The organism is Nostoc sp. FACHB-133 (assembly GCF_014698055.1).
Classification (GTDB): domain Bacteria; phylum Cyanobacteriota; class Cyanobacteriia; order Cyanobacteriales; family Nostocaceae; genus Nostoc.
Genome location: NZ_JACJSH010000020.1, coordinates 1 through 57671, shown reverse-complemented (window position 1 = coordinate 57671; position 57671 = coordinate 1). Strand labels below are relative to the sequence as shown.

The following is a 57671-nucleotide window of genomic DNA, read 5'->3' as shown; positions in this document are numbered from 1 at the left end:
GGCGTTTCACGGAGCAAAAGATAATGTTGTTCCCTTAAGCGAGTCCGAAATCATGGTTTCTGCACTCAAAGCCCACGATGGGAATGTGAAATTTACAGTTTATCCAGAAGCCGATCACGACTCATGGACGCAGACATACAATAATCCAGAGTTGTATGAGTGGTTTTTGCAACATCGGAGACAGCCGACTGTAGATTAAAGATATTTTCTTCTGCATTTTAATACATCTCTAAATAACAGCTATTTTCAGGTAAATAGACCACGCGATAGGGGTGAAAGCAATACTTTTCGGTTAAACCCAATAATCTCTCTTTTGGTCTGGGGAAAGGTTAAGGGGGAAAGGTCCTGCGCCACTACTAAAATTTACGCAAGAGCGATTGCCCTAACTTCAACATATTTTCATCAAAAATATTTTTTAGCGTCCAAAGATTAAAACTTCTAACAAGTCATCACTTGCACCTTTGACATCAGAGTATATAACTTCAATAATGTTCTTACGTAAAAATCCGTAGTCATATAGGATTCTTATTTGATTTTCGCTAAATATACTGAGAACTGAAACCCAATCTGGCTAGCTCTCAGTCAGCTTTGCTTTGACAAATCAAATGAGATTGCTATATAAATCGGCATTAATAGGGTTGCATTATGCTTTTTTCGAATTCAAAAACTAACTTAAAAACTCGCCAAAATAATAAAATAAGCAGAGTTTTTTGGACTCCTACTAACGTTCTGATACTCACTGGATATTTAATAATTTTACCAATTTGTACATTGACAACTTTATCCTTATTATTGCCCTTATTCACTGCTAGTTTATTCGCTTCCATTGGAACCTCGCACTACTCTACATCGATTCCTTGGATAGATGATGCCTCTGAATGTGAATATACTGGGAGAAGCTGGCGCGATCGCAAGTGTTGGGATAATCAACACGATCCCATGTTCTGAATGGATATTGCACAAAGAGGTGTGTAAATAATTAGAACAATTGCTTAATTTGACAAAACAGGCTACCAGTCTTGGAATTAGATCAAAATGGATATGTAGCCTGTTGTTTGTCCAATCTTGAATCAACCTAACTTTGTGCGAAATCTGCAAGAAACTCATTTAAATCGTGCCCGCGCTAGTCTTAGACAAGCACTGTCTTGGTATGGATATCTCCGCAAATCAGGACAGTTGTCATCTAACCCGGAATTGGCAGGTTTGTTAAAACCGGAATTGGAAGCTTTGAACTCTACACTCAACAAGCTGGACTCTAACGTGATTAGAATTGCCGCTTTTGGTTTGGTGAGTCGTGGTAAGTCAGCAGTTTTAAATGCTTTACTGGGAGACAAAATTTTGCAAACTGGGCCCCTAAACGGTGTCACTCAATGGCCCCGTTCGGTGCGTTGGCAGCCAGGAGGTAAGGTACTAGTAGAGTTAATTGATACCCCAGGATTAGATGAAATTGAGGGTGAGTCACGGGCGGATATGGCACGAGAAGTTGTGCATCAGGCGGATTTGATTTTGTTTGTCGTGTCTGGTGATATCACGCGCACTGAGTATCAGGCATTGCTGGAATTGCGGCGATCGCAAAAACCCTTGATTTTAGTATTTAACAAAATAGACCTTTACCCAGATACAGATCAGGGAGCGATTTACCAAAATTTGCAACAATTGGGTGCTGGGAACCCCCAAGCAAAGCCTCTATTGCCTGATGAAATTGTCATGGTGGCGGCGGAACCAGCAGCAATGGAAGTGCGGGTTGAGTGGCCTGATGGGCGTGTCAGTTATGAATGGGAGACACCACCACCGCAAGTAGACGAACTCAAAGAGACGATTCTGAACATTCTGAATCGGGAAGGGCGATCGCTTCTGGCTTTAAATGCCCTTATCCAAGCACGGGATGCAGAAGCTGCGATCGCTCAAAAAACCATCGACTTACGCGAACAAGAAGCTGAAGATATCATTTGGCAATTTACCAAATACAAAGCTTTGGCAGTAATGCTCAATCCCATCGCTTTCTTAGATATCCTTGGCGGAACTGTTGCCGATTTAGCTTTAATTCGCGCTCTAGCTAGATTATATGGTTTGCCGATGACTAGCTATGAAGCCGGAAAAATTTTAAAAACGATTTTATTTAGTTCTGGTGGCTTGCTACTGGGGGAACTAGGTAGTAGTTTTATTTTGGGCTTAGGTAAAACTACTGCTGCAATAACCAGTGCTGACAATCCCAGCAATATTAGTGCTTTTGCTGGCAGTGCGATCGCTCAAGCTGGTATCGCTGGTTATGGTGCATACTCCGTTGGTAAAGCTGCTCAGGTGTATCTCGAAAAAGGCTGCACTTGGGGACAGTTGGGTGCTAGCAGCGTAATTCAAGAAATTCTCTCTCAAGTCGATCAGAATACAATTCTGTATCGTTTGCGACAAGAGCTAGGTATAAAATATTGAGAATAAATAATTTTTGTTAAGCATTTGTTACCGTTTACAAGTGTTTATGAACTTCTATCAAGCTCTTCTGACAATTGACTGACATTTCGAATTTGGGATGCAAGATTGAGGAAACAGGTTACAGGGAAAAGGTTATAGAAAAAACTATCCTCTATCCCCTAATATCTATCTGCGTAAATTAAAGGTGAAAGGATCATGACAACTACCCTAAACTCATTTGAAACTGCTGGTGCAGCAAATCTTGAAGAAGCCATTACTGAAGCAATTACTGAAGCTCGCACAACTTGTGAGCTAAATGGCAGCGATTCTGCTAATTGTGCCGTAGCCTGGGACATTGTGGAAGAATTGCAAGCAGAGAAAGCGGATCAGCAACAAGCAAAAGCAAAGAAAAACTCTTTAGAAAACTATTGCGATCGCCATCCAGCTTCCGTAGAATGTCTAATCTACGACGTTTAACTTTTACGTAAATCAGTTGTTGCTGATTGCGTTATTTGCTTAATTGCCTCGAAATCGGGTAATGGTATTTCACTATCCATTCCCAACCACAAAAGATATTCAATATTCCCAGCCGGGCCAGTGATCGGCGACCAAGTTAAGCCTTTGTATTTCCATCCTAATCCGTTGGCTGCTTGCAACACCTGGAAAATAGCATCAGCTTGGTCGTTTGGATCTCGCACAACACCTTTTTTACCCACACGGGATCTGCCAACTTCAAACTGTGGCTTGACTAACAACACAGCTTCTCGGTTAGCTTGAGTTAGTTGCCACAAAGCAGGCAGAATCTTAGTTAAAGAAATAAACGATACATCAACCACCGCCAAATCAGGAATCGGATCGTTTTCGCTATATAACTCCTCTGGTCGTAGTTGGCGTAAATTGGTACGTTCTCGCAAAATCACCCGCGAATCATTTCGCAACCGCCAGTCAACTTGTCCGTAACCAACATCAATGCCGTAAACTTGTTTTGCTCCAGCTTGCAAGAGACAATCAGTAAAACCACCTGTAGAAATCCCACCATCTAAACAAATGCGCTCTGTTACAGGGATGGCAAATACTGACAAAGCTTTGGAAAGTTTTTCACCGCCTCTAGAAACAAAAGGCGATCGCTCTTTAATATTTATTTGAGCCGAAATATCAACTTCTGTACCAGGCTTATCAACTAGCTGCTGATTAACAGTCACTTCCCCCGCCTGAATTAACCTTTGTGCTAAGGCGCGAGAAGAACATAAATTTAGCTCTACTAATAGTGTGTCGAGTCGCTGTTTAGCCAATTAACTAGACTCTCCTGGTGAGATTAAAACCAAAGCACGTGAAAATATAGCTAGAAACATCTTACTGCAAGGATTGGGTACGGTAGTCAATACCAAAACCTTTATAACGCTTGAATGAAAAACAAAACCCATCTAGAAAGTGTCTAAATGGGAAAATTTCTGGTGAATTTTTGAATTCGCCAACAACGCCACGCTGCGCGAACAAAAATCAAAGCGGATTCTTATACATATTCCAGTGGCGACCCATCCTGAAAAACTAGTAATTCCCCCGGTTGAATTTGTGTCCAAACTTCGTTGTCAGTAAGAGGAGTAGTAGCAATGACAGCAACGCGATCGCGTTCGGTAGTAACTTCCCGAAAATCTACGGTCATGTCTTGATCGATTAAATGGGCCGCTGCAAAGGGCGCTTGACGGACAATGTAGCTGAGGTTAGTTGAACAATGAGCAAAAAAGTGTTCTCCATCAGATAACAAGTAATTGAATATACCTATTTCAGCAATTGCATCACTAATTTGTTTGAGTACAGGGTACAGTTTCTTGATGTCAGGTTTACCATCAGGAAAGCGCGATCGCAATGTTTCTAGCATCATACAGAATGCTTTTTCACTATCTGTATCACCTACGGCTTGATAAAAGCCCAAATTTTCTGGATCAAAATTTGGCAAATTACCGTTGTGAGCAAATACCCAATACTGACCCCACAATTCTCTGCGGAAAGGATGGCAGTTGTGTAGGGCAACTTCACCCTGGGTAGCTTTACGGATATGGGCTATGACATGGGTTGAATGGATGGGATAACTCCGCACCAACTCTGCTACTGGAGAAGCAACAGAAGGTTGGGCATCTAAAAACATCCGACATCCCTTCCCTTCAAAGAAAGCAATGCCCCAACCATCGCTATGATGATCTGTTCTTCCTCCCCGTGCAGAAAACCCTTCAAAAGAAAAGCAAATATCCGTTGGAACATTGCAATTCATTCCGAGCAATTGGCACATGAATGTTGCACTCTAAATTTTCGACTAAGGTCTCAGGATCAAGATACTTCAGAATGCTGCATTGATTCTGGAGCGATCGCTTCAATGTTGGAATTTAATTGGGAATTGGGAATTGGGAATTGGATATGCTTATTTTCTATGTCCTCTGCTGTACTGTTAATATTTCTTAACCAATTACGAACTACAAACTTGTACTGAGCGTAGCCTCTCGTAGAGAAGTATTACGAATTACAAATTATCTAAAGCATTTGCTTTAAATATTGCTCATAGCCTAGTTGTTCTAGCTTTTCTTGCTTTGCAATTACTGATTCACAGAGAGTTTGACGATATTGTTGCACTTTTTCTAGCAATTCTGGTTGTTGAGTTGCCAGTATTTGTACTGCTAAAAGTCCGGCATTTTTGGCATTACCGATCGCCACTGTTGCCACAGGAATACCCACAGGCATTTGTAAAATAGAATACAAAGAATCTACTCCTTGTAGGTTTCGGGTGGGTACAGGAACACCTATAACAGGAAGTGGTGTTAAAGATGCTACCATTCCAGGCAGATGGGCAGCACCACCCGCACCGGCAATAATCACCTTAATACCGCGTTGGTGTGCAAGTTGAGCATATTGCACCATCCGCTCTGGGGTACGGTGAGCAGAAACGATCGCGACTTCGCTCTCAACGCCAAATTCTTCACAAACTGCGATCGCGTCTTTCATGGTGGGCAAATCAGAATCGCTGCCCATGATAATACCAACTAGGGGAGTCATAATAATTAAAAATTAAAAATTAGAAATTAAAAATTATTTGAGTTAGGTTATACCGATTTATCATCTCATTGATTGATGTTGGTTGCATCTAAAATCAGATTTATCTTTCTTCTTGCCAGTGTGATGACCCAAGCAACACAAAATTTTGTAGATATTATCAATGCTAGAGTGCCTGGTTACAAAGATTTGCAAATGCTCTTGGTTGATGAAGAGGGCATAATTGAGCAAATCTTGCCAATGGGTACAGTAGAAGCACGCAGCCGTGCATCTCTAATAAACGTTGCTGGCGACTGGATTTCATTGGGTGGCGTTGATTTACAAATTAACGGTGCTTTGGGATTGGCATTTCCTGATTTAACGGCTGAAAATGCTCATAAGCTCCAGGAAATCTCACAATTTTTATGGGATGTCGGGGTAGATGGATTTTTACCCACAATTGTGACAACTTCAGTAGAAAACATTCAGCGATCGCTTGCTATTATTGCTGAAGTTCTCCCCAATCAGCCAGCAGGTGCCAAGATTCTAGGAGTACATCTAGAAGGGCCATTTTTAAATCTCCAAAAGCGCGGCGCACACCCAGCAGAGTATCTCTTACCTCTGACAATGGATCGGGTAAAGTGGGTTTTGGGTGATTATGCCCATGTCGTGAAAGTCATCACCTTAGCACCGGAGTTAGATTTCACTGGCGAAGTAATTCCATATTTGCGTTCTCTGGGAATTACTGTCAGTTTAGGGCATTCTCAGGCAACATCTGCTCAAGCACAACGTGCCTTTGAACAAGGTGCAACGATGGTAACTCATGCCTTCAATGCCATGCCAGCATTACATCACCGAGAACCAGGATTATTAGGGGCAGCAATTATCGATCCTGATGTAATGTGTGGTTTTATTGCTGATGGTGAACACGTTTCGCCCATGATGCTACAAATTTTGCTTCGCGCTAGCTATCAAGAACAAGGGCTGTTTCTCGTCAGCGATGCCCTTTCCCCTCTGGGGCTACCTGATGGCGTGTATCCTTGGGACAGTCGGCAAATTGAAGTTAAAAACGGTACGGCACGATTGGCCGATGGCACTTTGTCGGGGACGACTTTACCTTTATTGGTGGGAGTGCAGAATTTGGTGAAGTGGGGAATTTGTGATGTAGAAAGTGCGATCGCTTTAGCTACTAATGCACCTAGAAAAGCGATTGGTTTACCAGGGATGGTTAAGAGTCAATCCGCTAACTTATTACGCTGGCATTGGGATGAGACTACAAAAGAATTAACTTGGCAACGTGTTCTTACCGCAGAGATGGTGAAGAAGGCAGAAGATGGGAATTTATCTGTTGCTCTCAACTCCATATAATTCCAAAATAGCGAAAAAGGGAAAGGTTTTATGATCCCTTTCCCTTTAATCTGAGTGGAGTCTAAGCTTCAATTACGAATTACGTTAGCGCAGCGTTAGCGACGCAGGAGCGTCATTACGAATTAGTAATTATTACGCAGGGTTCGGTTGAGTTCGGTTTTGAAGTAGCTGGATAATTGCAGCTTTTTCTAAAATTCCAACTAGAACGCCGTTCTCACGAATCACGGGAAGCACAGATAACTTTTGTTGTTCGAGTAACTGCATGACTTCCAGCAGAGGTTGATCTGATTGGACTGTGGTAGATTCGGTAATTGGTCGCATGACTTCTTTTACTTGAGTTTCTGACCACAATGCTGTTGGTACATTTCGTAAATTATCAACTGCGATCGCACCTACTAATTGTCCATCATCATCAGTTACTAAAAACCGATGCCAGTTTTGCCCACTGATGACTCGCTCATCGGCAAACTCTCTCAGGCTAAGATTACCAGATACAATCGGGCTGTCATGAGTTACAGCATCTTCAGCAGTCAAACCTGTGAGCTTTTCTTGCACTCTGGCAAATTGAGCCGAATTACCAGCATTTTGCAACAAGAAGAAACCAACTAACAAATTCCAGAAGTTACCAGCGCTGCCAAAGAATACTAGGGGAAGTAAACCTGAAAGAATTGCTACCCAACCGAAGATTTGTCCAACTCGACTAGCAAAAGTTACGCCTTTATAAGGATTGCCTGTAACTTTCCAAACAATAGCTTTCAGTATATTTCCACCATCTAATGGTAAGCCAGGAATCAGGTTAAATAGGGCTAATGCCAAGTTAACAGAAGCTAGAACACCAAGAATTGCAGCTAACGGGCCTAATGCAGTAGTAGTAATACCAATAGCTGTAACGATACCGCACAGTAGGAAACTAACTAAAGGCCCTGCGATCGCCACCCAGAAAGCCTCACTTGGGGTTTTCGACTCTTTTTCTAAACTAGCCAAACCGCCAAATATAAACAGTGTGATGGATTTAACATCAATACCTTGACCCATCGCAACGAAACTGTGGCCTAATTCATGGGCGACGACAGAGGCAAATAACATCAGCGCTGTCATCAATCCCAGTAGCAAAGCTAATCCCGCAGATAATTGGGGAAATTGTGCCGCCAATCCACTGCTATAGCTCCAAGTTACTAAACCCAGAACTAAAAACCATGACGGATGGATATAGAAGGGAATTCCGAAGAGATTACCAACGCGAATTGTGCCATTCATGTCGTTCACCTTTGATTTCAGCTTCGAGAGGTTTGTTTTCGTCCTTCTCGATGTTTTTATTGTAACGAAAGGTTAAGAGATTTTAATCTTGGTAATGGTAGTGGTGTCCGTCTGTAAAGGTGTGGTTATTGGTAATATTTGGGAATAATAGCTCACTACTTCTCTATAGCTATATCAGGTAGACGACTCCACTCATTCCAGGAGCCATCGTAATTGTGAACGTTCGGATAACCTAATAAATACTTCAAGACAAACCAGATATATCCAGAACGCGCACCGATAGTACAGTAGGGAAAAACTTCTTTATCAGCCGTAATGCCCTTATTCTTATAAAGATTTTTCAATTCCTTGAATGATTTAAAAGTGCCATCCTCATTGAGAGTTAAGATATGCTCAAGATGCACTGCACCTGGAATATGACCAGTAAGTTGACCTGCTTTTGGTGGCTGATCGAAAAACCACTCACCACAGTATTCTTGAATTGTTCGGACATCCAACAACAGGCAATCGCTTCTACCAATCGATGCCTGAACTTCATTATGTAATACTCGCAGATGAGGATCAGTAGCTCTGGCACGGTAATCAGTGGCAGGAAACGTGGATAACTCAGTTGCTAGTGGACGATCTTCTGACTTCCATTTCTGGTAGCCACCATTGAGAACTTTTACATTTTCATGCCCAAAGACTTGCAAAAGCCAGAAAATCCAGGCTCCAGTTCCAGGATAACTGCCATAAGCAATCACTGTTGTATCATTAGTGATGCCTGAACGTGCCATCAGCCTCTCAAAAGCGATCGCATCCCAATTCATTTTAAAATCGGGCAATAGTAAGTCTGTAAAGATGTTCCAGAAGACAGCACCAGGGATGTGAGCATTTTTGTACGGCTTTGGACTGATATTCACTTCAATAATGCGGACATTTGAATCGTTGAGATGATTTTCTAGCCACTGGGTATCAATAAGAACGGACGGATGAGCATATTGAGACATTTATATTTCTCCTTTAAGAGCGCTAAAAGAATTGAAAGTTAACTATTTAGTCTTGGTTATGGTTGGGAAATACAATCTGCGATGTCCGATGAACTAGGGTTGTGGAAATAGAGAATAAGGAAAAACCGATGAGTGGGTGGAAGACTGCTAAAGGGAAAGAAGTCTTCAAGTGAATTGTGAGAAATTGCAGTCCCAGCAAAACTGGGATACTTGCTGTCAGGTTCTGGACTCTTGGAGGAAACGGCATCAAAAACACCCATATCAACAAAATTAGTGAGAGTCCGCTATATCCTCGCACCAGCCAAATATGTAGGTTCCACCAATCAGAGTTGTAAAAGTAAGCCAGTCCAACACTGAATACTTGGATTGCGAAACAGAGATTGAAAAACACTACTGCAATAAAAAAACTGATTTGAATCCAGCGCCCGGATATCTGTGTATCATCAATGCCAGAATTTACAGTCATGCTTAAGTAATCCAAAAAAAGCAAATAAGGGAAAAGACTTGATGTGACTAAAGCTAAGATAAATCTGGTTGCTATACTGCGCCTAGACCTCGAAAGAGTACAATTTGCCAATCATGATTGCCTTACAAGCTCTATTTCATGCAATTGCTCAAGCTAAAGATGAAGAGGCGTTGCGATCGCACATACGCGCAGAAATGAGTGAATATTTTTCAGCTACACGATGTGGGCTGTTTTTCTTTGCTCAAATTTCTCTACTTGACAGCAAGTTCCAAAAAGCACTGCAAATTGCATTATCACCTCAACACAATCCAGTTGCACGTTACTTGCTAGAACACCATGCCCCTGTTCATGAAGGTTTAGTTGTAGAGCCTAAGACATGGAGATTGATTTGTCCTCGTGCCGATCACTGGCACGTTATGGCAGGGCCAATTGTCAGCAATGGGCAGTTAGTAGGCGTGGTAGGTTTTACCCGTCAGCAAGGAATGCCTACATTCAACTCACAAAATCTCACAGATTTGAGTGCGCTTTGTCTGCACATTTCTACTTGGGTAGCAATGGCGCGATGCCTACGGCTGGCTACGCCTACGCAACATTCACTACTATTGCAGACAGAGCGTTTAACGCCTCGTGAAATGCAAATTGCTAACTTGGTGGCTCAAGGACAAACCAATGCAGAAATTAGTACTGAACTTTGGATTACTGAAAACTCTGTCAAGCAAGCTTTAAAAAGGATGTTTCGCAAACTTGAGGTTTCATCTCGGACTCAGATGGTTGCAAAGCTTTCCACAATTTCAAAATAGGTATTGCTGATTGAACCTCACACAACTTTGAGTTGCGGTAGGGGCAATTCATTAATTGCCCCTACATTTTCTTGATGTGAAAAGCAGGGGAGGTTATTTTCTGGCTGAGGTATAAAAACTTATGCTGGTATTGTCTCTAACTGCTGAGAATTTTTCTCCAACATCGGGGCAATTATATCAGCAGGAACAGGACGACTAAAGTAGAAACCCTGACCTTCATCACATCCACGCATTTGCAGGTATTCAAGCTGTTCTTGGGTTTCCACACCCTCTGCTGTGATTTTCAACCGGAGGCTCTTTGCTAGGGCAATAATCGCATCGGTGACGGCGGCGCTATCAGGATTAGACATGACATCCTGCACAAATGACTTATCAATTTTGAGCATATTCACAGGAAAGCGTTTCAAATAATTCAGGGAGGAATAACCAGTACCGAAATCGTCTAGAGCCAAGCAGATACCCAGTTCTCGTAATTGTTTTAAGGTTTTAACTGAACGATCAATATCAGCCATTAAGAAGCTTTCCGTCACTTCTAGTTCCAAGGAAGATGCTTGGAGTCCAGTTTCTTCAAGAATTTGGTTGACAATCTCAACCAGATAGGGTTGTTCAAACTGTCGAGATGACAGATTCACAGATATCCGAATTGGGGTAAATCCAGCAAGCTGCCAAGCACGGGTTTGGGCGCAAGCAGTTCGCAAAACCCATTCACCAATTGGTACGATCGCACCATTGGCTTCTGCAATGGGAATAAACTTTACAGGAGAAACCAAACCTAATGTAGGATGCTGCCAGCGAAGCAACGCTTCCATCGCTATAACTTGTCCGCTATGTAAATCAATTAGAGGTTGATAATAAACCAGCATTTCGCCACGCTCAAGCGCTCCATGTAATTCATTTTCTAAGGTCAGTCGCTCTTGCAACTGAGCATTAATTTTTGGTGAATAGAATTGGTATTGGCTACGCCCTTGCTGTTTGGCCTGGTAAAGCGCTATATGAGCCTGTTGCAAAAGTTGATCTACGCTATTAGGATCGGTTAGGTTATTAAGTGTGATACCGATACTGACGGTAATATGAATCAAGTTACCTTCTACAGAAAAGGGTTTACTCAGGTTACTCAACAGCATCTGAGATAGCTTAATTACACTTTCAAAAGAATGAATATCCATTCGGGCAAGAACAAATTCATCTCCTTTTAAATAGGCGAGAATATCTGTTTGTGCCGTGCAGCTTAATAATCTCTTGGCAACTGCTCTTAACAATAAATTTGTTGTCTGATGATCCAATCCATGACTCATACCAGTGAAATCATCAATACTGAGCAAAAACACAGCTACAAGGCGCTGGTTGTTTTCAGGTTGGGATAAAATCTGATAGAGGCGATCGCGGAATAAATCACGATTGGGCAATCCAGTCAGATCATCATAATTAGTGATTTGGTGAATTAACTCATCTAATTTGTGAAGAGTTTGTGAGGTATCTGCCATCAAAGTACCCGCTTCATCAGCAAATTCTGTGGGCAATTTAGGTAGTGTTTTGGTGTTCAGATAATTTTGTAATGCACCAGATGTCAAAATGACCGGTTTGAGGAGATGGTTTAGCGCATAAAGGGTGGCAGCTGTACCCGCTAATGTAGCCAATAGAGCAATAATCATAACTCGTGCCGCCATCCCAAAGGAATAGGAATTTGAGATGACGAAACTCAAAAGTAAGGTTAGAAGTGGTACATGAGTACCTAAAAAAGCCACCAACATGATTTTAGCGGTGTAACTTTTTTTGAGCCATCCAAAATTAGCTAGGAATGAGTACAAGTATAAGTTTTGATTGAAATTCATAAATTCTGTTAGATCGTTGGTAAATTAGTTCCGAGCTATTCTGACAAAAGAGTATTTTTGATTGAAAGCAAAAAGAATTAGCTCTCCTGGAACCCAACCCTGATAAGGTTCTATATTATGCTTCCCAATATTCTTTTATAATTAATATGTCTGACGATAAAGTTTCTGTGAAACTTATTGCACAAGCAATTCCATCATCCAAATAAAAATTGTATTGATTCTTACACTGATAGGAATTATTCTTGTGATTAATGTGATATCAACGCAAATATAATCACAGATATTTTTATATATTTCGATTTCACAAATTTCGACATATATGAAGATGTATTCATAGAAAATTAAATCCCCAACTTATTTAATAACTTGGGGATTTAAATACTCGTAACTGTGCTATTATTATCCAACCAATTATTTCAGTCTATTATCAGAAAAGAGCATATTTGTAACTTGATCTAACACCTTTAATGCTGTTAATGAACCTCGAATTAGCCGAGTAGCTGCAAGCGGTTGTCTAAGCATTGCCATTGCTAAAGGGAAAGGGTTTAGGGAGCCATCAGAGTTAATTGCTGATGTGAGATCGGGGATATCGTGCTGACAATCGTCACTGACTACTCGCAGCATTGCCACTGCAACTCCAGCCACCTTGAAAAACTCTAAGGCAGTAAATCCTTCCATATCAACAACATCAGCCGCCAAAGTCTCACCCAAACGAAGTTTTTCGGCAGCAGACCAAATCATGCGATCGCTAGTTAATGACTTGACTAATGATACTTTTTGTGATATATGAGAGTGCAATTGTGCTGTGAAAGTGCGATCGCACTCTAGAAGCTTCCCTTGATAAATACAATCTTGATACAGCACAATATCACCAACTCTGTAGCGATCACTCAAGCTGCCACAGATACCCATAATCAGCACGCTAGATTTGGGAGCTACAAATTGTCCTTGGTGCAGATATTTAAGTAACGGCTTCATCCCAACAGGTATGGCTACTACTGTTGGGATGGAACCAGTAACGCCGCTTAATCCGCGACAAACAGCTTTATATTCTGCTCCTTGAGGTACCAGAATAGTGTTGATGGGCAAAAAATTATGCACTAGCCCTCTCACTCTCAATATTCTGAAGTTTGCGTTTGGGTATTAACTCAAGGGTACGGAGGGCGATGTTGGCAAGTCTGGGTAGTAATTGTGGTTGGAGTAGTCGGGGGTCATACTTGCTCATCCGGCGCTGATTTTCTCCCAGACAAATGCTGAGAAATTTTTCTAGTGTGAGGTTTTTGGTAAAGATGTCAGCACCTGTGACAGCGAAGCCAGTTTTACTAGGATCATCATTGCCAAAGACGGCAATCAAATTACTGAGAGCCTTGCCGTATTGCCAAAGGGTTTTGGCGCTTCGTAATGGGATGAATCCCTGGCCACGATGAATTTGTGTATAGGTAAACCAGTTGACAAAAAAAACAATATGACGTGTTTCTTCATCTATGATGGGATCAAAGATAGTGAAAATAGATTCTGGAAAAACATTAGCTTCACGGGCGATCGCAAATAACCCGTAAGCAAAGAAAGTATCCAGACACTCTTCAAAGCCAAAACGCGTAAAGACTGGCTCGATATTTTGGGGAACTTGAATTGGTTGACGTTTTGGTATTTCGATGCCGTAACGATCAATTAATGTTTGAAGTAGACGGGCGTGGCGTAATTCTTCTTCACCTTGGAGAGCGATCGCACTTTGTAAAATAGGATCGCTCACCGTTGCTGCGTAGCCACTAACTATTGCTCCAGCTTGTCTTTCTGTATCTAGAGCTTTCTCCCAGAAGGGAATACTGCGTAAGAAACTCAAGGCTGTATCGTCCAAATCTGGCCAGGGGAGAGACTCAGGTTCGTATTCCCTGTAGCTTTCGGTAAAGCTCCGGCAGAATAATTCCTTATGCTCGACAGAACCAAGTTTCATCTTTGAAGTTTCCTTTTGTATTAAAGATTGGGTCATATCTGAGTGACAATAAGTAATATTGCTGGTTAGAAAGCATTGGGCATTGGGCATTGGGCATGGAGAATAGACAAGGGAGACAAGGAAGAAGGGGGAGACTTAGTTCAATAATTCCCCCTGCTCCTCCTGCCTCCTGCCTCCTGCCTTCTCTTATAACCAAAGCTTGCAAACCGAAAGTGCTGTAGCATGACTAAATAATTGTGTCACCCACACGATAATTTTCCAAGATGGTAAAGCTTCGTAACTCCAAATCCGCACGAGAAGTATTCAATATTTCCAAATTAGCGATTCAATTTTCGTGGCTGACGGTGAGTTTTTGGATTGCCGTAACGGTAGCTGGGATTCTGGCTTTCAGTTCTCTTAAGTATGCTTTGTTTCCAGATATTACCTTTCCAGTGGTGGTTGTGAATGCTACAGCCCCCCTGATAACTGCCTTGGATACAGAGACGAAGCTCACCAAACCCCTGGAAGAACGCCTCCGTTCCCTAGAAGGACTGGAGAATATCCGCTCATCCACCTATCCCAGTCAAACAGCCGTTAGCCTTTCTTTTGCCGTTGGTACGAATTTAGAAACATCAACCAAAAAGGTGGAAACTGCTCTCAAGCAGTTGACTCTACCTCAAGGAGCGACTTCTAAAATTATTCCTCTGAACCTGAACGAGTCAGCCGCCATTAGCTATGCCATTGAGAGTCCCACCCGGAATCTTACAGATTTGACAAAGTTGGCGAAAGACGAGATTGTAAGTGCGATCGCTAAACTACCAGGAGTCCTAAAAGTCTCACTGTTGGGTGGTGCGACTGCAACTGCTCCCCTAAATCCAGCCAATGTGGGTGCAGCAGCCATCCCCCAAGCAGGCGCAACATTAGTCAGGTTTAACGGCCAAGATGCACTCGCATTTCAGGTAATCAAACGCGGTAGCGCTAACACCTTAGAAGTTGTGAGTAGAGTTGAGGAAGAAGTCCAAAGACTACGCTCTACCCTCAAGGATATCAAACTCACCTTAGCTGCTACCCAAGCAAAATATATCCGCCAAGCCACCCAGTCAACTATCGATGCTTTGCTAGAAGCAGTCTTGTTGTCCATCGTGGTAATTTTTCCTTTTTTGTGGAATTGGCGAGCCACCCTAATTTCTGCCTTGGCGATTCCTACGTCTTTGTTGGCGACGTTTATCGTCATGGCAATTTTCGGTTTCAACTTAGAAACAATTACGCTGTTAGCTTTAGCTTTGGTGATTGGGAGTATTGTTGATGATGCGATCGTGGATGTAGAAAACATCATGCGACACATTGAAGATGGTGAAACTCCTCGCCAAGCGGCGCTTTTAGCAACCAATGAGATTGGATTAACAGTCACCGCCGCCACGTTGACAGCAGTAGCGGTTTTTCTGCCCATAGGTTTAATGGGTGGTGTAATTGGGCAGTTTTTCAAGCCCTTTGGCATCACTGTTTCAGCCGCGATGCTTGCTTCTATGCTAGTTGCTCGGACTTTATCTCCAGTTCTGGCTATTTACTGGCTAAAACCTAAACCCTCACTCTCCCCGCGTCGGGAAGCAAAAAGTTGGGTCGCATTTGCCCAATCTTACAAAAGCTTGCTGAGTTGGTCTTTGAATCACCGGAAGATAGTTGTCGGGTTAGCTGTACTCAGTTTTATTGCAGGTATAGCGCTGATTCCACTAATTCCCAAAGGATTTATTCCCAAACTCGATCGCGGTGAATTCAATATTGCTTATACTGCTCCTTTACCGAGTATTCCCGATTTTGCTAAAGGGGGGCAAGGAGGACAAGGGAGCAATATCCCCAATTCCCAATTCCCAATTCCCAATTCCCAATCCCCAATTCCCAATCCCCAATCCCCAATCCCCAATCCCCAATCCCCAATCCCCAATCCCTTAAACGATTCTCTTGAAGTTGCTAAAAAACTAGAAGATGTAGTCAGAAAATCACCAGCAGTTGAAACGGTATTTACTACTGTTGGTTCTCGTGAGGGTGAGCCGAATAAAGGCACACTATATATAAAGTTAAAGGAAGACCGCACAATTACAACTGGAGAACTACAAGACCAATTCCGCTCCACTTTACCTGTCCTTTCTGGGGTAACTACCAGTGTGGAAGATATTCAGTTTGTTGATTCTGGCGGTCAAAAACCTCTCCAAATAGCTTTGCGCGGTGACGATCTTCAAGCTTTAAGTAAAGCAGTCAAGGCAATTAAAGAGAGAATTCAGAGATTACCAGGATTTGCCGATGTCACAGTTACAGGTGAAACAAATCCTCAAGGTGAGGTATTTCAAATCGAGCGTCTGAATAATCAGCGAGTAGCTTATGTCAGTGCTAATCTTGGCAAGGGTCTATCTTTGGGTGATGCTACTGATAAAGTGGTAGCTGAAGCTAAGGCGGTGTTACCTTCTAATGTTTCGTTAAATTTAGGAGGAGACTCGGCTAGCCAAGGTGAGGTTTTTAGCAGTTTTGGCAGTACTTTGGCTTTATCTGCCTTGTGTATTGTTGTAGTACTAATTTTGCTGTTCAAAAGCTGGGTAGACCCTCTAGTGATTGGTGTATCTTTGCCTTTAGCACTGGTGGGGGCAATGTTGGCACTACTGATCACTAAGAACGATTTTGGAATGATCTCACTGATTGGTTTTGTCTTTTTGCTGGGGCTGGCCAATAAAAATGCCATCTTGCTTGTGGATTATATCAACCAGTTACGCAATGCTGGCACAGAACGCACAGAGGCAATCCTCAACACTGGATTAGTGCGCCTCAGACCAATTATGATGACCACTGCCTCCACCATTTTGGGGATGCTACCGATCGCATTGGGTTTTGGTGCAGGTTCGGAATTGCGATCGCCTATGGCTGTAGCGATCGCTGGTGGACTCGTAACTTCAACTATCCTCAGCTTGATTGTTGTGCCGGTAGTCTACACTATTTTAGATGATTGGTTTCCCCGCTTTCAGACAAGAGAGAGAAGTTGATGCAAGTTTTTGTCACGGGGGGTACAGGTTTTATTGGTGCCCACTTGGTACGGTTGTTACTGAAAGAGGGTTACACAGTCAAAGCGCTGGTACGCTCAAGTAGCAATTTGGAGAATCTACGCGGTTTAGAGGTAGAAATTGTCAAAGGCGATTTGAACGATCCAAATCTTTGGCAACAGATGAGAGGTTGTAAATATCTATTTCATGTCGCAGCCCATTATTCTCTATGGCAAACAGACCGAGATTTACTTCACCATAATAATGTTCTGGGTACGCGCAATATCTTGGTAGCAGCTAATAAAGCTGGTATTGAACGTACCGTTTACACCAGTTCAGTAGCGGCAATTGGGGTAGGATCGTTTGGTCAAGTCGTTGATGAAACATATCAGAGTCCCCTAGAAAAGTTGGTGGGTAACTACAAAAAGTCTAAGTTTCTGGCTGAACAAGAAGCGATGCAAGCTGTTGCTACAGGTCAAGAGGTAGTTATAGTCAATCCCAGCAGCCCCATTGGATCGTTGGATATCAAACCTACCCCCACAGGTGATATAATCTTACGGTTTTTACGACGGCAAATGCCCTTTTACTTGGATACTGGTCTTAATTTTATCGATGTGCGGGATGTAGCCTGGGGGCATTTACTGGCCTTGCAACGAGGTAAGCCAGGCGATCGCTATATCTTAGGTCATCAAAATCTAAGTCTCAAAGAACTACTCGAACAACTTGCCGATATTACAGGTTTGATCGCACCTCAACGCACAGTACCCGCTTGGTTGCCCTTTACTGCTGCCTGGGTTGATGAAAATATTCTCGCACCCTTGGGAAAATCGCCCTCAGTACCATTGGATGGCGTTCGGATGGCAAAACAACCAATGTATTACAATGCTGCAAAGGCTGTACGAGAGTTGGGTCTACCTCAATCCTCGCTGAAAGCAGCACTCAAAGATGCTGTGGATTGGTTTGTTGCTCAGGGCTATGTCAACCCCTCTGGGGAATTCAAAATTAAAAATTGAAAATTCAAAATTAAAGACCTCACAGATAAATCTTGGGGTTGGAAACGTGGTGTTTTGATCAACAGAGGAGTAATAGAATGGCAGTTAATCTACAACAAGCTATGGATATCGGGAAGTATCTGGTTACTCAGCGTTTGAAAGGACGTAAACGCTTCCCCTTAGTATTGATGTTGGAACCTCTTTTTCGTTGTAATCTAGCCTGTACTGGTTGTGGTAAAATCCAACATCCCAAGGAAATATTAAAGCAAAATCTCACCCCAGAACAGTGTTTTGCCGCAGTGGAAGAGTGCGGCGCACCCGTTGTCTCAATTCCTGGGGGAGAACCTCTGCTACACCCCCAGATTGATCAGATTGTTCAAGGATTAATTGAGCGCAAGAAATATATTTACTTGTGTACCAATGGTTTGTTGTTAGAAAAGAGCCTGGATAAGTTTCAACCTTCCCCTTACCTGACTTTTAGTGTCCATTTAGATGGAATGCGCGAGTTACACGATCATTGTGTAGACCGCCAAGGTGTTTTTGATATTGCGGTCAAAGCCATTCGCGCCGCTAAAGCTAAAGGTTTTCGTGTCACCACTAACACAACTATCTTTGAGGGTACTAAACCCCAAGACATGCAAGAGTTTTTCGACTTTCTGGAAACCCTAAATACTGACGGGATGATGATTTCTCCCGGCTACAGTTACGAGTGGGCACCAGATCAAGATCATTTTCTCCACCGCGAACAAACCCGCAGCCTCTTCCGGCAAATTCTGGCTCCCTACAAAGCTGGTGAAAAAAACTGGAACTTCAATCACAATCCACTGTTCTTAGATTTTCTTACTGGTGAGAAGGACTACGAATGCACGCCTTGGGGTAGCCCTAGTTATAGTGTTCTCGGTTGGCAAAAACCTTGTTATTTGCTGAACGAAGGTTATTACTCTACCTTCAAGGAATTATTAGCACAAACCGATTGGAGTCAATACGGCCAGAAGAGTGGTAATCCCAAGTGTGCCGATTGTATGGTTCACTGCGGCTACGAACCCACCGCCGCAATGGATGCAATGCAACCGCAAAATATGGCGCGTGCCCTAGGCAGTGTGTTTGGCAGAAATTAATAATCAGGGGGAAAGGGGAAAAGGAACCCCATATTTAAAAACCTTGTTTTTACCCCTATCTTTTTAATCTCTCGCTTCGTTGTCAACCCGCCTTGGAATTTATTCCAAGGCTAATAGTTCAATTCCTTTTAATGACGTAGATGTTGAGATAGGACTTACAAAAACAATACAAAACTCTGATTTACTAGTAGGGGCAATTCATGAATTGCCTCTACTGCATTTACTATTGCGGAAGTCATACTAGAGTTTGTATGTTAGGGAAAATATAAAGTCCACTTGAGTGGACTTTAACTGTTACAAAATACAGAATGTGAGTAATAATAAATATTTAAAAACAGCCTAGCGCTAGATTTTATCAATCTTTTCAATCACTATCCACTTAATTTAGGAACTTCCAGAAAATAGATTATCCAATTTAATCAGATAATATAGGAATCCGGTTTGATTTTTGAATAAAAGTAGGTATTTGTAGTGGCGTGGCAAGGCTAAAATAGTGCATTAGTAAAAAAACAGAAAAATTGATTTATCTTGATTTTCTCAAAAATTTATTGCAACAATTTAGCCTTGCCACGCCACTACGTATCTGTTCAGAATTCAAATAGGAATCCTATATATATTTTTCCTTCTCTCTCTGCCCCCTGCTCCCCTGCCTACACAGTGATAGGATATTTTTTTAGTTGGAAGTCCCTTACCTGGCTTTACTTGGAACACCAGTAAACGCGAAAAACTGTTGTTCTTTGGGTGCAGCTAAACTTTCACCAAGGTAACGATGAATACCTACTCCTATGTCTCCGGTTGCGGTGAGTTTGAAGTTCACTTCTTCAAATCCATATTCACGGAAAAATTTACGCACAGTTTCAGAGTGGGGAATACCGTTAGAGTGTCCACGAGTCCAAATTACAAAAGCACCTTGTTTGCTCAGAAAACTCAGGTTTGCTAGCAAGCGATTTAGTTCAGCTTCATCTGCAAGATTGCCGAATACACCACAGACAATCACAATGTCTGCTGGGACTGCTCCTACATAGTTAGAGGAGAGAGTTGCATCACCATTGATAAACTCAATTTGTTTTGTCAAACCCAAAGATTCTATTGTTTGTTGTCCACGTTCAACTAGGTGTGGATTTAACTCTACGAGTCGGGCATAAACATCTTTTGCTCGTGGGTGATTTGATAGCGTTCCTAGCAAATCTCGTCCATCGCCCGCGCAAACACTAACTACACGGATTAACCCTGGTTTGGACAAATTTAAGCTATGGGAAATGTATTCCTGCACAATTTGCAAGCGTTGTTGCAATTTTGGTTCGTTCTTGTAGAGGTCGTGCCATTCAAACCAGTCTTTTACCATAGGAAGTAATTTCCGTTGCCATTAATCACAAGTTTGCAAAATTACAGACATACGTGTAACTCAAAACTACGAAAATTGTATCAAAAAACCGTAGTTTGTTTTGAACACAGAGTATCATGAAAAATTCTCCAAAATCAAGCCTTTTTTCTTTATAAAGTTGAAAGCAGAGACGCGAAGAAATTGCACTTATTACCTTGTATGGATGCAATGCAGCCGTAAATATGCTGTGTGACCGTGACGGAAGATACCAAGTAGCAAATACTACGAAAATTCAAGGTACGATACCTGCGGCGGGCTACACCTACGTATTCCTTAAGGGATTTCCCTGAAAGAAATTTCCGGTATTTTTAGAGTGCCGAGAAGTTAAAACCAAAAAGTAAAGTTATGTAAAGGAAATTAACAAACATAACAATAATTTGTAATAAATAATGACGCGGCAGCATTGTATAAAGAGAACTTGGAAGTAAAAAACAACATCTTAATCAGGTTTTCCAGTCGTTCATAGAAGTTTGAAGTTTTTTAACAAAAGTTTTAATCTGAAAGCCTGGAGATCGTAAACTTATTTCGTGGATGTCTGTTTTAGACCTTTCGTAACTCGTCAGGCAGTGCTGACATCAAAAAAGCTGAACCATTCAGTTTTGAGTCCAATTATTCTTAACCAAGCAAAGTAGGAGATTTAACGCAATGGTTTTAGATGCATTTGCAAAAGTAGTTTCCCAAGCTGATACACGTGGGGAATACCTCTCCGATGCACAATTGGATGCATTGAGTGAACTAGTCAAAGATGGTAACAAGCGTGCAGATGCTGTTAACCGTATTACCAGCAATGCTTCCGCTCTTGTTGCTGCTGCGGCTCGTGATTTGTGGGCAGAACAACCCCAATTGATCACTCCCGGTGGTAATGCTTACACCAGCCGTCGCGCTGCTGCTTGCATCAGAGACTTGGACATCATTCTTCGCTACATCACATACGCAATCTTCGCTGGCGATTCCAGCGTGTTAGATGATCGTGCGCTCAACGGCTTGCGTGAAACCTACTTGGCATTGGGAACCCCAGGAGCTTCAGTTGCTGTTGGTATTCAAAAGCTGAAAGCAGCTTCCCTAGCAATTGTTAACGATACAAACAACATCACCAGAGGCGATTGCAGCGCTTTATCAGCTGAAATCGCTAGCTATTTTGATCGTGCTGCTTCAGCAGTAGCTTAAGGCAAATATTGCTGCTATTGACTGAGATAATTGTCCATTAGGACAAAACAAAATTTCAACCAAAAGTTTGTAAAAGGGAAATACCAAAAATGACAAAAACACCTCTAACTGAAGCAATTGCATCGGCTGACTCTCAAGGTCGTTACCTCAGCAGCACCGAAATTCAAGTTGCTTTTGGTCGCTTCCGTCAAGCTCCAGCTAGCTTACAAGCAGCAAAAGCATTGAGCGCTAATGCTCAACGCTTGACCGAAGGTGCTGCTCAAGCAGTATATAACAAGTTCCCTTACACCACTCAACAACAAGGCCCTAACTTCGCATCTGATGCACGCGGTAAAGGCAAGTGTGTTCGTGATGTTGGCTACTACTTGCGGATTATCACATACGCTTTAGTTGTTGGTGGTACAGGCCCCTTGGACGATTTCTTGATTTCTGGCTTGGCTGAAATCAACCGGACTTTCGACCTATCTCCTAGCTGGTACATTGAAGCTCTCAAGTACATCAAAGCTAACCACGGTCTAAGCGGCGACCCAGCTGTTGAAGCAAATTCCTACATCGACTATGTAATCAATACTCTAAGCTAGAGTGTTTCTTTAGCCCGGAGAGGAAATCAGCTCTTATGACAAGTGAGTTCTATGAGTTGCTTACCTCTCCGGGCAGTTTTATTTTCAAAAGACTGTTAAAAAACTAGAAAAAAATTTTCTAAAAAGTTTTCAGTTTTGCAGTTAAAACTGAGGAGGTTTAAAGATGGCAGCTTTGGGACAAGCAGCAAGACTAGGGATTGGAGCATTTGAAAACTCACCACCTGTAGAACTACGCCCCGATAGAACTGAAGCAGATGTAGCAGTGGTTATCCGGGCAGCTTACCGCCAGGTTTTGGGTAATGCATACCTCCTAGAAGGAGAGCGTCTAGAGAGTGCAGAATCGCTTTTGCAGCAAGGTTTAATCTCGGTTCGGGGATTTGTGCAAGCTATTGCTCAATCGGAACTCTATCGGGACAAGTTTTTTTACTCCAACTCGCAAACTCGGTTTATCGAGTTAAATTATAAGCATTTATTGGGGCGTGCCCCAGAAGATGAGTCAGAGATTTCGTACCATGTTGAGCTTTATAACTCACAAGGTTACGAAGCTGAAATTAATTCTTACATTGACTCATTAGAATATCAAGAAAGTTTTGGCGAAAATGTTGTGCCCTACTATCGAGGCTTTAAAAGTCAAGTAGGACAGAAGAACGTTGGATATAGCCGACTGTTTCAACTGTATCGTGGTTATGCAAATAGCGATCGCGCCCAAGGACAAAAACAAGGACGGCTAACCTGGGAAGTCGCTAAAAATCTAGCTTCACCCATTTATCCAGTCTCCGCTGGAGCCTTAACCGGTCTTTCTACAGGTGGTCGTGGGGAAACATATCGCATCAGAGTGCTACAAGCAGCTTCCCCCAACTCAACTGTAGTGCGCCGTGGTACTGCGGAATTGATCGTACCCTACGAGCAACTGTCTAGTAAATTGCAGCAGTTGAATCGTAAGGGCAGTAAAGTTATTAGCATTACTGCCGTATAAATAGAGACTGGGGACTGGGGACTGGGGACTGGGGACTAGGAATTGGGACTAAGAGGATAAAGGGGATAACCAATACCTAATACCCAGTACCCAATCCCCGATCCCTAATTCCCAGTCCCCAATTATTAATTACAAAAGGAAAATTACCAATGGCTATTACAACAGCAGCGTCCCGTCTAGGAACGGAACCTTTTAGCGACCAATCTCCTGTAGAATTGCGTCCCAATGCAAGTAAAGAAGATATAGAGAGAGTAATCGCTGCCGTCTATCGTCAGGTGTTGGGCAACAACTATATATTGGCATCTGACCGCCTTACAAGTGCTGAATCTATCCTGCGCGATGGAAAAAATACAGTGCAAGAATTTGTGCGCCAAGTCGCCAAATCAGAACTGTACAAATCCAAGTTTTTCTACGACAATTTCCAAACTCGCGTTATCGAACTGAACTATAAACATTTGTTGGGTCGTGCCCCTTATGATGAGTCTGAAGTGGTCTATCACTTGGACTTGTACCAAAACAAGGGATATGAAGCTGACATCGATTCTTATATTGATTCGCCAGAGTATCAATCTAGCTTTGGTGAAAATATAGTTCCTTACTATCGCGGCTTTAACACCCAAACAGGACAGAAAACTGTAGGATTCAGCCGGATATTCCAACTTTATCGCGGCTATGCCAGTAGCGATACTTCCCAACTCAAAGGCAAATCCTCTCGCCTTGCTGCCGAACTAGGTCGCAATAGTGTATCTGTTGTTGTTCCTCCATCTGGTGCTTCTTCAGGTTTTTCATACGTTGCTTCCGAAAAAGGCGTTACCCCCAACAGTACTTTTGGTGGTGCGGGAACATTTGGTAAAGAAGGCAGACTCTACCGTATTGAAGTAGCAGGTGTTTTTGGTGCTGGTTATCCTAGCACACGCCGTGTTAATCAAGCGGTGGTAATACCTTATGAAGAACTATCTAGTTACTTCCAGAGAGTGGTAAAACAAGGTGGTAAAATAGCTAGTGTGAAACCACTTTAGTGTCATTTGTCAATAGTCATTAGTCATTGATTAATGACTATTGAAAACTTAAAATTTGAAATTTGGAAGTGATTTATGGTTGGACAAATTAGTAGTAGAAATAGTAATCGCTCCTTCCGATATGAAGTAGTAGGTTTGCGCCAAAGCGAAGAAACCCAAAAAAACAACTATCCGATTCGTTCTAGTGCCAGTGTATTTTTTACAGTGCCTGAAAACCGGATGAATCAAGAAATGCAGCGAATTACTCGCTTAGGTGGCAAAATAGTTAGTATTCAGCCATTAAACGCTGAAACGACAAATAGCGAACAAAGCGATCATCCTTCTTCCTAATGAATTCCAGTCCACAGAAATTTGAAGATTTATCCGCGACAGGTGAAAATGCCGATGGTGGATCTTTAACAGTAGAACAAGCGATCGCAAATCTAGAAAGTGAAGATTTAGGCTTGCGATTTTATGCTGCCTGGTGGTTGGGTAGGTTTCGGATAGGTGAACCAGCTGCGGTTACAGGACTGATCAAAGCTTTAGAGGATGAAGCCGACAGAACACCAGAAGGCGGATATCCTCTAAGACGGAACGCAGCTAGAGCCTTGGGAAAACTAGGCGATCGCCAAGCAGTCTCACCTTTAATTACGTGTTTAGATTGCTCAGATTTTTATGTGCGGGAAGCAGCAGCACAATCCCTAGAAATGCTAGGCGATCCGGTTTGTATTCCTGCCCTGATCAAACTATTAGCAGCAGGTTTACATGGAGAACAGCTTGTCTCACAGCAACCTGATTTATCTCAACCCTACGAGGCCATTTTAGAAGCTTTGGGAACCTTGAGGGCGACTGAATTCACCTCTTTGGTAAAACCATTTTTAGAGCATCCAATTGAATTGGTGCAATATGCCGCTGCACGAGCGATGTATCAATTAACCCAAGAACCAGCTTATGGAGAACGGTTGGTAAAGGCTTTGGCGGGTGAGAGATTGCAATTGCGTCGAGCAGTGTTAGCAGATTTGGGAGCCATTGGATATTTACCCGCAGCAGATGCGATCGCACAGACTCTTGCTGAAAATAGCCTGAAACTCATTTCTCTCAAAGGATTACTAGAACATCAAGTCAATCACACAACACCAACCACTTTGTCAGAAGATGCGATTAAAGTGATTAATTTGATGGACTCGCTATTGTAGTCATAAATTGTAGAGAGTAAGTTGTTATTAATACGTTACACAAAAATGTTTATCTATGATAAACCCCCAACCCAACTGCAAAATCAGGGTTAGGGGGTTTATGTGTGATGTCAAATACGGATAACTTAAGCTACAATTGGCTGACGGCTAATTACTCATGAAAAATTGCTATGAATAACAGCGAGCTTGCCCAAATATTGATCCGTGCTGTACAAGAAGCAGATTCGTCAGAGCGCTTAGTAGACGCAGTTCAAGAGTTAGCAGCAGCCGGTATAGAGGAATCTGTTCCTACTCTAATTGCAGCTTTGGGCTACAACAATCCAGGGGCGGCGGTGGCGGCGGTAGATGGACTAATTGCGATCGGGGAAGCCGCAGTATCGCCACTATTGGAACTAATTGATGACTATAACTATGGTGCTAGAGCTTGGGCGCTTCGTGCCTTAGCGGGAATTGGCGATGTTCGGGCACTAGATACCTTGTTAGAGGCAGCAAAAACCGATTTTTCCTTAAGTGTGAGGCGGGCAGCTGCTAGAGGATTAGGAACTTTGCGCTGGCATCAAGTACCGCCTGAGAAAGTAGAATCTGTTCAGACTGAGGTATTAGAGGCGCTATTATTAATTTCTCAAGATCCAGAATGGGTAGTCCGTTATGCAGCAGTGACGAGTTTAGAAACATTAGCCATTGCAATCGCAGTTACTTTACCCGATCAAGCGTTGCGGATTACAAATCAACTTCAGCAAATGCTCGATACAGATGCCGATCTTGGAGTTCGCACCCGTGCCAAGTTTGCACAGCAAAAAATTCAGCCGCAACAACATCAAGAAGTATTTGCACCGAAAAGAAAGTTACAAGAAACTGAAGTTGAAGTGCCTCATCGTGGTGGTGGTAGACGTTAAACAATTCAAAATTTCTAGCAATAGGATAATTCGACTTAGTGGTTATAAACCTCGTGTATACGAGGTTTTACCCGTTTATACGGGCTAAAAATAAAGGGTTTAACCCTTTGCTAATTTTTTTTAGCTCAAATCGCTAGTATTTTTTATGTAGCCACGTTCGTCCTTGGTGTGCCGGAGGCATCATTCTATTCACTGCGACCGTGCTGTAAAATTAATCAGACAATAAAGACTGAATTTCTGCCTGGATATTGCCACGGGCAGAGGGTTCGGCGAACTCTAACATTAAAGGCGTAAAATAGATATGCGATCGCTGTAAAAATCGTTCTAAAACTTTCTGACGACCCATGATATAGTCCTTTTCTGGAAGCCAGCCATATTCCTGGCGAATAGCATGGGCATATTCTTCATATTCCACTGAGTGAGCAGCTAAAATCGCTAAATCTGCATCAATTAGAACTTGGCTATCACAGTCGTTCACCGCAGCTTGGTGGTCTTTAGTATTCAAAATGAGACGCGTAACAGTAGTTATAGTACTTTCTGGAATATCTAAAGTATTCAGCAACTCAAAAGCATAGTCTGCGCTTCGCTCTTCATTATCTTTAGCTTCAGTGTCATACACTACATCGTGAAACCAGGCAGCTAGTTGAACAGCAGCTAGGTTATTGGTGTAGCCTTGTAAAATCTGAATTGTGCTGAGAACGCGATCAATGTGTTTTAGTGTATGGTAGTAGCGACTAGGGATAGAGTAAGCTGCAACCAACGAATTAAAGGCTTTTTCAGCCGCTACCTGGTCAACACCAAAAGATTGGAGTGTATGTTGCCAGTTAGAAAATAAAATATCCATAAAGTTTTCTGTAGGCATAGAGTGAGTATACCCATTCTTAGTATTGGAAAAAACAAGTACATCCTGTTCAAAACACAGAGGGAAGATCCAATGAGAGAAAAAGCTGGAAAATCCTTCCCTTCTGCTCAATTATCCGTGTTCCTCAAAATTTTGCTTGTTAAAAGCCACTACTTAGAATTCTCTTGCTGTCAGACTTAAATTGTAACTGGCAAACCATTTAGATATGGTGACAGCTAAATGAAAGCGTCAAAATAGAAGACACAGGCTTTGTACAAAAAGCCTTGCCTTGATTAACGGAGTTTATTATCAGTGGTATTACAAGTACAAACAAGCAGCTACGAAGCTAAAACCCAAGAAATTGCTAAACAACTTCTAGCAGCAACGCAGGAAAATCGTTCGTTTTTTTCTTCCCTGCGGGATCAAATGCGCTGGGATGATAAATTACTAGCTTGGGCGATGAGTAATCCTGGGTTACGGGTGCAATTATTTCGCTTTATAGATACCCTACCTGCTTTACACAGTAAATCAGAAATTGCCTCACATTTACAAGAATATTTAGGAGATGAATCTGTAGAATTACCGGCAGCTTTGAAGGGAATGCTAAACTTTGCTAACCCCGACTCGATGCCAGGACAAGTTGCTGCTACAACCGTTGGTACAGCCGTTGAGACTCTTGCTCATAAATATATTTCTGGGGAAAATATAAAACAAGTCATCAAAACAGTTGAACGACTGCGAAAAGAAAAAATGGCTTTCACCATTGATTTACTTGGTGAAGCGGTGATTACCGAAGCCGAAGCGCAGTCTTATCTAGAACGCTATCTAGAATTAATGCAACAATTGGTAGAAGCATCAAAGAATTGGGCAGCTATCCCGGCTATTGATGAGGCTGATGGCGAATTGATACCCAAAGTTCAGGTTTCTGTTAAATTAACGGCGTTTTATTCACAATTTGACCCATTAGATGCTAAAGGTAGTGAGGAGCGAGTTAGCGATCGCATTCGGATTCTCTTACGTCGTGCTAAAGAGTTGGGCGCAGCTGTGCATTTTGATATGGAACAGTATGCTTATAAAGACATAACTCTCAGCATCTTGAAAAAACTCTTACTAGAAGAAGAATTTCGGCAACGCACAGATATTGGCATGACAATTCAAGCATATCTGCGTGATAGCGAACAAGATGCCAAAAACGTAATTTCTTGGTTAAAAGAACGCGGTTATCCCCTGACAATCCGCTTGGTGAAAGGCGCATATTGGGATCAAGAAACTATCAAAGCAGCCCAGAAGCATTGGAAACAGCCAGTTTACAACGATAAGGCGGCAACTGATGCTAACTTTGAAACCATCACTCAGTTATTGCTAGAAAATCATCAATATGTGTATTCTGCTATTGGTAGCCATAATGTGCGATCGCACTCTCGCGCCATTGCCATAGCTGAAAGTTTAAATGTCCCCCGCCGTCGCTTTGAATTACAAGTCCTCTACGGTATGGGTGATAAAGTTGCTAAGGCATTGGTTGACAGGGGTTATCGAGTTAGAGTTTACTGTCCCTACGGTGAATTGTTGCCGGGAATGGCGTATTTAATTCGCCGATTGTTGGAAAATACAGCTAATAGTTCATTTTTACGCCAAAATCTCGAAAATAGACCAATTGAAGAGTTATTAGCGCCGCCAATTGTCAAAGAAGAAAAATCTTTAACTCCTAACTCTCATTTCCTCGGTGCGGCTGATACCGATTATGCGGTGGAAGAGATAAGAACAAAAGCGGCGCAAGCTTTCCAAAGCGTTCGTCAACAATTGGGTAAAACTTATTTGCCGTTGATTAATGGGGAATATGTTAATACGCCGGAATTTGTTGATTCTCTCAACCCTTCTAATTTCAGTGAAGTAGTTGGTAAAGTAGGCTTAATCAGCGTTGAACAAGCTGAACAAGCCATGCAAGCAGCCAAAGCAGCATTTCCTGGGTGGAGAAAAACACCCGCGAAACAACGCGCTGATATTTTGCGGAAAGCAGGTGATTTGATGGAACTCCGCCGCGCCGAACTTTCAGCTTGGATAGTTTTGGAAGTTGGGAAACCAGTTAAGGAAGCTGATGGAGAGGTTTCGGAAGCGATAGACTTTTGTCGGTACTATGCTGATGAGATAGAACGGCTAGACAAAGGTGTTAATTATGACCTTGCTGGGGAAACTAATCGTTATATCTACCATCCACGGGGGATTGTTGTAGTAATTTCTCCCTGGAATTTTCCGCTTGCGATCGCATGTGGAATGACTGTTGCAGCTTTGGTTTCAGGGAATTGTACTCTTCTTAAACCTGCGGAAACATCTTCTGTAATTACCGCAAAACTCACCGAAATTTTAATAGAGGCTGGTTTTCCCAAAGGTGTGTTTCAATACGTGCCAGGGAAAGGTTCGCAAGTCGGTGCTTACTTAGTAAATCATCCTGATACTCATGTAATTGCTTTTACGGGTTCTCAAGAAGTTGGCTGTCGAATTTACGCAGAAGCCGCAATATTGAAACCTGGACAAAAGCACATGAAACGTGTGATTGCTGAAATGGGTGGCAAAAATGCCATCATTGTCGATGAAAGTGCTGATTTAGACCAAGCAGTTGTGGGAGTAGTGCAGTCGGCATTTGGTTACAGTGGACAAAAATGTTCTGCTGCTTCCAGGGTGATTGTGCTGGAACCGATTTATGAAGCCTTTGTGCAACGATTGGTAGAAGCGACAAAATCCTTGAACATTGGGGAAGCAGAGTTACCTAGTACCCAAGTTGGGCCTGTGATTGATGCCAATGCCCGCGATCGCATCCGCGAGTATATTGAGAAGGGTAAGGCAGAAGCACAATTAGCCTTGGAATTACCAGCACCCGAACAAGGATATTTTATCGGGCCTGTGATTTTTAGTGAAGTATCGCCAAATGCGGTAATTTCCCAGCAGGAAATTTTTGGCCCTGTGCTGGCGGTAATTCGGGTAAAAGATTTCCAGGAAGCTTTAGCAGTCGCCAACGGGACAAACTACGCCTTAACTGGCGGACTTTATTCTCGAACACCTTCGCACATTCAGCAGGCGCAGACAGAGTTTGAAGTTGGGAATTTGTACATTAACCGCAATATTACCGGAGCGATCGTTGGACGGCAACCCTTTGGTGGATTCAAACTTTCTGGAGTCGGTTCTAAAGCAGGTGGTCCTGATTACCTATTACAATTCCTAGAACCACGCGCGGTAACAGAAAATATTCAGCGCCAAGGTTTTGCACCAATTGAAGGTGCAGATTAAACTACAAAAGTAGTAAGGGCATATATTCCAATAGGTTTGGGTTAAAGCTTAATCTTCCCTAACTATCCTAGAACTTACGCAAACAGAAAGATTTCCAGGTAGAGGCAATTCATGAATTGCCCCTACAATATTTAGTTTTGCGTAAGTCCTACATCCTTAAAAAGGTATCCCAGCACATCCCAAATTTAGGTTACTTTCCCTCTGGAAAGGTAAAATCAGGGTTTGAAGCTATGAGTACACGATTTATCTGTTTTAGTATGAACAAAAAATGGGCGGTCAAGCGAATCACTATAAACCTGGCATCAAATGAAGCCAAGAACCTCGAAAAATATTGTGAACAGACAGGCAGACCAGCGACGGATGTGATTAGAGAACTCATTCGAGCCTTACCACAGACGAAATAAAAGTAGATTTGTGAACCATTTCACTTTGGTTCGATTCTCAAGATATAAATATTAGAATTTGGGTAATTTTTGGAGAGGCAGGTAAAAACTGAGTAAAGGCGTGCTACGCTCGCCGTAAAAGATCGCAGCACGCCGAAAACAAGCTGATGTGATAACTCTATATTTAGATTTAGTTACAAAATGAGGGCTGAGAAACTGTTTATACGGTTCGGCGACTATTTTAGTCTGTCGTCACTTCCATCAAAGAATAATTTCTAATCCTTGTTTTTTAGTATTTTCGCAACAAACAACAGCAAAGAAAGTAGCAAATATCCAGTTGGAAGTGTTTAATTTTATGATTACCGCTCTTGAATTACTCTTGTGAGAGTAAACTGAAAACCTTTGTCCAAATCTACAACACCTTCTACTATAGTCATGATTTTTCTGGACTGGGATTTGACAGGTCAAGGTAAGGCTTCAATCAGTTCACGAATCACGTCTATTGCTGGTTTGCCTGTTTGTTCACAATACTTTTCAAGGTTCTGAGCTTCATCTAATGTCAAGTTTAAGGTGATTCGCTTAAGCGCCTTTTTCTTGCTGGAGGTTGCCAAATGGGGAAATTTAAGTGCAGCAGTTTTATTCATTGATTGATAGGCTAGATATATACAAACTTTCTTTATCAAGCTTGCCAATTTTGAAACGTCTTTACCAGTGAAAATCAAGATTTTGAGATTGAACTTAAGCGTTAAGCCCCAAACACATTACTGAAAATAGAAGGTATTAAATTACTAGTAGCATACGGAACAAATCAACTATTGCGGTTGGTGCAAGAAGCTTTTGGCTGAAGACCTTGTATCAGCAACGATCCACAGTCCAGATTTTATGTTAAATAAGTTGTGTTAAATTACCGAAACAATTAGATTGCTAAAGATGGCTGAGATTAGTAAGCATTTTGGACATACAACTATTTGAAATTTTCTGCAAGATGAAATTGTTTCTTTGTGATAGCTATCACCTCATATCTATAGCAACCTAGTAGATAATCCTTTTAGTTAAAGGCGATTACCCAAACGTGAGTTAATAAATGACTTTACAAAATTGGAGACGAAAGCGTGGCGTTGCACTTACTACCAAGGGTTTACAAAAAATTAAGGAAGCCAAGCATCAGTCGGAAGCAAAAGAAAATTTTGGAAACAGATATACTCTCGAAGAAATGAGTGCCCGCTCCGGGTTATATTCTGCTACCATCTCGAAAGTCTTGAATCGGGAAGGAGGGGTTGATAAACAAACTATTGAAAAGCTTTTTTCAGCTTTCAATTTAAAAATAGATAAAAGTGACTATTTAAGCTCAATTAATCGTCTAGATTGGGGAGAAGCCATCTTTAACCCAGTTTTTTATGGACGTACAGAGGAACTTACTACTCTAGAGCAATGGATTCTCAATCAACACTGCCGATTGATTGCACTATTAGGGATAGGAGGTATTGGGAAAACCACGCTGTCTATAAAGCTTGCTCAACAGATTCAGGAAAACTTTGAGTATGTGATCTGGCGATCGCTACGAGAAGCCCCACCCGTTACAATTATTCTAAGTAACCTGCTCCAATTTTTATCTGACGAGCAGGAAACAGAAGGTAACTTACCAGAAAACTTTAGTGATCGGGTATCAAGACTCCTCTACTATTTGCAAAATCATCGCTGTTTGCTGATCCTTGATAATACAGAGTCAATTCTCCGCAGTGGTAGCCGCGCCGGACTTTATCGAGAAGGATATGAAGAATACGGTGAGCTTTTAAGACGGATAGGAGAAGCAACTCACCAAAGCTGCTTAGTGCTGACTAGTCGTGAAAAACCGAAAGAAGTGGCATTACTGGAAGGAGAAGCATTATCTGTTCGTTCGCTACCACTGAGTGGCTTGAAGGTAGCAGAAGGACAAGAAATCTTAAAACTCAAAGGGCTATCTGCGGCAGAGGATGAATGGAAAGTAATGATTGAACGCTATGCAGGTAATCCACTAGCTTTGAAGATAGTTGCCACAACGATTCAAGATATTTTTAATGGTAATGTCACTGAATTTTTGCAACAGGACACGGCTGTTTTTGGCGACATTCGCGATATTTTAGAGCAGCAGTTTGAGCGCTTGTCAGATTTAGAAAAGGATATTATGTACTGGCTAGCGATTAATCGGGAGTCGATTACACTCTCAGAGTTGCGAGAAGATATTGTATCACCAGTACCACAAGCAAAATTACTAGAGGCTCTAGAATCTTTAGGAAGGCGATCGTTAATCGAGAAAGCTACGCCTACACAAATTGGAAAAACTGGATTACTTTTTACCCTCCAGCCTGTGGTCATGGAGTATGTAACTAGTAGCTTGATAGAACAGGTATGTGAAGAGATTCTCACTCAGAATATTTATTTATTCAGGAGTAAAGCTCTAACAAAAGCGACAGCAAAAGAATATGTTAGGGATACTCAAATTCGCTTTATCATCAAACCAGTTATAGATGGGCTGCTTACTGCCTTTAGAAGTAAAAAAAACTTAGAAAATCACTTAGCTCAAATTTTAACAACGCTACGAGAGATATCTCCTCTAGAACAAAGTTATACAGCAGGAAATGTCTTTAACTTGCTTTATCATTTAGAAACGGATCTCAGTAGTTATGATTTTTCTTATCTAACTATTTGGCAAGCCGACTTGCAGCATATAAAGTTGCATAATGTAAATTTTGCTCATGCTCATCTAGCTAAATGTGTTTTTATTGAAACCTTTGGTGGTATTTTTTCGGTAGCTTTTAGTCCGAATGGTAAACTTTTAGCTACTGGTGATACCAATGGAGAAATTCGCTTGTACGAAGTTGCTAATAGTCAGCAACTTATGACTTGTAAAGGTCATACTGGTTGGGTTTGGTCAGTCACATTTAGTCCCGACGGTCAGGTTCTTGCCAGTGGTAGTAATGATCAAACGATAAAACTGTGGGATATCAGTAATGGTCAGTGTCTAAAAACTTTGGAGGATCATCGTGGTGGGGTTCGTTCAGTTACTTTTAGTCCCGACGGTCAGATTCTTGCTAGTGGTAGTGATGACCAAACAGTGAAGCTGTGGAATATCAGCACGGGCAAATGTCTGAAAACTTTACAGGAAAACGGTTGTAGTGTATGGTCTGTTGCCTTTAGTCCAAAAGGTAATATGTTGGCAAGTGGAAATGATGACTATAAGGTAAGGCTGTGGGACATTAACAGCAGTTCATGTATTCACACTTTAGAGGGTCACACTCAGTGGGTATACTCAGTCACTTTTAGCCCTGATGATAATACACTAGCTAGCGCCAGCCATGACCAAACAGTTAAACTTTGGGACACGAGTACTGGCAAATATATTAAAACTTTGCAGGGGCATACAGACTTAGTACATTCCGTTACCTTCAGTGTAGATGGTAGGGCTCTTGTTAGTTGCGGCGAGGATCAAACAGTTAGGGTATGGGATTTCGTGAGTGGTCAATGCCTTAAAACTCTACAAGGGCATAAAAGTAGGGTATGGTCATTAGCAATATGTATAAATCAAAATATTTGTGCTAGTAGCAGTGATGACCAAACGGTAAAGTTATGGAATATTACTACTGGTCGATGCATTAAGACTTTCCAGGGTTACAACAATGGGATATGGTCAGTTGCTGTCAGCCCAAATGATAATATGCTTGCCAGTGGTAGTAATGATCAAACAGTGACACTGTGGAATGTTACAACTGGTAAGTGTCTTACAACTTTGCAGGGACATGGTAGGAGAGTCACATCAGTTGTGTTTAGTCCTGATTCTCACTTGCTTGCTAGTGGCAGCGAAGACCAAACAATAAGAGTATGGGATCTAAGTAATAATAAATGTCTTAAAATTTTGAAAGGACATAGTAATCGAGTTACATCGGTTACTTTTAGTGCCGACAGCTATTTTTTGGCCAGTGGTAGCGATGACCAAACAATAAGAATATGGGATATCACAACTGGTCAATGCCTCAATATTTTACGAGAACATAGCGGTAGAACATGGTCAGTCATCTTCAGCCCTGAAAATCATATATTAGCTAGTGGTAGTCATGACGGGACAGTGAAACTCTGGGATATCCGTATTGGCAAATGCCTTCATACTTTACACAGTCATACCGAATGGGTTTGGGCAGTTGGCTTCAATTCAAATGGTGGTATGCTAGCTAGCGGTAGCGGAGATAAAACAATTAAACTCTGGCATGTCAGCACTGGTAAGTGTCTTAGAACCTTGCAAGATCATACAAATACTGTCTATTCAGTCGCTTTCAGTTCAGATGGTCGCATACTGGCGAGTGGTAGTGGAGACCAAACAGTTAAGCTTTGGGACGTTAACACAGGTAGGTGTTTAAGAACTTTAGTAGGACATACTAGATGGGTTTGGTCAGTTACCTTTAGTTCCGATGGTCAGACTGTGGTCAGTTGTAGTGAAGATGAGACAATTAAGATTTGGGATGTACAAACAGGTGAATGTTTGAAAACTTTGAGAAGTAAAAATCCTTACGAGGGAATGAATATCACTAGTATAAGCGGGTTAACTGAGTCTCAGAAGGATACTTTAAAAACTTTAGGAGCAGTTGAGTATTAAAGGAGACTTAATATTAGAGTTATAATACAGAGTCAAGCCAGCTTGCGAACAAGTGCTAACTCAATTAGTTATTTTGCTTTTCAATAGCGAAACTGTACCTAAAATGCTGTATGCTAGCATTCCTAATCCAAGAGATGGTTCGGGTAGTGGTACTGGCTTCAGTGCTGAAAAAGCTAATTCTCCAATTAGCTTATGAGCAGTTGTTGTAGGATGCACTTCGTCCCAAAACAAAAATTCTTCAGGGTTACAGGAAACTTGTTGTGTAGGAACATCTATAGACACTACTGATAAGTCTTTGCTAATGCAAGAGTTAGTAACGTTTGTAAAACCGAATTCCTCTGGAGCAGCAATGATCCTATCAAATAGGGAATTAACATCAAGTTCTATAATGTTGATATCAGGACTTAATTGTTGGCTAAAAACTTGGAGTTCTGTATTCAAGCTAGAGTTATGTTCACTGCTGAATGTGTTGAATAAGTTGGAACGTTGACTATTGAAATTTGCAAAAGGCGATTTTCCCAAATCTGGTAAGTTGACCACCATGATATCTTTAGCGCCATCAGCAACAAGTGATGTCAAAGCTGTTGATAAATTTGCTACTGTATTGTTAGGATTCGGCTCACCATTGAAAAAGTAACTTAGGTAGTCATTAGTACCAGCCCAAATAATATATAGAGCATTAGGATCAGCACTTTCATTTGCTGCTACAAAGTTATTTATCTGTTGCTGCAATCCTGGTAAAGTAGCCAAACCAATATTCTCAGTTCCTGTAGTTGCGCCACCAAAAGCAAAGTTATTATTCAGATTTAATGTTAATCCTAGATCAGAGGCGAGATAATCAACCCAATTTGGGCCATTAGAAAAATGTCCATTATAGTATGTTGGACTTGGGGGAATAATTCCATTAGTGGCATTAAATACATTACCAATATCAGATAAACTGTCTCCAAAGACATAAATATTGTCATAATCTTTTGCTAATACTTTGAGTGGAGATATCAAAGATAAAAGCAAAAATCCTGTTGTTATAACTTGTTTTTGCACAGTTAATTCCTTAATCTAGTTTCGACCTTGTAAAGATGTTCTGAGAAAAATCTTGCTCCTTTCTAGAGAGCTTTTTTGGCCAATTTCAAACTTTCAAGAGGGTGAGGGGCTAACGCCACATTACCCCAGCGCATTACACTTGCAGAAGCAACACCTGCTGCACCAGAACCATAAATGAGAACTAAGTCATTTTCGTGAATCTTACCCAAATGTGCAGCATGGTACAGATTTGCCACAGTCAGTACTGGGCCTATATTTGCATATAGAGGGTAGAGATTGATCGTGCGCTCTGGGTTAATACCTAGTAGCCGGGTGCAGAAGCGTGTCATCCAAGCAGTAGGGGTATTGAAAAGAAAAAAGTCGATTTGCTCTAAGGTTACACCAGCAGATGCGATCGCACCTTCACAACATATTGAAAGAAACTCCGCAGCCGTTTCACGTAGAGCTTTCGCACCCTTACCTGTCTGTATACGGACTCGTGAATTTCCTTGCTCATCCTTTGTCAGTTCAGTAGATACTACCTCACACAGCGCACCCGTATGAACTGTCTTAGTGCCAAGGATGCCTTGATTTCCTTCGAGTGAACTGACTACAAAGGCTCCAGCACCATCACCAAGAAACCAAGACACAGTATCTTGCTCCTCAGTAACGCGAGAGTACGAACACGAAATAACCACGAGTACATTGCGATACTCTCCCGCTCGTACCAAAGCACAGGCGGTTTGAAGTACAACTGGCGTACTACCACATGTTCCATCAAGATTCCATGCAGCACCCACAAGACCGAGTTTACGGGCAAGAAAGGCGGCATTGCCAAATCCAATTTGTTGAGGCCAAACTGAGGTAACAATCATCAAATCAACATCATTGGGAGAAAGTTTGGCTGCACTCAGAGCATCTGTTGCCGCGCGATACTCCAAGGTTAAGGAAGACTCCTCATTACTAAGCAGCCAGCGCTCAACAGTACCACGAAAGGGATCTGAGAGATAAGGCAGCATCTCCATATCAAACTCATTATTCGGAGAGGTTCCAGTCAGCGAAAACAGCCTTGCCAGTCCTTTTTGTTCCGCCTGAGCTATTAGATCAGGGTATTTTTCTACATAATAGTCATTAGTACGTCTGATCCTTGGAAAACTTAGTGCAAGTGAGCGAATACCTACAGGAGAATGCACCATATAAAAAATTTTATCTTATTTTAATAGTTGGTAGCGCCCTGTAAAATCAGGCTTAGATTACGACTTTGAGTCGGTGCTATTTGGGTGGGATCTATGATTACGTCAACCACAAATGGGCCGTTCGCCGCGATCGCTTTTTCTAGTGCTACTTGAACGTCAGCTTCCCTTTCAATCCGAATACCATCTGCTCCCATTCCCTGAGCAATCTTGACGAAATCTACCTGCGGAATTGTTGCATCTACGTTATTGAATCCTAGATATGCTATTCCCTGTTCGCAGATGTTGTAGCGCCCATCGTTGAGTATAATCCAGACCGCAGGAACTTGATATTTTACAGCCGTGTTTACTTCACTGTTCATCAGCATGGCACCATCTCCGACAATAGCAACAGCTTTGCCATTCCGTGCTAAAGCACCACCTACTACACCTGTTACAAAATGCCCCATAGAACCAAATCCGTTGCTAATCCGATAACGACTTGGTGTGGTAAATCGCAGCAGATGAATTACCCAAGCAAATGAGTTACCTGACTCTGCCATTACTAATGCATCGCTTCCATCAACAATCACTTGTTGAATTACATTCATCAGCAGTTCCGGTCGTACTAGACCGTCCACACGTGGCTTGATGAGATCGCGTTTAAATCGAGGCAGCATTATTGTCTTTGATCGACCAGTACTTTCTGGGAAGTTCTTCAGCAGGTTCTTTAAGAATATTGCTACGTCAGACTGGATGGCAAAAGTCTCGGCGGATGGATATGCAGTTCCTGGAACCTTTGTGTCGATGTCAACATGCAAAAAGCCGTGTCTGGGAATCATCTCAGGGTTCCAGAATGAGGTAAACTCACCAAGACGTGTTCCCAAAACCAGTATGCGCCTTGGACGTTGCTCCCTCATGTACGTTAAAACCGACTCATGTCCACCGAAGCCGGTAACGCCTACAAACTGAGGATGATCTTCAGGAAAAATACCTTTGGCCCGTGGTGAACACATTACGGCAGCCCCTGTTCTCTCAGCAAGCTGGCAAATTTCTTTTGCAGCACCCCTTGCCCCGAAGCCCACCCAGATGGCAAACGACCCCTCAGAGAGTAAGTGGACACATTTGGCTATTGTCTCCTCCGTTACTGTTGTCGCAGCCTGAGACAGAATTACTCGTGGCAAAGATGTTTTTATTGAACTTGTCTGGATATTTGTGGGAATACTGATATGAGCTACAAATCCTCCCGGTTGTGCTAGACCAAGAGCAATCCTTCGAGAAACCTCTGGAAGTTCATCGCTGGATTCGAGGGTTGTTCCATAATGAAATATTGTCCCCGAAGTAAAAATATCTGCACTAGGCATTGTGTAGGTACTAGTTTCTTGACAAGCCCACCGACCACGCTGTGATGCTGAGGTTGAAGCTGATACAAAAATCACCTTAGCACCCTCCCAACGGGCAGCTAATAGCCCTGTCAAAGCATTGGTGATCCCTGGGCCTGTAGTAGTAAATACCACAACTGGGCGATCGCTAGCAAAGTGCGCCTCAATTGCTGCAAAAGCTGCTCCAGCTTCGTGGCGAAAGTGCAGCACCTGGAGGGAACTTTGATGTAATGCAGCCCACACTGGGGCGATCGCACCTCCCGAAACACCAAAGGCATACTCTACTCCCATATCTCCTAGCATTTTAACCACTGCCTCTGCTACCGAAGAAGCTCTAGATGGCTTGCTGTGAGATTGCTGTTCAGTGGAGTTTAATTGTTCAGTGGTATTCGCTTGTGTGTCCTGAAATTTAAGATGCATACAAACTATACTTATTAGGAATAATTTCCCCTGTGAAGTAACATTATCCCACACGCTAAACTCAGCAATATTACTTTTTTTAGATAACTACCATACAAATTTTTTAGTACTGCTTTTGTAAAGCAGTTACTTAGAAACCTTAAAACGACCCTCACACTTTGCCTTGCCAATCTTTTAGCAGTTGAAAATCTGATAAAAGGAATGTCTAGAGAATTCAACATTATTATGTGGATGTAGCGATGCCTGTGGCGGGCTGCGCCAACGTAGATGGGTTAACCTGTTTTCCAGTTTATGAGAACTGAACACTATAGAATCAAGCTCTGGAGTATAAAAAGGTGATTAACTTCAATCAGTATAAAGCTTTAACTTTCGATTGTTATGGAACCCTGATTGATTGGGAGAACGGCATTTTAGGAGCGCTCCAACCACTTTTACTGGCACATAACACTGATTTAGATGACGATCGAATTCTGGAACTTTTTGCTGAATTTGAAGCAGAACTGGAAAAGAGTGATTATATCAAATATCGGGAAGTTTTGAAGAGAGTAGTCGAGAAATTTGGTGAACAATTTGGCTTTGAGCCAACTGTCAAGGAACTAAATTCAATTGCTGATTCGATTCAGCATTGGCTACCTTTCCCCGATACAGTTGAGGCACTTAAAACCCTCAAGCAAAAGTTTCAACTGGTCATTATCTCCAATGTAGATGACGATCTATTTGCTTTTTCTGCAAAATACTTGGAGGTAGAATTTGACCAAATAATCACAGCAGAACAAGCAAATAGTTACAAACCCTCCTTAAACAACTTCAGACTGGCTATTGAGAGAATTGATTTGCCGCTAGAGCAGATATTACATGTTGCTGCTAGTGTATATCACGATATCGTTACAGCCAAATCTCTGGGACTATCAACAGTCTGGGTAAACCGTCGAGCAGAGAAAAAAGGATCAAAAACTACAGAATCAGCATTAAGTCAACCTGACTTAGAAGTGCCTGATTTAAAGACTCTTGCTGCTTTGAGTTCATAGAAATGATACTGAGCAATAAGTGCTGAGTACCCAGCACTGTTTCGATGGGGATCTGTATCTGTAATGATTAGAACTCGAAGAGCTTTCACGCCAAGGAGTAGTCAAAAAACGAAACAGGGATTGCAACATAGATTGATTTTGCTTTACCCTGGAAAAATTACTACACCAGTTTGACGGCATGTTCGACCTCCTTTTGAGGGCGACACGCAAGGCACGAGTAAATCTCGTAGCAACGCTCTCTTTCTGGCTCTTCTTTCCTCAGCGCTCTGCCGATAAACTTGTTCAAGAAAACACTTTGATAGCCTAAAACGATGAAAGCATCTGCTAATTTCGACTTTGAAGACGAGAAATTTAATGCACCGCCTTCTCAAGTCATCCCTTGGTGTCAGATGATTAATCCTCGGTATGGCACAGATGGTATGCAATCCCACGGTTTGGCGATTAAGCTAGATAACGCCAATGCTGTCGGCTTTGTGCCAGATGATAATTGGCAGCAGGTAGAGCATGAATTTAGCTCTGGAGTCGAAACAGTCTTTATTAGCACTACTCCAAACTTGGTTTTAGTGCGTCGAGGGCCATTGTCTGTTAAGGATCGGGAAAGTGGTCTAAAATTGGGTACGCTTAAAGAGAATTATGATGCCTTTTTAGCAGATAAACTTAAATTTAAAACCTTTACTCGCTATCTAATTTTTATAGTTGGTGAAAATAAAAAATTTTTACACGAATCACCATTACAACTAACTCTTAATGGCGCTGCCGGAGCGAGTTTCAGCAAAACCTACTGCGAATATCAACAAGGTAAAGTAGTTAGTGGATTCGTTGCTGAACTAGAAAAAGCTTATGCTGTTTACCGCAAGCAACCTTTAACGCCAAAAGGCCCTTTGTTCCATGCTCATGGGATTTTTTGCCCGATAATTGAGTGTGAAGAAAGAGGTATTGAACCAAATACAGTTCTAGTCGCTTCAACTGTAGACTACAAACATCCCACGGTAGGGACTTTAACTCAATATTTAATAGCTTCGGATTCTCTGGAGTCTGCAATGATTTGCAAGACTTTTGAAGAATACAAAGACTTTGGGAAGGAACCTGTAAAATCAGAAACGCCTAAATTGGCAATGGCAGGAGTTTCTAACTCTTATGTTTATGCCGATGAAGATGATTTTGCTTATCCGCCGTATTAAGTGGGAATGGGGAATGGGGAATGGGGAATGGGGAATTGGGAATTGGGTTATTAATTTTTCTCCCCTGCCTCCCCTGCTCCCTGCCCCTCTGCCTCTTCTGCCCAATACTTATTCTTTGAGCAGCAAATAATATAGTGAACCATTACCGCCTGTGATGCCAGCGCGATCGCCTGCTAGTTTACCAGACCCCATGAAATAATCCACCCGTCCCGGGCCTTTGATGGCGCTTCCTGTATCCTGATCAAGCACAAAGCGGCTGACAGTACGCCTCTCTAGTTTGCCACGACTGGCGGGATAGGGAAATGAATTGTAAATCAGAGCTAGCGCTCCCGGTGGCATGAGAGACTTATCTGTAGCAATGGAACGTTCTGCTGTCACTGGCACATGAATACTACCAGTCGCTCCTCTACCACCTGTTTCTTGGAAGAAAATAAATCGTTCCCATCGGGGCAGATAATTGTTCAACTCCTGGGGTTTTTGCCGGAAATAACTAATTAGACGTGGCATTGTCAATCCATTTAGTGGCAGTTTGCCATCTTTGGCTAGTTCTTTGCCGATGCTAGTCCAGGGGTAATCAGTTCCACCTGCATAGCCAATTGATGTTGTTTTGCCATTAGTTAACTTAATTTGAGCAGAACCTTGAATATGTACCATGTATGCATCGAGGCGATCGCGGAACCAAAGCAGTTCTAAACCGCGCAATTTGCTCTTATTCCCTTGTAAACCATCCTTCCCTTCCAAATCAATTCGTTTGGGGTGGGGTTTTGGCCATTGGCTGAAATCAGGTGGTAGCCGATAAAGGGGATACTTATATATTGCAGTTTTGACACGACTAGCGGTGTAAACAGGTTCGTAGTAAGCAGTGAATTTAACAGTACCCTTGCCATCGTTGCCTACAGACTGGTAAAAGACAAACTCACGGCGGACAGCAGATTGTAATTGGGCTGGTGACTTAGAACTGACAACCAGTTGACGGAAACGTAACAAACTCCGGCGGACGCGATCGAGAGTAATTTCCTTGATTGGATAATTTTGATATGCTGCGATCGCTTCACCCTTTGTTAGGTAGATCAGACTGTTATCAATGGAAGCCAACAACGCATCGCGATCACCTGTTTTACCTCTTTGACCCCAAATTTGATCATCCCAACCCAAGCACCTCTGCTGGAGCGTACAATCGCTTTCTATGGCGATCGGTTTTAGCGGCGGTGTTATCTCTGGAGTGATTGGTATTGGCACCGGAGAGAGATCGGGAGTAGTCGGTATTGGCAAGGGCAGTAAGTTAGGAACCTGAGCAACAGCCGACCAAAGAGGGTTTACAAGGACAACTCCCAGACTGAAGGAAAGTAAAGCAAGGGTTTTTCTCATCATTTAGTTGAATCTTTCAACACTGGAACTAAAAATAGGTTCTACCCGGATTGCCACAACCCGAGAAGGTCTTACTACCATATATTCCCCTTGAATATTTTTGATCGGCACACTAATAAAGTCATTGGAAGCAGATTTTGGCACAAGTTCGCCGCTATACCACTTCTGAAACTCTTGAATAGTAGGAAAACGTACTTCTTCCCGGTGGCCGCTTTCCAGTAGGAGGTATACGGCATATTCATTTGGAGTTCTAGCCATAAGATTGAACCATTTAAAAAACATTCAACCCATTGTTAACCACGTAACCCCTGAATGAAAAGGGTAAGCATACGGGAGGTGGGGATGAGGGAAGAAGTAAGGGAGCAGGGGAGGCAGGGGAGCAGGGGGCAGGGAGCAAGGGAGCAGGGGAGCAAGGGACGCAGGGGGAGCAGGGGAAGAAGCAAGTATTGATTATTGACCAATGCCCAATGCCCAATGCCCAATGCCCTATGCCCTATGCCCAATTCCCAATTCCCAATTCCCCAATGACTCCTCACTTTAGACGACTAATCCTTTAATCGGTTCCTTCAAAAGTGTAAGTTTACATTAGCTCCTGCATAACTCTCCAATCAACTTCTGATAAGTCATTGGCATTGTTGAACAACAGTTAGTTATTCAGGAGGCGAAATTTATGAAACTTTACTATCGTGGTCTGAGCTACGAATACAACCCAAGCAAAGTTGCCAGCAAAAAAACAGAACAGCCCTTTCAACCAGTTCCTCAACTCGGGCCAGCTTATAATTTAATGTACCGTGGCGTTAATTATTGTGTTGATCCAAATTCAAAATCGGCAGAAGTTGCTCTATCACCAGTAGCTTATAAATTGAGCTTTAGGGGAATTACCTACTTTGTAAATAAAACTGCACAGGGAGATGTAACTGTAGTCTCTCAACCAGCAATAAATTCAAAAGTTGTGGCACTGCCGATTTCTGAACAATTAAAACTTCAATAATAATATGGTTACAAGCTCATCTGGAGTCTAGGGAGTCATGAACTTGTGTGTAGTACAATCCTCAAAAAACCTTTGAATTTCAGCATTATCTACCTCAAATTCATCTTGCCAAAACTGGTAGTTGTGCCAAGATGAATTTGAGGACTTAAGGCAAGTGAGACAATGTTAGGACAATTATTAGACGGACGTTACCAAGTCCTCCAAGTCTTAGGTGGAGGTGGATTCGGTCAAACCTATATAGCTCAAGATACCCATCGACCAGGTTTCCCGAAATGCGTTGTCAAACACCTTAAGCCTGTCACTCGTAGCCCCGAATTTCTCGAAACTGCTAGACGGCTATTTACCAGTGAGGCAGAAACACTAGAAGAACTGGGCAACCATGACCAAATTCCTCGGCTTTTAGCCTATTTTGAAGATAACCAAGAGTTCTTTTTGGTGCAAGAGTTTATTGAGGGGCATACTCTAAAAGCAGAACTCTTACCAAATCAACTTTGGACAGAAGATCAAGTAATTCAACTTCTGCAACAGATGTTGGGTATTCTGCAATTTATTCACAGCCACAACGTTATCCATCGAGATATCAAACCAGACAATATAATCAGGCGGCAAAAAGACGGTAAGTTAGTGCTGATTGACTTTGGTGCAGTTAAACAAGTCCAAACTCAACTGCTTACAGTTTCAGGGCGCACGGGGGCTACTATTATCATTGGCACCCCAGGATACATGTCTACAGAACAGGGGCAAGGTAAGCCCCGCTCTAACAGCGATATTTATTCTCTGGGTATTATTGCTATCCAATCGCTGACGGGGTTACATCCTATCAACTTTGAGGAAGATCCAGATACTGGTGAAATTTCTTGGCAACATCAGGCTAATGTCAGTTCTGAGTTGGCATCTGTGCTATCTAAGATGGTGCTACATCACTTTAAACAGCGCTATCAATCTGCGGCTGAAGTTTTACAGGTGCTTAAACATCTTGATAGTAAAGTAGCAGCGCAATCACTTCAATCACCATCTTTTAGACAATCATCTCAAGCTTCACTTTCTCAACAAAACTCAATTGGGTATCCGCCTGCTTCCATCCTGTCTGCGGAAAATTATAGCCGCTTAGAAAAGATTCTTTTGGAATTTGTCGGCCCCGTTGCCTCAAGATTACTCCAACAAGTTGCGGCATCAGCACCCAACTGCGAAGAATTAATTAATCAATTAGCCCTTCATCTTCGAGAAAATCAACAAATTGATTTTCAGAAGAAAACAATGTTTCTACTAGAGAAGCCTACTCTACTACAGGAATTTACTGTTAAATCTGAAATTCAGTCTAATAATTTACCAAGCCAAGAATCTCAAGTAATCAGCGATAGCTTTGTGCATCAGTGTGAGCGGGAATTGGCTGATTTGATTGGCCCAATAGCTAAGTTTATAGTCCAAAAAGCTGTTAAGTCATCTGGGCAAATTTCTCGTGCAGAATTTGTGCAACTTTTAGCATCACAAATTCCCGAACCTGAAAAAGCTTTGAAATTTCAGCAACGCTTACTTTCTTGATATTTTAAATATCGTCTTTATTTCTCCGTTAATTACGTTAGCGTAGCGGTAGCGAGTCCGCGTACTCTTACAGAGAAGCAAGCTACGCTTTTAGCGTCTCGTAGAGAGCGTCATTACGAATTATCAGCCTTGGTTATTCAACATTTCCATAGCTATTTTTAAGCTAGCTTTCATCCGATTAAATGCTTCTGCTAACCCGCCAATCTCATCATTAGAGCTTTCTTCAAAATCAGCACTCATATCACCGACACTAACTTTTTGGGCTATTTTTTCAATTCTTCTGATGCGCTGAATCACATATTTTTTGATTAAGAAGTTAATTAAGAAAACTACGATCGCAAAGATAGTTATTAAAAGCCCCATGATTAATATCCAAGTCCGTTTGGCATTGGCAAAAATCTCTTGGGATGGAACAGAGATTATTTGAGCAGAAACAATTTGATTAAGTTGCCAACCAAAACCATTTTCCGAGCCATAAGTTGCTAACTGACTTTTAGGAGCCTGATCTGGTGTAGAATGACATCGCAGACATTTCTGTTGGGTAATTTTTAGTGGTCGCGCTATGTAAAATACTTCGCCTTCTGGCAAGTTGCGAAAGCCTGTAATTTCTTGAGTTTTGGAGTCGTTGCGAAAACGTTCTACAAGTTGAGTTTCAAAATTATCAGCTTTATCTACTAAATTCGTAGGATTCAGTGTTGCATCCTTATGAAAAAAGTTTTTATATTCAGGCTTTTTACGAAAATTCTCAAACACCTCTTTAGAAGAAAAAGTTGGTACAACTTCAGGCATGAACGTTGGGTTAGTATCTAGTCTAGGTTCTAATAAGGGATCTATCCGATTTTGTGTATAATCTCTAACTGCGTTTACCATTTGAATCAGAATCTGCGCTTGAGAAGTTACTTCATTTTGCGCTCTCCCCTGAAGTACACTGGATAAGGCAATCCCACTTCCCACAATACTGACTATGAAAACTAATATTAAAAGTAAGTTAAATTTAGCACCAATTTTTAAGTTTTTTAATGTAATGTTGTTTAACATAACCTAACCAATGAAGGTGGTATCTGAGTTTGTCTAATATTTATTTATACCTGTTAGAAAGCATCTCAACAATATTTAAATAAATATTAACTTTTTGCCGCAATATAACCTATTTAGGCAGCAGTCAAACTTATCTAGATTAGTTCTGAAAACCAAGTTACTTCCTTAACCAATAATTAGTGATGTTTTTGCGACTTCCCCGACGTTTATTTCTGTTTAATCTGCTAGGTTTGACATTTGCTGCTTGTCAATCACCAAATGATATTAATGGTACGTTAACTGTTGGTGTTCTCAACTATGGTGGAGGCGAACAGATAATTAATCAATATGCTAAATTTAATAGTTATTTGGGTGAAAAAACAAACTCATATATTCAGCTAGAGCCAGTTTTTAATGAAAATAGAGCGGTTGAGCGCCTAGAAGCTCGTGCTTGGTCATTAGTATTTGCTCCACCAGGTTTAGCGGCTATTGCGATCGCACGTCACCAATATGCTCCCCTATTTCCTTTAGTAGGTATTAATAATTTGCGCTCAATTTTCGTTGTTCGCAAAGACAATCCAATTACCGAATTGAAGCAACTGCAAGGTAAAACAGTGGCTTTAGGTCAATTAGGTTCAGCAACGGGATATTATTTCCCTCTTTACAATCTTTATGGTACAACACTAGCTGAGATCCTATTTGCACCCACACCTAAAGCCGCGCTGGAATTGGTGGCTCAAGGAAAAGCGATCGCCTGTGCTGTCTCAGAAGCGGAATTGGCTCTCTACGGTTCACAGTTTGCCCCTACGGAATTCCGCATACTATTTAAAGACCCTCACTATGTACCATTAGGCGTGGTCTTGATTGGCCCAAATGTGGAACGTAACCGTCAAGAGTTCATCCGCAAAGTGATGAGTGATGCGCCTTCTGGTTTAGCTCAAGAAGTGGGGTATGTACCCAATGGACAAGTACCAGATTACAAATACATGATTTCTGTGGTCGATCGGGTAAGCTCGATTACTTCTAAGCTGCAAAAAAAACCTGTCCAATTATTTTGATTGACATCATAATATTGCTCAAAAAAACAATTTGAATCGTGCTAGCTGGTTTTGAATTGTTCCTGTCAGGATTTTATTTAGTTCTGTAGTGTCTTGAAATTGCAAAATTTGCTGTGTGGGTAAGTCGAAGGGAAATTGTCCTTCAATATCTGGACGTTGCATTTGTGCTAGTACAATCTGTTCAGATCGCTTACTTTGGATGGCATAGCCAATCTCAATACAGACATTGGGACTAGGAATTAGTTGGGGGGTTTCTTTACCGTCAACACTAGCGATGGGTGTGGTGTCAGCGATAAATAACAAACTCTTACGGATTTTTCGCATGATCGTGCGGTTAATCCGTAGAGTAGCACCACTGGGGCGAGAGGATTCTACTAATGTTAGAGGAAGGCGCGATCGCAAGTTTAAACTTTCTAAACTTTTTCGCAGTTCTTCTCTGAGAGCATTCGTCGCAGCGACATACTCAGTTTGATAGGATAAAAAAATTGTTGGTTCTAACTGAGCCAACAGTGCCTGTTTGGTAAAATAAATTTCATGACTAATTAAGTCAATGTTGGCGACGCAATAGCCACCACTTCCTTCAATATAAAATTCAATATTTTCCCCTTCTAGATAGCGCCCAAACCAAGTTGATTTCTTAACTTCGTCACTCTCTTCTAAAAAGTCTGCTCGCAATGCCGATCTCAGCAGGCTTTTTTTGCTCAAGCGAATGTCTGGGGGACGTTTTTCTAGTTCTGGAATCGGCTCGTAATCCTGTAGATACCACGCTCTGAGCGCAATAATTGACATAAGGCGCTATTTAAATTATTTTTCACTATTTAGCTTAGTATAATCTTACACCAAGGGGAGTCCATATCTTAGACTTCTCTTTAAACACAACAACACCCAAGCATCTACTCGCTGAACTATTTTCTCTCATTGTTTATCAGATGCAGGGATGTACTAATTTTCATCGCTTGTGTAAACAAGTTATGAAATCTAGTAACAGCGCCCCCTAATCTTCCACATTTGAGGAAATAGCAGTTTTCGCGTTGGGTGTTGCTGTGTTTTGACGAGACAGATGTAAGTTAAACAGCGTCTTTTACCTCTTACTCACGACTCCAAATGCAGCTGTTATATCTGCCAGGGAAGCTTCTTTATGAGCTTCAATTATTAGATTATCACTTATAGATGGAAGGGAGTTTTTTTGCAACGAAACTTTACTTTTAAAGTATTCTGTAATCAAAGTCAATATATTGCAGTAATGGGATAACTTCTAAATCTTTTCGTTAGCCTATTTTTAAAAAATATCATCAACCTTTTGGATGAATAAAGTAATTACTAATTCAAATTTTAAGTTTTGAAACAAACATTCTGAAAATAAGGAAGAAAATCTATTTCTCTACCTTGAGTGAACGATTTTAGCTGGAGGCTTGACGGGAATTTCAATCCAGAACTCTGTACCTTTCCCAGGTTCGGAAATGCACTCCATTATTCCGCCATGTTTTTCGGCAATAATCTGATAACTGATTGCCAATCCTAATCCTGTACCCCTACCCACAGGTTTGGTAGTATAAAATGGGTCAAAAATTCGCTTTTTTATCTCTGGAGTCATTCCCGGCCCATTGTCACTAATACGAATCAATAGACGAGAGTTATCTGCTGAGATTCTAGTGGAAATGTGGATAGTAGGTACTGAAGATGGCTTATCTTGTTTGTCCTCCTCCCCAGCCCCCATTTCCCAGTTCCCCATTCCCCATTCTCCATTCCCCATTTCTAAAGCATCTATGGCATTGCTGAAAATATTCATGAATACCTGATTCATTTGGCCGGCATAGCATTCTATCGTTGGGATGTTGCCATAGTCTTTGATTACCCGAATGCCGGGGAATTCATCATTTCCTTTCAGTTGATGTTGTAAAATCAATAAGGTACTGTCAATGCCTTCATGCAAGTCAACACGCTTGTTTTCAGCCTCATCCAAGCGAGAAAAATTGCGTAACGACAGCACTATTGAACGGATGCGATCGCTTCCTACTTGCATTGAGGTAATGATTCTTGGGAGGTCTTCTACCAAAAATTCAAAATCCACTGCTTCCATCGCAGCGCCAATTTCAGTATCAGGATCGGGATAATGTAGCTGGTAGAGGCGTAAAATTTCTAGCAGTTGTTCGATGTAGTCACTGGCGTGGCACAGATTACCGTAGATAAAGTTAACGGGGTTGTTGATTTCGTGAGCGATACCCGCCACCAACTGTCCTAAGCCAGACATTTTTTCGGTTTGAATCAATCTTGTCTGTGTTTCTTGGAGTTCATGTAAAGTCTTTCCTAACTGTTGTGCTTTATTTCTAGCTTCAGTTTCAGCCTTACAAGTTTGTTCATAGAGTTGTGCTTGTTGAATGGCGATCGCAGCTTGATCTCCTAGCTGTTGCAATAAATCAATTTCAGTATCCTGCCAATTTCTGGGAGCGCTACATTCATGGGCAATTAGTAAACCCCATAATTCTATACCTATATTAATTGGAACTACCAAGTTTGCTTGAATTTGTAGACTTTGCAAAAACTCTCGATGACAATCACTTAAAGAATTAGTTGAAACGTCGTTAATTGCTCGTACCCTACCCTGAGCGTATAAATACGTATGCTCATCAGGAAAGCATTCTAGTGGTGCATTCACTCCCAAAACTGACTGCCAATTACCATTAATCTCTTCCACAATCACCGATTTACTGTTCAGTTGGAAAATTACTACCCGGTCTGAATTTAGCAGTGAGCGGACTTCGGAGACAATAGTTTGCAGGGTTGTCTGCAAGTCCAATGTACTGCGGATCTGCTCTGTGACTTGCTTGATTACCTTGGTGAGAAGTAATGATTTTTCTAGTTCAGCAGTTTGTTCTTGCACCCGCAGTTCCAAGTTGGTATTCAGGGCTTGTACTTCTTTATATATCTGTTGCTGCTGAATTGCCATTGAAAACTGATCGTACAAGGCTTGTGCCAATGTCATGTCTTCCGGTTTCCACTCAGGCGCTTGCCCCTTTTTTTGCTCTCGCCAAACCTCAAAGGAAAGCTGGGGTAGAAGTTGCCGCCGATTTTGTTCGCATCGTCCCGCCCACAAGATTTCCGTTTCAAATTCAGCGCGAAAAATGCTTAATACACCGATAAATTGTTCCCGGTAATGTAGGGGAATCACCATCAGTCCGCGAATTTGAGTAGAACGAAATGCTAAAGCTAAAACTCGCAACTGCGGTTCTTTATAGATATCAGAGGTTGCCCAAATATTACCTGGTTTAAACTCAGTCATCCAGTTTTGCCATGTAGGATGCTGTTCAATAATTCTGCTATCTAATTCGTAAGGTAGTGTGGGTTGATCGCCCCAGGTGTATAGTTCCCGACTCTCTTCAATGTAAAGCCTGCCACCTACTGCACTGAATGCGGTAATAACTTCTTGAAGCGCTCCTTGCAACTGGATTGTTGGTAGTTTATGCAATAGTCTGGTGACTCGGTTAATAGTAGCTTCTTGCTTTTGCTGGGTAAGCGCTGCGGTGAGTAGATTACTTTGAGCGATCGCGATCGCAACCTGATCGGCAACTTGCTGCAATACTTTGATTTCCCGCTTCAAAATCTTTCGCGGTTTACTCTGGTGAGCTACCAACAATCCCCACAATTTAGGCTTTGCCGATTGTTGTTGTGGATCGCGATCTAAAATTGGCACTACTAAAGAAGATTGCACACCCATTGCCTTTAAGTATTGAATATGGCACGGGTCTACTTGCCGATAGTAGATATTAGTTTGTAGGCGTTTGCCAGTTTCTGTTGATTGTAGAGGTGATAGCCCGATTTTCTGGTTTGCTACATCGACAATCGAACGTTGCCCCGCCAACAAAAACATCTCTCTAGCCTCTTCGGGGATATCATGAACTGGAAAGCGTAACCCTAACAAGGATGGCAGACGCTCGTTATCAATAGATTCAGCAATGACTTCACCACTACCACTAGTATCAAAACGATATACCTTGACTCGATCTGCACGTAAGAATAACCGTACTTCAGTAACGGTAGTTGTTAATATTTCTTGAAGATCGAGCGATCGCCTAATCTGTTTGATCATCCGGTGCAGTAAGCTTTCTTGGTCTAAGCCTTGCTGCAACCCGTTTAGTTTATCGGTAGATGTCATTGTTTATGTACACCATAACTGAAGTATAGTTTTTTTTATAATTGTCCCTAATGAGAAATTTCAATTTACAATGCCTTGATTTTTATTCCATTTCAATAAATTTCTGCGACAAAGGCATTGCGAGGGCCGTACATCTGTTGCAACTTTTTTAGAAATGGATTATGGGGTATTTGAAAAGTATTAGATATTTTGCTTAATTCCCGTAGTCCTAAGAAAGTTGATTTAGGGGGATATCAAACTATTTGGTGTATCATTAGTGACTTTTCAAACATCCTTTCAATTTTAAAGTAAATAAAAATTAAACTATTGACACTTATTGATTTTATATTCTTAATCATTAAAATATTTCAGTATTTTTACTTAAATAATATCTTCATCATTACCTTATTTTCTTTACCATTTTTGCCCCGGAAGCTCACCAAAGACCACAGTGGCTCCCTTTGAAAAGCTATGTATTAGTTAGATATTTCTTAATATTTACAAGGGCGATCGCTTCTAAAAGCCCCAAAGCCTTAAACTACATTATATATTCTCAATAGCAATAAGCTTTTTTCACAAAAACAATGACTATTTTGCCAATTTAGCAAGAAAATTCAAGCATTGTAAGCCATGTAAAACAATGGTTTGAATATTAATATTGCTAATATAAAATGTCAATAATAAATCAAATGGTCTTGAACTTGCTCTTTATTAAGTAGCTTTAGGGAGATTTAAGCTTTAACTGAACTTGATTTAATTATTGGCAATTTTTCAAATAATTTTGACTGGAGAATTTTAATATTCCCCATCTAATCACTGATTTTATATTAAATGTAACTATAGAACTCCTATTTGATTTTTGAACAAGACTCAGTACGAATCTATCCCTTCTTTCCTATTCCCTGCCCACACAAGTAAATATGGCTACGCCACGCTGCGCGAACAGGAATCAAACCGGGTTCCTATATTTTGATTAAATTATTCGTAAATTCTTGTTAAAGATAGTAAGTTACGAATTTCTTCACGCACACTCATGAGAGTTTTACCGAGATGGTTTTGACCTGCTTTATTAGCACCACAGCCCCAAAAAGAATCGGTTGGGGAGTTTTCAACCAAAAGCTCATCGCCTGTCTTCAGCAGAACTTCTCTAATATCAGCATGAGTGAGAAACTTTTTGAGTACAGCTTCTCGCATAATTTGCGTTTTGACCAAATCCCAGTCTCGACGGAGTTGGCGAGTGCTACATCTTCCCAAGGCGGCAGCTTCTTCTGGGGTGGCGGCGGCATGGATGACGGGTATAATCGCCGCATCTTTGCTGCCAACAAACTTTTGTGCTTGATAATAATGCTCAACAGTTGCCCAGTAAGTGTTCTGGATGTGGATTCCGTGGGGAGAAAAGTTAGAAAAACAGCCATAAGGCTGCCAAACCTTATAAAAGTAAATGGTCATTTGAAAATTACTCTTTCATATATAGCAATCCTATTTGATTTGTGAGAATTGCAACTCAAAACCGAACTTATCTAAATTCTGTCACTTCATCAAAGATGGGGAGGTGGGGGGGCAGGGGGCAGGGAGCAGGGAGCAGGGGGAGGGAAATAAATAAGTATATTCAAGGCTATGAAAGTCGTAAAAAATACTAATATTTTCTCTTTACTTTCCCTGCTACCTCTGCTCTTTTCACTATGATCTTACTTTTTCGCGTCGCTCTCCTCCTACCTCCTTCATCGGTAAGGTGAGGGTGAAAGTTGTTTGACCAAAAGCTGTTGAGTCAAGAATGAGGTCGCCATGATGTGCCCTGGCAATTTCACGGGCTAGGCTGAGTCCTAGTCCGATGCCTTCTATTTTGCGGGTTCGAGCCGGATCGCCGCGATAGAAGCGGTCAAAAATGCGTAGACTATCACTCGCTGGAATATCTTTGGATGCATTGGCAATGATAACGTGGAGAGTTGTTTGAGTTTGATGAGTGCGAATCTTTATCCAGCCGTTGGCGAGATTGTATTTTATAGCATTACTGAACAGGTTTTGCAAAACTTGAATTAGAAGATCGCGATCGCCCTGTAAGCGTAGTCCATCAGTAAAGTCTGTTTGCACAGTCAAGTGGGGAGCCAGCATTTCCACATCTTCTAGCATCTCCATCAGCAACTCAGACATATCCACCTCAACCAAATACAAGCTCATTTTTCCCGCATCTGCCAGAGATAGCAGCAAGAGTTTCCGCATAATTCCACTCAGGCGGCGCACCTCATCTAATAGGTTACTTAAGCGCTGTTGTACTTCACTCCCAGGCTCAACCTGTTGCAGCGTTCGTTCTAGTTCGCCTTGCAAAATTGTCAGTGGGGTTTTCAGTTCATGAGCCGCATCACCACTAAAACGGGAAGCTTGGGTAAAACTGCGTTCCAAGCGCTCCAACATCAAGTTAAATACCTGAATCAACTCGACAAATTCAACATCAGTTGTTCCAATGGGAATTCGTTGATCTAGTCCTTTAACAGTTACTTGTTGAATAACACCTGTTAATTGATGGATAGGACGTAAAGCACCACCAGAAACTAACCATGCACCAATGGCAACTAGCAATAGCGACCCCGGAATTGAAACCAAGAAAATATTCCGAATGGTAGCCATTTCTTGATCGACGGCTTGCAGATTCACAGCAATGCCAACCTGAGCATTGGGAAATTTAGTTGCTCCAATTCGCCAAGCTGCTTTTGTTGTCTGTTCAGTGACAAATTTAGGTGGACGCGGACGAAGAAAGGGTGGCGGCCCAACATTTCTATTTGAGGGTGGCGGTGGTTCTCTCTGCGGAGGTGATGGTAAAGGTATCAACTGAAGACGCTTAAGCAGCAGGCGATTCACCTCAACGTCGGCAGGTAGAGAGTTAGATTGATAAAGTCTGTTGCCGTTTGCATCAAGCACCAGTAGGGCAATGGGGGTTTTTGTATTGGTTCCGAAGGCATCAGCTAATGAGTCTTCGTAAAATTGCCATCGTGAGGGTCGGCTTTCTTTGCCCTGATTTTCAGGGGGTTCTCCCCGTGGTGGCAAATTCGGAGTTGCCCGCATCAAGTGATTTAACAGTTCTGCATCAAGACGGCTGATTTTAGCATTGTAAATCTGAAACCAGGAGACTGCACCAAAACCTACTAATGTGGTTCCTGCTAGAGCCGCAGACAATAGGGCAATTCGGAGGCGAAATGAAGGGAGCTTCATCATAATTCATAATTTGTAATTCGTAATTCGTAATTGAATGTTGATATCAAATCCGTTTGTATCGGAATTATTTCTCTGCGGACTGAGAGTTTAAATCCCCCTCATGAAACATAATACGAATTACGAATTGTTTAAGAGCTAGACTCTGGTTTGCGAAACCGATATCCAACCCCTCGAATGCTTTCAATCCAGACTGCTTCATCAATGGGGTCAATTTTTTTACGAATTCGCTGGATACAAACATCTACGACGTTGGTGTTAGGGTTAAAATCGTAGCCCCAAACATGCTCCAAAATTTGGGTACGGGTGAAAACTCGTCCGGGAGAGCGCATGAGATACTCCAGAAGATTGAACTCGCGGCTGGTCAGTTCTATCGCTTGGCGATCGCAAGTAACTTCCCTGGTGATGCGATCGAGTTTGATAGGCCCAACACTAAGGATATTTTGGCGATTGCTCACACTCCGGCGAACAACAGCATGAATTCGAGCCGCTAACTCTTCTACAAAAAACGGTTTAGCGATATAGTCATCGGCTCCTAAATTTAGCCCTGCTAAGCGATCATCTAGTTCATTCCGAGCTGTTAACAAAATTATCGGCGCATTCCGACCTTGCCCCCGCAAGAGTTTTAAGATTGATAGTCCATCCTTTCCCGGCACCATAATGTCAAGGATAAGAACATCATATTCATTTTCTAATGCCCGCAGATATCCTTCATCACCGTTGTCGCAGTAGTCTACAACAAATCCCTGCTCCTTCAGTCCAGCCCGGACGAAGTTAGCAATTTTCGCTTCATCTTCGACAAATAGAACGTTCACAAGTATTTATTAGTTTATATATTGTTCCATTCTAGATTCATTACCTTTCTACTTAAATTACAAAACTGTAATTTAGAAAGCACGTGAACTGTAATTTTGAGGTGGCTTAATCAGAAATATGAACACCTTACCTTTTGCAAGTTGATTTATATGAATATTCGTCGAATCTTAACCGTAGCAGCGATTCCTTTTTTGATTGGTACATTCGGTTTTAGCCTACAGAATCAGGCTTATGCCGCTAATCCATCAAATCGAAATGCCCAGATTTCCCAACAGCCTCAAACACCACAAATATCTGATAAAAAACCACAGATTAGACATTCTAAACCCCTTCAAAATCAGACAAACCGTCCTCCCCAACATCGCCAAAATCATTATCAGGGTGCGGTTCAAAATCGTGTAGAACACAATAACCGTTAATTGCAGCACCCTTTCTTCCTGAAAATTACAAAATTGTAATTTACAAGCAGGGCAAACTGTAATTTTGGTTCAGTTAAATCAGAAATGTAAACGAGCTATCTTTGGAAAAATGATCATGAATATTCGTAGAATACTAGTTGTAACAGCGATTCCCGTTCTGGTTGGCACATTTGGTTTTATTTCACTCAATCAGGCAAATGCCGCTAATAAATTCTCTCAAATTGCACAGGCGCAACAACCACCCAATCAACCACCAGAAGGAGAACAACGCCCACCCCGTACTGATTTTAAGGCAGCTGCAACCAAGTTAGGAGTTAGTGAACAACAGTTAAAAGATGCGTTGAGTGTTCCTGCCAATCCTCCAAGTGGCGATGTCTACGACGGGCTACGCCTACGCAATCAGCGCCCACCCCGTACTGATTTTAAGGCAGCTGCAACCAAGTTAGGAGTTAGTGAACAACAGTTAAAAGATGCGTTGAGTGTTCCTGCCAATCCTCCAAGTGGCGATCGCAATCAGCGCCCACCCCGTCCTGATTTTAAGGCAGCTGCAACCAAGTTAGGAGTTAGTGAACAACAGTTAAAAGATGCGTTGGGTGTTCCTGCAAATCCTCCAAGTGGCGATCGCAATCAACGCCCACCTCGACCTGATTTTAAAGCGGCTGCAACCAAGTTAGGAGTTAGCGAGCAACAGTTAAAGGATGCGTTGGGTGTTCCTGCAAATCCTCCAAGTGGCGATCGCAATCAGCGCCCACCTCGACCTGATTTTAAGGCTGCTGCAACCAAGTTAGGAGTTAGTGAACAACAGTTAAAGGATGCGTTGGGTGTTCCTGCAAATCCTCCAAGTGGCGATCGCAATCAACGCCCACCTCGACCTGATTTTAAGGCTGCTGCAACCAAGTTAGGAGTTAGTGAACAACAGTTAAAGGATGCGTTGGGTGTTCCTGCCAATCCTCCAAGTGGCGATCGGTCAGCACCTCCTGGAAATCAGTAATTTATTCACCGAAAGCTTGCTGTAGTTATTACCAGTCTGCTCCATAACTGTGATATTAAGCTTTAGCGATAGGGTATAGGCTACAGAGTACAAATTATTCCTTATCACCTGTTACCTCTCCCCTATACCCCAATACATTTCAGATAAGACCCAAACACTTGTAGAGACAGCGATTTATCGCGTCTCGAAAACCCAAAATTTTTGCCACTAGCCTTAACCCAAGCGTATTGCCCCATACCTGACAATTCAGGTCATGTGGAAAAGTCCACCAAAAACCTAACCCAATACTTCTCGCTTTGTGCATTTTTAATTCAGAATCAGGTTTTGGGAAAAGGTTAAAGGGGAAGGGTTAAAGGTTTTTTCTTTCCCTTTGCCCCTTCCC

49 protein-coding genes (1 of these 49 running past the window's edge) are annotated in these 57671 nt (G+C 41.9%); 26 read left to right on the top strand and 23 right to left on the bottom strand.

The genetic code is table 11. From position 1 onward, the window contains the following. The 4 genes from H6G86_RS17610 to H6G86_RS17595 form a co-directional block, all read left to right on the top strand. Positions 1 to 199, top strand: the final stretch of a protein-coding gene (locus H6G86_RS17610) for a carboxylesterase family protein (RefSeq protein ID WP_190935403.1). It extends 470 nt beyond the left edge of the window; only the last 199 of its 669 coding nucleotides appear in the window; its start codon lies beyond the left edge, outside the window; it ends in the stop codon at positions 197 to 199. Between the two features lie 572 nt (positions 200 to 771). Continuing rightward, positions 772 to 948 (top strand): hypothetical protein, encoded by a 177-nt coding sequence (locus H6G86_RS17605; protein ID WP_190935402.1) that lies wholly within the window; start codon positions 772 to 774, stop codon positions 946 to 948. A 135-nt stretch (positions 949 to 1083) separates the two neighbouring features. Continuing rightward, a complete protein-coding gene (locus H6G86_RS17600; protein ID WP_190935470.1) occupies positions 1084 to 2430 on the top strand; it encodes a GTP-binding protein in 1347 nt (448 codons plus the stop codon). A 195-nt stretch (positions 2431 to 2625) separates the two neighbouring features. Further along, on the top strand, positions 2626 to 2886 hold the full coding sequence (locus tag H6G86_RS17595) for a Calvin cycle protein CP12 (RefSeq protein WP_190935401.1): 261 nt from the start codon (positions 2626 to 2628) through the stop codon (positions 2884 to 2886). Here H6G86_RS17595 and H6G86_RS17590 read toward each other — a convergent pair. The 3 genes from H6G86_RS17590 to purE all read right to left on the bottom strand — a co-directional run bounded on the left by H6G86_RS17590 (position 2883) and on the right by purE (position 5454). Continuing rightward, positions 2883 to 3701, bottom strand: coding sequence for a TlyA family RNA methyltransferase (locus H6G86_RS17590; RefSeq protein ID WP_190935400.1), 819 nt, complete (start codon positions 3699 to 3701; stop codon positions 2883 to 2885). The genes H6G86_RS17595 and H6G86_RS17590 overlap by 4 nt on opposite strands. A 221-nt stretch (positions 3702 to 3922) precedes the next feature. Beyond that, complete coding sequence (locus tag H6G86_RS17585) at positions 3923 to 4696, bottom strand: class II glutamine amidotransferase (protein ID WP_190935399.1); 774 nt, start codon at positions 4694 to 4696, stop codon at positions 3923 to 3925. A gap of 239 nt (positions 4697 to 4935) precedes the next feature. Next, a complete protein-coding gene (gene purE, locus H6G86_RS17580; protein WP_190935398.1) occupies positions 4936 to 5454 on the bottom strand; it encodes a 5-(carboxyamino)imidazole ribonucleotide mutase in 519 nt (172 codons plus the stop codon). A 123-nt stretch (positions 5455 to 5577) separates the two neighbouring features. Between purE and nagA the strand changes: the two genes are divergently transcribed. Next, positions 5578 to 6798 (top strand): N-acetylglucosamine-6-phosphate deacetylase, encoded by a 1221-nt coding sequence (gene nagA / locus H6G86_RS17575; RefSeq protein WP_190935397.1) that lies wholly within the window; start codon positions 5578 to 5580, stop codon positions 6796 to 6798. A 132-nt stretch (positions 6799 to 6930) separates the two neighbouring features. On the opposite strand, the gene H6G86_RS17570 is transcribed toward nagA, so the two are convergent. The 3 genes from H6G86_RS17570 to H6G86_RS17560 form a co-directional block, all read right to left on the bottom strand. Then, a complete protein-coding gene (locus H6G86_RS17570; RefSeq protein ID WP_190935396.1) occupies positions 6931 to 8055 on the bottom strand; it encodes a site-2 protease family protein in 1125 nt (374 codons plus the stop codon). A 155-nt stretch (positions 8056 to 8210) separates the two neighbouring features. Next, on the bottom strand, positions 8211 to 9044 hold the full coding sequence (locus H6G86_RS17565) for a sulfurtransferase (RefSeq protein ID WP_190935395.1): 834 nt from the start codon (positions 9042 to 9044) through the stop codon (positions 8211 to 8213). 46 nt (positions 9045 to 9090) lie between these two features. Further along, on the bottom strand, positions 9091 to 9510 hold the full coding sequence (locus H6G86_RS17560; protein WP_190935394.1) for a DUF6220 domain-containing protein: 420 nt from the start codon (positions 9508 to 9510) through the stop codon (positions 9091 to 9093). A gap of 113 nt (positions 9511 to 9623) precedes the next feature. Between H6G86_RS17560 and H6G86_RS17555 the strand changes: the two genes are divergently transcribed. Next, entirely contained in the window at positions 9624 to 10310 is a 687-nt protein-coding gene (locus tag H6G86_RS17555; RefSeq protein ID WP_190935393.1) for a helix-turn-helix transcriptional regulator, read from the top strand. Positions 10311 to 10429: 119 nt separating this feature from the next. Here H6G86_RS17555 and H6G86_RS17550 read toward each other — a convergent pair whose 3' ends face one another. From H6G86_RS17550 to H6G86_RS17540, 3 genes are all read right to left on the bottom strand, one after another. Further along, entirely contained in the window at positions 10430 to 12142 is a 1713-nt protein-coding gene (locus H6G86_RS17550; protein ID WP_190935392.1) for a putative bifunctional diguanylate cyclase/phosphodiesterase, read from the bottom strand. A 411-nt stretch (positions 12143 to 12553) separates the two neighbouring features. Then, positions 12554 to 13243, bottom strand: coding sequence for a 5'-methylthioadenosine/S-adenosylhomocysteine nucleosidase family protein (locus H6G86_RS17545; RefSeq protein ID WP_190935391.1), 690 nt, complete (start codon positions 13241 to 13243; stop codon positions 12554 to 12556). Further along, on the bottom strand, positions 13236 to 14096 hold the full coding sequence (locus tag H6G86_RS17540; RefSeq protein WP_190935390.1) for a ferritin-like domain-containing protein: 861 nt from the start codon (positions 14094 to 14096) through the stop codon (positions 13236 to 13238). The genes H6G86_RS17545 and H6G86_RS17540 overlap by 8 nt, the downstream gene beginning before the upstream one ends. A 263-nt stretch (positions 14097 to 14359) precedes the next feature. Here H6G86_RS17540 and H6G86_RS17535 point away from each other — a divergent pair, with 263 nt between their 5' ends. From H6G86_RS17535 to hpnH, 3 genes are all read left to right on the top strand, one after another. Further along, positions 14360 to 17104 carry an efflux RND transporter permease subunit gene (locus tag H6G86_RS17535; protein ID WP_190935389.1) on the top strand — a complete coding sequence of 915 codons (2745 nt, stop codon included), beginning with the start codon at positions 14360 to 14362 and terminating at the stop codon, positions 17102 to 17104. Continuing rightward, positions 17104 to 18114 (top strand): hopanoid-associated sugar epimerase, encoded by a 1011-nt coding sequence (gene hpnA, locus H6G86_RS17530; protein WP_190935388.1) that lies wholly within the window; start codon positions 17104 to 17106, stop codon positions 18112 to 18114. Before H6G86_RS17535 ends, hpnA begins: the two co-directional genes overlap by 1 nt. A gap of 77 nt (positions 18115 to 18191) precedes the next feature. Next, positions 18192 to 19211: an adenosyl-hopene transferase HpnH gene (gene hpnH / locus H6G86_RS17525; RefSeq protein WP_190935387.1), complete on the top strand. Its 1020-nt coding sequence runs from the start codon at positions 18192 to 18194 to the stop codon at positions 19209 to 19211. 688 nt (positions 19212 to 19899) lie between these two features. On the opposite strand, the gene H6G86_RS17520 is transcribed toward hpnH, so the two are convergent. Then, positions 19900 to 20556, bottom strand: a complete 657-nt coding sequence (locus H6G86_RS17520; protein ID WP_190935386.1) for a class I SAM-dependent methyltransferase family protein — start codon at positions 20554 to 20556, stop codon at positions 19900 to 19902. 684 nt (positions 20557 to 21240) lie between these two features. Between H6G86_RS17520 and cpcB the strand changes: the two genes are divergently transcribed. The 7 genes from cpcB (at position 21241) to cpcF (ending at position 26409) form a co-directional block, all read left to right on the top strand. After that, complete coding sequence (cpcB, locus tag H6G86_RS17515) at positions 21241 to 21762, top strand: C-phycocyanin subunit beta (protein ID WP_012411561.1); 522 nt, start codon at positions 21241 to 21243, stop codon at positions 21760 to 21762. An 89-nt stretch (positions 21763 to 21851) separates the two neighbouring features. Continuing rightward, positions 21852 to 22343, top strand: a complete 492-nt coding sequence (gene cpcA / locus H6G86_RS17510; protein WP_012411562.1) for a C-phycocyanin subunit alpha — start codon at positions 21852 to 21854, stop codon at positions 22341 to 22343. Positions 22344 to 22506: 163 nt separating this feature from the next. Beyond that, entirely contained in the window at positions 22507 to 23319 is an 813-nt protein-coding gene (locus tag H6G86_RS17505) for a phycobilisome linker polypeptide (protein WP_190935385.1), read from the top strand. A gap of 149 nt (positions 23320 to 23468) precedes the next feature. After that, entirely contained in the window at positions 23469 to 24338 is an 870-nt protein-coding gene (locus H6G86_RS17500) for a phycobilisome linker polypeptide (protein ID WP_190935384.1), read from the top strand. A gap of 75 nt (positions 24339 to 24413) precedes the next feature. Continuing rightward, positions 24414 to 24668: a rod-capping linker protein CpcD gene (cpcD, locus tag H6G86_RS17495; RefSeq protein ID WP_190935383.1), complete on the top strand. Its 255-nt coding sequence runs from the start codon at positions 24414 to 24416 to the stop codon at positions 24666 to 24668. Then, positions 24668 to 25513 carry a C-phycocyanin alpha-cysteine-84 phycocyanobilin lyase subunit CpcE gene (gene cpcE, locus H6G86_RS17490; RefSeq protein WP_190935382.1) on the top strand — a complete coding sequence of 282 codons (846 nt, stop codon included), beginning with the start codon at positions 24668 to 24670 and terminating at the stop codon, positions 25511 to 25513. The genes cpcD and cpcE overlap by 1 nt, the downstream gene beginning before the upstream one ends. 170 nt (positions 25514 to 25683) lie before the next feature. Next, positions 25684 to 26409, top strand: a complete 726-nt coding sequence (gene cpcF, locus H6G86_RS17485) for a C-phycocyanin alpha-cysteine-84 phycocyanobilin lyase subunit CpcF (RefSeq protein WP_190935381.1) — start codon at positions 25684 to 25686, stop codon at positions 26407 to 26409. 211 nt (positions 26410 to 26620) lie between these two features. On the opposite strand, the gene H6G86_RS17480 is transcribed toward cpcF, so the two are convergent. Continuing rightward, positions 26621 to 27271 (bottom strand): HD domain-containing protein, encoded by a 651-nt coding sequence (locus tag H6G86_RS17480; RefSeq protein WP_190935380.1) that lies wholly within the window; start codon positions 27269 to 27271, stop codon positions 26621 to 26623. A gap of 291 nt (positions 27272 to 27562) precedes the next feature. Between H6G86_RS17480 and pruA the strand changes: the two genes are divergently transcribed. After that, positions 27563 to 30532, top strand: coding sequence for an L-glutamate gamma-semialdehyde dehydrogenase (pruA, locus tag H6G86_RS17475; RefSeq protein ID WP_190935379.1), 2970 nt, complete (start codon positions 27563 to 27565; stop codon positions 30530 to 30532). Positions 30533 to 30789: 257 nt separating this feature from the next. Then, on the top strand, positions 30790 to 30936 hold the full coding sequence (locus tag H6G86_RS17470; protein ID WP_114083081.1) for a ribbon-helix-helix protein, CopG family: 147 nt from the start codon (positions 30790 to 30792) through the stop codon (positions 30934 to 30936). 443 nt (positions 30937 to 31379) lie between these two features. Here the strand turns inward: H6G86_RS17470 and H6G86_RS17465 are convergent, their stop codons facing one another. Beyond that, entirely contained in the window at positions 31380 to 31559 is a 180-nt protein-coding gene (locus tag H6G86_RS17465; RefSeq protein ID WP_179073760.1) for a CopG family transcriptional regulator, read from the bottom strand. Positions 31560 to 31999: 440 nt separating this feature from the next. Here H6G86_RS17465 and H6G86_RS17460 point away from each other — a divergent pair, with 440 nt between their 5' ends. Beyond that, the gene (locus H6G86_RS17460; RefSeq protein WP_190935378.1) at positions 32000 to 35542 is read left to right on the top strand and encodes a WD40 domain-containing protein; all 3543 of its coding nucleotides are present in this window, start codon (positions 32000 to 32002) and stop codon (positions 35540 to 35542) included. A 60-nt stretch (positions 35543 to 35602) separates the two neighbouring features. Here the strand turns inward: H6G86_RS17460 and H6G86_RS17455 are convergent, their stop codons facing one another. From H6G86_RS17455 to H6G86_RS17445, 3 genes are all read right to left on the bottom strand, one after another. Beyond that, positions 35603 to 36586: an SGNH/GDSL hydrolase family protein gene (locus tag H6G86_RS17455; protein WP_190935377.1), complete on the bottom strand. Its 984-nt coding sequence runs from the start codon at positions 36584 to 36586 to the stop codon at positions 35603 to 35605. A 62-nt stretch (positions 36587 to 36648) separates the two neighbouring features. Next, positions 36649 to 37761, bottom strand: coding sequence for a 3-oxoacyl-ACP synthase III family protein (locus tag H6G86_RS17450; RefSeq protein WP_190935376.1), 1113 nt, complete (start codon positions 37759 to 37761; stop codon positions 36649 to 36651). A 20-nt stretch (positions 37762 to 37781) separates the two neighbouring features. Then, positions 37782 to 39539 carry a ScyA-related TPP-binding enzyme gene (locus H6G86_RS17445; protein WP_190935375.1) on the bottom strand — a complete coding sequence of 586 codons (1758 nt, stop codon included), beginning with the start codon at positions 39537 to 39539 and terminating at the stop codon, positions 37782 to 37784. 335 nt (positions 39540 to 39874) lie between these two features. Here H6G86_RS17445 and H6G86_RS17440 point away from each other — a divergent pair, with 335 nt between their 5' ends. Both H6G86_RS17440 and H6G86_RS17435 read left to right on the top strand, forming a co-directional pair. After that, positions 39875 to 40567 carry a haloacid dehalogenase type II gene (locus H6G86_RS17440; RefSeq protein ID WP_190935374.1) on the top strand — a complete coding sequence of 231 codons (693 nt, stop codon included), beginning with the start codon at positions 39875 to 39877 and terminating at the stop codon, positions 40565 to 40567. A 311-nt stretch (positions 40568 to 40878) separates the two neighbouring features. Then, complete coding sequence (locus H6G86_RS17435; protein ID WP_114083075.1) at positions 40879 to 41748, top strand: DUF5895 domain-containing protein; 870 nt, start codon at positions 40879 to 40881, stop codon at positions 41746 to 41748. 108 nt (positions 41749 to 41856) lie between these two features. Here the strand turns inward: H6G86_RS17435 and mltA are convergent, their stop codons facing one another. Continuing rightward, positions 41857 to 43116, bottom strand: a complete 1260-nt coding sequence (gene mltA, locus H6G86_RS17430) for a murein transglycosylase A (protein ID WP_190935469.1) — start codon at positions 43114 to 43116, stop codon at positions 41857 to 41859. A gap of 3 nt (positions 43117 to 43119) precedes the next feature. Continuing rightward, positions 43120 to 43374: a hypothetical protein gene (locus H6G86_RS17425; protein WP_012411579.1), complete on the bottom strand. Its 255-nt coding sequence runs from the start codon at positions 43372 to 43374 to the stop codon at positions 43120 to 43122. Between the two features lie 412 nt (positions 43375 to 43786). On the opposite strand from H6G86_RS17425, the gene H6G86_RS17420 reads away from it, so the two are divergent. Continuing rightward, positions 43787 to 44107, top strand: coding sequence for a DUF4278 domain-containing protein (locus H6G86_RS17420; protein ID WP_190935373.1), 321 nt, complete (start codon positions 43787 to 43789; stop codon positions 44105 to 44107). 162 nt (positions 44108 to 44269) lie between these two features. Beyond that, positions 44270 to 45649 carry a serine/threonine-protein kinase gene (locus H6G86_RS17415; protein WP_190935372.1) on the top strand — a complete coding sequence of 460 codons (1380 nt, stop codon included), beginning with the start codon at positions 44270 to 44272 and terminating at the stop codon, positions 45647 to 45649. Between the two features lie 123 nt (positions 45650 to 45772). Here the strand turns inward: H6G86_RS17415 and H6G86_RS17410 are convergent, their stop codons facing one another. Then, positions 45773 to 46687 carry a Tll0287-like domain-containing protein gene (locus H6G86_RS17410; RefSeq protein WP_190935371.1) on the bottom strand — a complete coding sequence of 305 codons (915 nt, stop codon included), beginning with the start codon at positions 46685 to 46687 and terminating at the stop codon, positions 45773 to 45775. 182 nt (positions 46688 to 46869) lie between these two features. On the opposite strand from H6G86_RS17410, the gene H6G86_RS17405 reads away from it, so the two are divergent. Then, a complete protein-coding gene (locus H6G86_RS17405) occupies positions 46870 to 47724 on the top strand; it encodes a phosphate/phosphite/phosphonate ABC transporter substrate-binding protein (protein ID WP_190935370.1) in 855 nt (284 codons plus the stop codon). 18 nt (positions 47725 to 47742) lie between these two features. Here the strand turns inward: H6G86_RS17405 and H6G86_RS17400 are convergent, their stop codons facing one another. The 5 genes from H6G86_RS17400 to H6G86_RS17380 all read right to left on the bottom strand — a co-directional run bounded on the left by H6G86_RS17400 (position 47743) and on the right by H6G86_RS17380 (position 55878). Continuing rightward, on the bottom strand, positions 47743 to 48513 hold the full coding sequence (locus tag H6G86_RS17400) for a hypothetical protein (RefSeq protein ID WP_114083143.1): 771 nt from the start codon (positions 48511 to 48513) through the stop codon (positions 47743 to 47745). Between the two features lie 592 nt (positions 48514 to 49105). Further along, on the bottom strand, positions 49106 to 51877 hold the full coding sequence (locus tag H6G86_RS17395; RefSeq protein ID WP_190935369.1) for a GAF domain-containing sensor histidine kinase: 2772 nt from the start codon (positions 51875 to 51877) through the stop codon (positions 49106 to 49108). A gap of 957 nt (positions 51878 to 52834) precedes the next feature. After that, a complete protein-coding gene (locus H6G86_RS17390; RefSeq protein WP_190935368.1) occupies positions 52835 to 53305 on the bottom strand; it encodes an N-glycosidase in 471 nt (156 codons plus the stop codon). 231 nt (positions 53306 to 53536) lie between these two features. Continuing rightward, positions 53537 to 55063 (bottom strand): ATP-binding protein, encoded by a 1527-nt coding sequence (locus tag H6G86_RS17385; protein ID WP_199338319.1) that lies wholly within the window; start codon positions 55061 to 55063, stop codon positions 53537 to 53539. 131 nt (positions 55064 to 55194) lie between these two features. Then, entirely contained in the window at positions 55195 to 55878 is a 684-nt protein-coding gene (locus H6G86_RS17380) for a response regulator transcription factor (RefSeq protein WP_190935366.1), read from the bottom strand. Positions 55879 to 56028: 150 nt separating this feature from the next. Between H6G86_RS17380 and H6G86_RS17375 the strand changes: the two genes are divergently transcribed. Together H6G86_RS17375 and H6G86_RS17370 are read left to right on the top strand one after the other, a co-directional pair. Next, complete coding sequence (locus tag H6G86_RS17375; protein WP_190935365.1) at positions 56029 to 56298, top strand: hypothetical protein; 270 nt, start codon at positions 56029 to 56031, stop codon at positions 56296 to 56298. Positions 56299 to 56413: 115 nt separating this feature from the next. Then, complete coding sequence (locus tag H6G86_RS17370; RefSeq protein WP_242064849.1) at positions 56414 to 57289, top strand: hypothetical protein; 876 nt, start codon at positions 56414 to 56416, stop codon at positions 57287 to 57289. Positions 57290 to 57671: the final 382 nt, after the last annotated feature.

What these genes read in the sequence shown, in the direction of transcription:
- H6G86_RS17595 (WP_190935401.1), top strand. Translation starts at nt 2,626, where the DNA reads ATGACAACTACCCTAAACTCATTTGAAACTGCTGGTGCAGCAAATCTT.
- H6G86_RS17585 (WP_190935399.1), bottom strand. Translation starts at nt 4,696, where the DNA reads ATGTGCCAATTGCTCGGAATGAATTGCAATGTTCCAACGGATATTTGC.
- purE (WP_190935398.1), bottom strand. Translation starts at nt 5,454, where the DNA reads ATGACTCCCCTAGTTGGTATTATCATGGGCAGCGATTCTGATTTGCCC.
- nagA (WP_190935397.1), top strand. Translation starts at nt 5,578, where the DNA reads ATGACCCAAGCAACACAAAATTTTGTAGATATTATCAATGCTAGAGTG.
- H6G86_RS17570 (WP_190935396.1), bottom strand. Translation starts at nt 8,055, where the DNA reads ATGAATGGCACAATTCGCGTTGGTAATCTCTTCGGAATTCCCTTCTAT.
- H6G86_RS17565 (WP_190935395.1), bottom strand. Translation starts at nt 9,044, where the DNA reads ATGTCTCAATATGCTCATCCGTCCGTTCTTATTGATACCCAGTGGCTA.
- H6G86_RS17560 (WP_190935394.1), bottom strand. Translation starts at nt 9,510, where the DNA reads ATGACTGTAAATTCTGGCATTGATGATACACAGATATCCGGGCGCTGG.
- H6G86_RS17555 (WP_190935393.1), top strand. Translation starts at nt 9,624, where the DNA reads ATGATTGCCTTACAAGCTCTATTTCATGCAATTGCTCAAGCTAAAGAT.
- H6G86_RS17550 (WP_190935392.1), bottom strand. Translation starts at nt 12,142, where the DNA reads ATGAATTTCAATCAAAACTTATACTTGTACTCATTCCTAGCTAATTTT.
- H6G86_RS17540 (WP_190935390.1), bottom strand. Translation starts at nt 14,096, where the DNA reads ATGAAACTTGGTTCTGTCGAGCATAAGGAATTATTCTGCCGGAGCTTT.
- H6G86_RS17535 (WP_190935389.1), top strand. Translation starts at nt 14,360, where the DNA reads ATGGTAAAGCTTCGTAACTCCAAATCCGCACGAGAAGTATTCAATATT.
- hpnA (WP_190935388.1), top strand. Translation starts at nt 17,104, where the DNA reads ATGCAAGTTTTTGTCACGGGGGGTACAGGTTTTATTGGTGCCCACTTG.
- hpnH (WP_190935387.1), top strand. Translation starts at nt 18,192, where the DNA reads ATGGCAGTTAATCTACAACAAGCTATGGATATCGGGAAGTATCTGGTT.
- H6G86_RS17520 (WP_190935386.1), bottom strand. Translation starts at nt 20,556, where the DNA reads ATGGTAAAAGACTGGTTTGAATGGCACGACCTCTACAAGAACGAACCA.
- cpcB (WP_012411561.1), top strand. Translation starts at nt 21,241, where the DNA reads ATGGTTTTAGATGCATTTGCAAAAGTAGTTTCCCAAGCTGATACACGT.
- cpcA (WP_012411562.1), top strand. Translation starts at nt 21,852, where the DNA reads ATGACAAAAACACCTCTAACTGAAGCAATTGCATCGGCTGACTCTCAA.
- H6G86_RS17505 (WP_190935385.1), top strand. Translation starts at nt 22,507, where the DNA reads ATGGCAGCTTTGGGACAAGCAGCAAGACTAGGGATTGGAGCATTTGAA.
- H6G86_RS17500 (WP_190935384.1), top strand. Translation starts at nt 23,469, where the DNA reads ATGGCTATTACAACAGCAGCGTCCCGTCTAGGAACGGAACCTTTTAGC.
- cpcD (WP_190935383.1), top strand. Translation starts at nt 24,414, where the DNA reads ATGGTTGGACAAATTAGTAGTAGAAATAGTAATCGCTCCTTCCGATAT.
- cpcE (WP_190935382.1), top strand. Translation starts at nt 24,668, where the DNA reads ATGAATTCCAGTCCACAGAAATTTGAAGATTTATCCGCGACAGGTGAA.
- cpcF (WP_190935381.1), top strand. Translation starts at nt 25,684, where the DNA reads ATGAATAACAGCGAGCTTGCCCAAATATTGATCCGTGCTGTACAAGAA.
- H6G86_RS17480 (WP_190935380.1), bottom strand. Translation starts at nt 27,271, where the DNA reads ATGCCTACAGAAAACTTTATGGATATTTTATTTTCTAACTGGCAACAT.
- H6G86_RS17470 (WP_114083081.1), top strand. Translation starts at nt 30,790, where the DNA reads ATGAACAAAAAATGGGCGGTCAAGCGAATCACTATAAACCTGGCATCA.
- H6G86_RS17465 (WP_179073760.1), bottom strand. Translation starts at nt 31,559, where the DNA reads ATGAATAAAACTGCTGCACTTAAATTTCCCCATTTGGCAACCTCCAGC.
- H6G86_RS17460 (WP_190935378.1), top strand. Translation starts at nt 32,000, where the DNA reads ATGACTTTACAAAATTGGAGACGAAAGCGTGGCGTTGCACTTACTACC.
- H6G86_RS17450 (WP_190935376.1), bottom strand. Translation starts at nt 37,761, where the DNA reads ATGGTGCATTCTCCTGTAGGTATTCGCTCACTTGCACTAAGTTTTCCA.
- H6G86_RS17445 (WP_190935375.1), bottom strand. Translation starts at nt 39,539, where the DNA reads ATGCATCTTAAATTTCAGGACACACAAGCGAATACCACTGAACAATTA.
- H6G86_RS17435 (WP_114083075.1), top strand. Translation starts at nt 40,879, where the DNA reads ATGAAAGCATCTGCTAATTTCGACTTTGAAGACGAGAAATTTAATGCA.
- mltA (WP_190935469.1), bottom strand. Translation starts at nt 43,116, where the DNA reads ATGAGAAAAACCCTTGCTTTACTTTCCTTCAGTCTGGGAGTTGTCCTT.
- H6G86_RS17425 (WP_012411579.1), bottom strand. Translation starts at nt 43,374, where the DNA reads ATGGCTAGAACTCCAAATGAATATGCCGTATACCTCCTACTGGAAAGC.
- H6G86_RS17420 (WP_190935373.1), top strand. Translation starts at nt 43,787, where the DNA reads ATGAAACTTTACTATCGTGGTCTGAGCTACGAATACAACCCAAGCAAA.
- H6G86_RS17415 (WP_190935372.1), top strand. Translation starts at nt 44,270, where the DNA reads ATGTTAGGACAATTATTAGACGGACGTTACCAAGTCCTCCAAGTCTTA.
- H6G86_RS17410 (WP_190935371.1), bottom strand. Translation starts at nt 46,687, where the DNA reads ATGTTAAACAACATTACATTAAAAAACTTAAAAATTGGTGCTAAATTT.
- H6G86_RS17405 (WP_190935370.1), top strand. Translation starts at nt 46,870, where the DNA reads ATGTTTTTGCGACTTCCCCGACGTTTATTTCTGTTTAATCTGCTAGGT.
- H6G86_RS17400 (WP_114083143.1), bottom strand. Translation starts at nt 48,513, where the DNA reads ATGTCAATTATTGCGCTCAGAGCGTGGTATCTACAGGATTACGAGCCG.
- H6G86_RS17395 (WP_190935369.1), bottom strand. Translation starts at nt 51,877, where the DNA reads ATGACATCTACCGATAAACTAAACGGGTTGCAGCAAGGCTTAGACCAA.
- H6G86_RS17390 (WP_190935368.1), bottom strand. Translation starts at nt 53,305, where the DNA reads ATGACCATTTACTTTTATAAGGTTTGGCAGCCTTATGGCTGTTTTTCT.
- H6G86_RS17385 (WP_199338319.1), bottom strand. Translation starts at nt 55,063, where the DNA reads ATGAAGCTCCCTTCATTTCGCCTCCGAATTGCCCTATTGTCTGCGGCT.
- H6G86_RS17375 (WP_190935365.1), top strand. Translation starts at nt 56,029, where the DNA reads ATGAATATTCGTCGAATCTTAACCGTAGCAGCGATTCCTTTTTTGATT.
- H6G86_RS17370 (WP_242064849.1), top strand. Translation starts at nt 56,414, where the DNA reads ATGAATATTCGTAGAATACTAGTTGTAACAGCGATTCCCGTTCTGGTT.